Here is a 57671-nt window from a genome sequence, read left to right as displayed (position 1 = left end):
CATTAAATTAGTTATCAATCTACTAGTTCTGCCATTTCCATCTTGAAAAGGGTGTATTGCTCCAGATACTCAAAAATAAAGTTAGCAACAATAATAAGAGGATGCTTAAATTTATTATTTAAAGACCAATGATACCAATTAATAAGTTCTTGTATTTCCTTTTTGACAAGATAAGAGGTGTGGGGTCAAAAATTGTACCAACCACATTTCCATTCTGATCTTTTGCCTCAACTCTATTAGGGCTTATTTTATATTCCCCCATATGGTATAAATCTTTATCGCTGTAGAGCAGCATCTGGTTATTAATGTGCAATATTGATGATTCACTAATAGGAATATCTGCATAATTATGGAATATCAATTTAAGTATTTCTGAGTAGCCAGCAATTTCTTGCTCATCTCTATTTTCAAATTTTTTGATACGTAGGTTTTTATATAGATTCTTAACTTCTTTAATGGTTAGACGATTCCCTTCAATACGATTAGAAGTACCAGAAGATGTAACAATAACTGAGTGGATTAATCTTTCAATAGTGTATGGTAGTAGTTTTTTGTTATTTGCCAGCTGTTTTTGATACTATCGATTACAGTAATTAATTCGTACACTTGCTCAACTATAGGTCCTTCTAGGTTGAGGCGTGTACTAAGACGAAAATTCTTCCAGTCAATATATTTATTTCACATACATGTTATGTGAAATAATGTGATAAGAGTCAACAGAGTCCGGAAAAGGAGGGATTCGAACCCCCGACATATTTTCATATGTGCACGCTTTCCAAGCGTGTGCTTTAGACCACTCAGCCACCTTTCCACACTACTTATAATATTGAAAATTGTGCTGTTGAACAAGTTTAACTATAGAAACCAGGTATATAGGGCTCACCACGAAAATTTACAGTATTGTTAAATTTGTTTTTACAAGTTGAAAATGTTTTATCGCAACCTGCAAGAATCGAATATTTATCTCCGGCAAGAGTTTGGTATGGGGGCGAAGTAAATAATGTGACTACTTTATTTTGATATTCTTTCAACTACACCTTCAAATGCTATGTGTGCTGCTAAGCCAAAGAATTTCACTGCTCCGTGCTTATAATATCCATCACTTTTAGTCAAGTTAGTGTCTTCAAGTCTTCTTTTGTCTATCACTTTAGTGATCGGTACTTATTCTACTAAACTTTTTGGCATCGGCTTTACACCTGTCATCGCAAAATTGTGCTCTGCATGCAGCAGAATATAATTCTGCTGTGCTTCCTCAAGCTTTGCCGAAAGTGCTCTAATTTCAACAATAAATCTCCCATTATTTAATGTTACTTTGCCAAGAGTTTCTGAATGCAGATTTATCCTTCCCTGGCTCAAATCCTTATAATTCACAAGAAATATTTCAATATTTGCAAAGTCGTACTTTCCTGACAGAACATCTTCTTCTTTAATATCATCACTATTTAATATCCCCTCGATTTCCAGATTATCAGTTTTTAAATCGCTGTTTAATATTATACTACTGGCTGTGAATCTACTTAAAGATTTAGAGTATATTATCAATATTTAAATCTTTGTCATAATCAGTGAATCCCATTACTTTTCCGTCGATAAGTGTTAATTTTCAGCACGTAGCAATGGTAAGTAACTCTCCAGCTAAATGATTTTTTAATGTGGTTTGCATATTTGCTTCCTGTCTAATCAGTTAAATTTGAAAAGCTATATAGCGAGTAACAAGAGTGTCATACGAGCAGCTGGCGCACGACTATACAAAATTTGTTTGAGAAGGTAGTGTGTTAAATGTTATAGACGGCTTTATCTAGAGTATAAGGGTGTCATTCCAGCACATGACACTGACCCCAGTTTTTATTATACGGTTGCCTAGTGTACTCATTTTCAGTTAAGTTTTCTGGATCCTAGTGTCCAGACACTAGGACGACAGGAAAGAGGTGTTGAAATGACACTCAGTGTTACTTGATTGACAAATAAACACTGTATATCATAAACAAGATACACACCACAGCTGTGGTGTGTATTATAGTCAATTAGAAAGAAAACTTTACCCCAGTAAGGAAGAGAACTCCCTGGTTAGAAGGTGCTGCTTCTTGACTATTTTTGTTTGTAATCTTATACTCTTTACCCTGTACCTCGTCAGTTTTAAAGTAATGAAGGGTTGCGTAAGGGACAAATTTGCTCCTACTGTAAGTAGGAGAGAGATCATATTGAGCACCAAGTGCAACATCGTGAAGTTTGTCCCCATCACTCATTTTACTGCCAAAATATGTCAAGCTTGTGTAGAGGTTCTCATATTGATAACCAGCACCCGCAGTCCAATACATGGTGTTCCTATCATCTCCTTCAAATTGGGCTTTCAGCCCTTTCAATCTTTCATCAGCCTTAGGAAGTTCATCATAACCAGTCTCTTTTAATTCTTTAATATCCTTCGGTTGACCGGATTTGCCCAAGTATGCAAAAGACGCAGCAAGCTTTATGCCTTGATCCTCATTAACCCTATAGTCAGCGCTTACACCAAAATTAACGCCCATCAGGTCATTGTATTCCACAAATTCCTTATAAGCATACTTAGTGCTGTCCGGCGTTTTCGCTTTACCATATTCGCCGACTGCAGCAGCTTTAACTTTTACATTATATTTATCAAAGTAATATTCATATGTTGCACCAGCACTTATTATGTGTTCATAGTCTGGACCTACATGCCTGATAGCTGAGTCCGCTGTACCATCATACAACATTTTATTTATAACTTTATCAAGGAATGCTCCTTCAACTGCAGTTTTAACACCAGCAACAGCAGCTCCTTCATCCATGAATTCATTTACAGCTTTTTTCAGGTCTTGAATAAGCTTTTCCTTATTACCACCTGCTCTGTCAAGATCTGACACCTTACCTATAAGTTGAGTTTTCATTTCATTTTGATTTTCAGGCTTTGCTACAGCAGTGATACCGTCAGGAACATCAGCTACCCCATACTTATTATATTTAACAGGAACAGTTATAGTAGCTACTTTAATTGCATCTAAGATTTTAACTGCCTCATTAAGAGCTGCTGCTTTTTGAGCTTGAGTAACATTAGTATCAAACGTCAAGGCAGTATTTTTGGTAACTAAACCATCAATTGCTGCATCTGTTGATTTATATTTTTTGTTACTAATTTCAACATCTTTATCAAATATACGCTTACTAGAATTAACAAATGCATTAGTGATATTATCAATTTCTGCTTTGAAAGGGCTAGCACTTGTACTATCGCTCACACTAAACAAATTACTCTCATAGCGAGGTGAATAGCTGATGCCAAATCTTGCACCCATATAATTTGGTAAGTAGTAAGCAACCTTAAACGGCAGTGTAGTCATAACGCCTTTGTTGTATTTTCCTGCCATGCGGAAAGAGAGTTTTTCACTTTCGCTTGAGAAACTTTCGGTGTAAAGACGTGGTGTTACATAAAATGGAAAGCTTGCAGCGCTTCCTTCTAAGTTCACTTTTCTGAACCAGTCGCTATCTGCAGCTCCGTCAGCGGTTGCAATTCTTGTTGCATCAAGTCTCATCAAAGCCTCAGGACCAAACTGATAACCAAGTTTCAAGTCACCATATTTTGAGTTTAAAAACACATGTGCACCCCTGCCTCTTGCAGCATTCGTACCTTGTGAAACTCCTTTGCCTTCCGTAACCGGAACATGGAGCTGCACATCAGCACCATAAAGAAGACCCAAATCTTCATTTTTATTTTCTGCTCTTAAGTGCAATATCGCATCTGCAATCATGCCCATGTTTTCGCTATAATCCCCGATATTTCCTGTTCCTTGAGGGAAGATTGGATTTGCTCCTTTCACTCGTTCCTTAAAAGCCGTATAATAATCTACCGATTTACCTGCCATAGTGTTATAGCGTTTATACTTTTCGTCGCTTGGCCCTACTTTACCATAACCTTGAGCATCAACAACACCACTAAAAGTTATCCTCAAGCCACTTTTCTCTTGATTGGTGTCGATAATGTCAACGCCACCAACTGAAACAACAGGACTTGCCTTACTTTTTTCCTCTATATTTTTGTTAACAGCCTTTACATTCTCTTTTGTATCATTAGCTTTAACTTTAGCACTCTTAGTTTTTGAACTTTCTACATTAGAGTTCTTGACGTTGAGGGTTTTTGCTTTTGAATCTTTTGTAAGTTTTGCTTTTTTCCCACTTGCTAGCTTTGCCTCTTCTTTCTTTTTCTTGACTGCTAGCTTTAGCTCCTCTTTTTTCTTAAGCTCTTCAGCTTTTTTTCTTGGATCAGCATTGCATATCCTGTCTATTTTCTCCTTCAGTCTTTTGTTTGATGTTTTCATAACTTCCATTTTTCCAGAAGTTTTTGTGCTCTCTTGCTTTTTTATACTTTCATCAGAAAAATCAACAGCAAAACTGCCGAAAGAACATAAAGTTAATAAAGAAGCTAGAGCAGTTCTAGTATAGGTAGATTTTTTCATGAAGTGCCCCCAAAAAATTTCGAAATCATTATCTTAAATGTCAATAGTATAAAAACGTTGACAATTCAACTTAAAGCAACCTTATAGCTAAAACAAAAGTAAAATGCAATACCTCAAAAGAAACTTTTTCGATATACTCTATATGCACATTAACTAAAATTTAGCACAGAGATTCGTGTTTTCTATTTGTCTATGTATATAACCCCATTATCCATTTAATGGAAGTAAAATTTTTCTATGGTCAAGTGATAAAATACTTTCAATACTTACTAATAGCATACAATAATTATTAGCAACAATATAGATTTATAGTATAGTTAGGTAAAATTGTTCGGCTTGTAATAGGTTGAAGTATTTAAGGTTTTTAGTTTCTTACGCAATTGGTTTGGTATCGCAAGCGCCAGTGTGAGTGATGTGAGTTCAAAGCTAGATGACGTTAAACAATCAAGTTCTTCCTTGGTAGATAATAGTGAATGTGGGGGGATAGAAGAAGACGATGAATTGAAATCCTTGAGAATTATGAGTTTATAAATCCTCGTCATCCAGGTGAGATACATTCTTTGCCTTCTTCTTGCCAGATAGATGAAAGTATTGTAAAAATTGCAGGGTTTAATAAAGAAAAATTATTGAAAATGAGTAATTTTTGTAAGATAAGCTATGGCGATGATGATAAATTAGATGAAAAAAGGTATAATGTATTAACTTGTAAAAATGAAGTACTAAATGAGAAGGGTTTTATAGTTATTGAGGCCGGTGGGAGAATGCACAAAGAAATTAATCCTTCTGCTGAGGATATTAGTTTTGAATTAGAAAAAATGTATAAAACTGGAGCTGAATTTGACAGCAAAGGTTATAAAATTATTCCATTCAGTAGTAGCTTTGAAGGTAATGCTGGTCATGTCTTCATAAAAAGTAAACGAATAACAATAGCTTACCACGGCACTCGTTAGAAATATTGCCTGTTTAGTTTAAATGAAGTAATCACTGATCTAAATGCGTCTTTTACTATCTCAGAACTTTTACCTGAAGGTGGAAGAGTTCATCGTGGTTTTTATAATTCATTTACAAGTTTATGGTCTAATCTTTATGGCATTTTAGAATCTCATGCTGAAGAACAAGGATTAGAAATTAAAGATTTTAAAATTAATCTTACAGGTCATAGTATAGTGGAGAGCTATTGTTAAAATAGCTACCTTATGCCTCAATAGAACAGAGGGTGCTAAAGATGTTCATGTTGTAACTTTTGGCGACCCAAGAGTTTTTGACCTTACTGCCAGTAAAATTTATAATGACGCTCTTCAGGAAACAACTATAAGGGTACTCAACACATACAAGATCCAATGCCAGCAGTGTTACCTAGTTCATTTGGTTATGCTCATGTGGGTGCACAACTAAGAATATCAGTACCGAAAGGATATGCTATTTATAAAATAGATGATTATTACGAGGATATCTATAGGACAGATGAAAATGATTTCCGGTCAAATAATGATGTATCTCTCTTTACTATCCTGTTAGGATATTAAATCGAATTAACTCTGCAATTTTAGGTAACGCTCAATATTATGCTGCCAGTTTAAGAAGTTATATTTTCGGTGAGTCAAATTTTTTTGAAGAGGTGAAAAGTAAATATTAAAATTCCTTTCAGGCTAAACAAGTGGAAGATAGTTACGAAAATACTTCTCAGATTGAGCAAATAAAAGTTGAATCATGTAAAAATGTCTTATCTGTTATAATGAGCGCACTGGGCGGTTAACAATATGGGGCGTTGACATTTAAATAGTGGTAAAATAATTCTTGAGGAATGGTTTGAAAAGTTACATTGTCGTGTCCTGTGAGGTAGAACTCACTGTTTGCATCTGTTGTCGTATATTCTTTATTAATTTTAGAGGGGTTATAAGTGCGATACCCCTTTCCTTCGTAGTAATCGCAACGCTTGAACTGGCTGTTTCTATCGAAACAGCCAAAATTCATCAATTAATGTAGCCGCTTTCCTACCTTTTTTGCTATTTGTTAGTTCGAATATGGTAGCTTGATAATGATCTGTGGAGCCTGGTTCAGCAGATCCTTCTGTAATAAAAAACGATGGCCGATAACTAAATAACTTGCCGAGGTTAGGGTACTGATGAATTTGTATTCATCCGAAACATTTAAATACTGAGGATCATATTTTTTATGTCCAAATAATTCATTACCAGGTACGTTACAAAAAGTCAGCTTATAGTCATCACTACCAAATTTAACAACCTTTAAAAAATTGAAATTCCTGGGAATAACTACCTCCTCCTTCGTAACATGGTTACGCATGACCAATTGATCATTGAGCATGTAGTAACCTATTTTTGGTAGAGTAGCTATGACCTTGTCATTCAAGGCAATATTTCCTTCATAGATGTTATCCGATAACTTTTCTCCTTTCTATAAAGTAAAGTTCTGCTTTGCATTTTCAGACTGAATTAAATCTATTGTTTCTAACTCTGCCACATTTGGTTTGTATTGATACTGATAGTCATTATATGCTGAAGACGATTTCCATTTTGGTCTAATATATAGACAGTCCTAGAACAATCTGTATCATCGTCTTCTGTTGTAAAATAAAGTCCACCTATTTTCTTTTTGATCTTTTGTAATACTGGATCATTTTCATCATAAAAATTAATGAAGTTTAGTGCTCCGTTTAACTCACTTTCATCATCCTTATAAAGTAATAAATTGATATAAAAAGATCTGTACTACCTTCTATACCTCCACATGAAATTAATGCTCCACTTAATTTAGATATAATATCATCTTTGCCTTTACCCATAATGGCTTCTTGTTCTATAAGAAGATCCTTTTTATCTTCACTATCTTTTTCATATAAAACTATGTTATTATTTTTCCGCTTTAATCTTCGATCATTAGTATTTTCTATTTCCACCGTACCATTATTGTGTGAATGGATAGTTTACTTGTTGTTACGATGCTCTAATCTGTAATATGCAGTAGGATGTTTGACCAGCTTCTTATAGAACGGGTCTTTATTATCTATTTTTAATGTATATTTGTCCCATACTATTTATACCCAAATTTACTTTAACAGTTTTTGTTATCTTGAATAGCCAATAACCTTCTGATTAGTGGCATTTAGGCTCCTTGGAGGAATTACATCACTCATAAAACTCCTTGGCCGTTCGTTATTTATTGCTGTTTTCTCAATATTAACAAAACATCTTTGCTATTTATTGCTTTCTAATGTTCTTTCCATACTATATTTAAAACAGCCAGAAATTTATCAGTTTGTTTATAGTTTGGACAAGCTTCTTTTGCAGATGAGTACAAAATCCTTGGTATTTTTGAATACCGACCCTTTGCTTATGTGTTGGACTATAGCTGATCGTACTAATGCAAAGTTAAAACTTAAGTTTTTGAACAGCATGCTAGATTTAGCCTCTGCGTATTTTCATACTTCCTCAAACTCTTTTGTAATGCGTAACGCATAACCTGGCGCTTCTAATGAAGATGCAGGCTGGTCTACTGGGAGATATACTTTGACCTGTGATTTTTCTTATAAATACATCTAACAGCGAAAGTGTGCCACTTATATCAATACCTTGAGTTGTTATAGCTTTGGAAGGTTGAGAGTTGTTGGAACCTATTGCAGTTTTGAAAGAAAATACAGGCTGGAAAACCCCTGTAATAGCACCTACAATAGTATTAGCAAAAACATTTATCCATGAAGTTGGCCTATTTGCTCCACTTGTCACTGGTCGATTTTTTAATTTCTTTCTTCTATCTAGATGCAAGACAGACCGGATTTGCGTTGTTTGTTTCACACAATATATTTTTCTCTCTATTATAAAGTTCTTTCGTATCTTTACGAAAAGTGTCAGCATTGTTAGCTGATTGTAATACTCGCCCTGCAAATCTTCTGGTAGAATTGCTTGAAGTTTTAGCTTTTTTTGTTAAATTCACCACTTCAGCGTGTAATCCTATAACTTCTTCTTTAACGCTTTAGCTTCTTTGTTGAAATTTTCAGAAGTATTTTTAGCTACCTCTTCTGCTTTTTGATCACCCTGGATTTCAATTTCTGTTTTATTTATCTCACGCAAAAATTGATTAGCCACTGTAGCGTCTATTCCATCCTCTCCCTTTAGCCCTGGTTCAACTTTAAGACCTGTGTCTCCTTGGTTGCCTTTTTGTCCAGGGGTTTTTGGTGCTCCAGTTTCACCTTTGTCACCTTTAGGACTAATATTTCTTTTGTCGTCTTGAGGACCTATTGGGCCTTAATCGCCTTTATCTACTTTGCAAACCTTGTTCATTTTTGAGGCACGTATCTCCTGAGCACCTTTTGGCCCAGGAAGTCCTGGCATACCTTCAAATCCCGGTTCTCCGGTATCTCCCTTTAGCCTAGGCAAACCGTCTGAATCTATAAGACCTGGGTAACCTCTTGGTCTAGGAAGTCCAGGCACTTCTACCACTGGTGGGCTACTTTTTAACATTTCAATTCTTTGTTCTAAAGATCTAACTTCTCTTTCTAATTCTATAAATCCTCTAAGGTCCGCCACATCAACCTCTAAAAAGCTATCAAAATTTTCTAAGTTATAGTAGTAAGGATATAAACCTGAATTATGATCATATTTATACCCAAAAGAATCAGGCTTTAACCCATAAAAGTTTCTGTACTTGCTATTTTCATCTGATATGCAGCCGATGTAATTATTACCTAACTTTTCGTTGTGAAATAGCTATCTTTCGCTTTCAAGCTCTCTGTTTCATAAATCTGTTTCATAAAAAGGGAATAGTTTGAAATTAACATCTCTCCTGTCAAATACCTGGACAACATTGTTCAGTATACCAACCTTACTAACAGTATAATCATGTAGTTCAACGCTCTTATAAGCTTTGTGTACAAATCGCGATTCTTTAAAAAAGTTCTCTCCAGCTCGTATCTTAAGCCTATTATCAGGTGAAGTTTTAAGATTTTCTAGAATAAGACTTATATTTTGACTGCTGGTTATATCTTTTGGATCTATTAAAACTTTACTACTTTCAGGTGGCTTAAATTCTATAGAACATGTATCATAATCATATACACGAACGTCTTGACCACATGTGAAATTCTGAGGTATACAACCGATAGTTTCTATATTGTTATCAATTGTACGATTAGAGCTTTTACCATAGTAATAATAGTAAGGTTCATCTGAGCTAGTAATTAAAATTAACTTGTAATCATTTCCCACTCTTTCAAGTTTTAATCGTAGCCTTTGAGAAAAATCATTTAGTACCTTCTCTACTCCATAACTATGGTCAGTCACAATAAGATGCTCACCTCTAAGATCATTAATGACAACTTAAGATATAGCAGGTAAACTAAGTGTTATTTCGCTATTTACTCTTAACTTTAGCAATTGTTACATAACGATTTGTGTTTTTACGGGTACCACCTGCAGGGACATCCTCCTTTTCTAGTTCAAAGCGCATTTTACCTCCCTTTGCAGTCTATATTTTTAGATGTAGTTAATTTACAAACATTAATTATTTGTTGATAATGATGTATAAGTAATTCCAAGATTATGGATAGTACTGTAACACTTAAAATGAGCCACATTGTTAATGCATATAGTAGACTTTTAACTTCTATAGTCAGAGGGGAAGGGGTATATCTTTTTGGTAAAGATGGTAAAAAATATTTAGATTTTGCTGCGGGTATTTCTACAGCTTCCTTAGGACACTGTCATCCGTACGTTACAGGTAAACTGAAAGAGCAATTGGGTTCATTGTGGCACTGCTCTAATATTTTTACTATTCCTGAGCAAGAAAGGCTTGCTGAGCGTTTAACAGCACTTACTTTTGCAGATAAAGTTTTTTTCTGCTCAAGCGGGCTTGAAGCAACAGAAGCTGCGATTAAATTTATTCGCCGTTATTTTTATTCGCAAGGCCAAGGAAGGCGTAATCGCATCATTACAATTGAAGGAGGGTTTCATGGCCGCAGTATTGCTGCAATTTCCGCTGGAGGAAACGAGAAATCGCGCGAAGGTTTTGCTCCACTCCTTCCTGGCTTTGATAAAGTGCCAAGAAATGATATCAAAGCACTAGAGGAAAAAATCAGTGATGAAACAGCCGCTGTGTTTTTAGAGCCCATACAAAGTGAGGGAGGAGTTTATACACTAGATGTAAAATACCTTCAAAAAGTAAGAGAAATAACAAAAGCTCAAGGAATGATCTTATGCTTTGATGAAGTGCAATGTGGATATGGACGTATTGGTTCTTTATTTCATTATCAAAATATAGGAATCGAACCTGACATGTTAACTTGCGCGAAGGCTATCGGCAACGGATTTCCCCTAGCTGCATGTTTAGTAAGAGATTATATAGCAGAAGCGATTACTCCAGGAACTCATGGATCAACTTATGGTGGTAATCCACTTGCTATGACTGTTGGTAATGCAGTACTTGATGTAATGCTCGAAGAAGGCTTTTTTGGTCATGTTAGAAGGGTTAGTAAATGTCTAAAAGAAAAACTGCTGCCTTTAGCTGAAGAATTTCCGGAGATAATCTCAGAAATTCGTGGAGAGGGTTTATTAATAGGAATAGAGCTTAAGGTACCTTTTGCTGATAAAATTGTTGGCCAATCTCTTGACAAAGGGTTAATAATGACTAGAGTTTTAAATAATGTAGTTATAAGAATAACCCCTCCACTTATTGTTGAGGATAAACATGTGAGTATAGCGTGTGATATACTCTATAAATTATTTCTTAAGATTTAAGATGTATAAATATTTTAGACGTATAAAACCTGGCCATATGAAACTTCAAAAATGCTTCTTGTGACATATAAAATTAGCTCTGTTTTTTATTACAATAACATCATACTTTAATGGATTGGTTATTGATTTCAATATTGTCAATAATTTTTGTTTTATTGGTTTTATCGTTTTTATTTTCAGGGGCAGAAATAGGTTTAACCTCAATTAGCCGCTCTCAAGTTAATAAGCTAAAGCTAGACGGTAACAAAAGAGCCAAGGTAATAGATCACTTATTAAATAAAAAAGAATTAACAATAGGGACAATGTTGCTTAGCAACACGATTATTAACATTACTTGCTCCGCTTTATTTACAGCAATATTTATAAATTTCTTTGGAAGTGAAGGTATCTTTCTCTCAACAATTATAATGACATTTTGTATTTTGCTGTTTTGCGAGGTGTTACCAAAAACTTATGCCATGCAAAACCCTGAAAAATTTACATCATTTTCTGCTTATTTTGTACTGTTTTTTGTCAAGATTTTTTCTCCATTGACGTTAGGCATTCAGTTTATTGTTAATCTTATTCTAAAGTTATGTGGACTTCATAAGAATAGGGAAGTAATATCTGCAGCAGATGCGATGCGTAATATGATTACTCTTCATCGCAGTGAAGGAACCATGTTACAACAGGATTTGGATATGCTAAGCAGCATACTTGATTTAGCTGAGACAGAAATATCAGAAATTATGACCCATAGGAGAAACCTATTTTCTCTTGATATAGATCGAAATAAAGAAGAATTGATAAGAGGAATTTTAACCAGCAGTCACAGTAGAGTACCTTTATGGCAGAAAGAACCAGATAACATTATTGGAGTAATTCACGTAAAAAATCTAATAAATGCCCTGCGTGAAAAGGATAATAGAATAGAAGAAGTTGACATTGCCCAAGTTATGTCAAAGCCTTGGTTTATACCAGAAAGTACGCCGCTCAGCGTGCAACTACATAACTTCCGTCGAAACAGGAAACACCTTGCGTTTGTTGTTGATGAATATGGAACATTACAGGGGATTGTAACACTTGAGGATATACTGGAGGAAATAGTTGGAGAAATTTCCGATGAGCATGATTTGATCACGGAGAATTTTATAAAAAAAATATCTGATAATGTGTATCGCATAGAAGGCAAATCCACTATTAGGGACATTAACAGACAGTTACACTGGGATCTTCCTGATGAAGAGGCTACAACTCTGGCAGGTATGGTGGTAAATGAGATAGAGCGCATTCCTGACGAAGGCGAAGAATTTTCCATGTATGGTTTTCACTTCAAGATTTTAAAAAAAGATAAAAATGTTATTACTGTTATTGAAGTACAAGTAAAAATTGATAATACTATGGCAGCAATTAATTAGTTGGGTTTTATGGAAGATACAGTAAAAATAACGGCTGAGGAGTTAAAGAGCTACATAGAGAGGATTGAAGAACTTGAACAAGAAAAGAAGGATGTGCAGGATCATATTCGTGATGTGTATGCAAAAGCTGCAGATGAAGGTTGGGATACAAAAGTGATGAAACAAATTATCAGGCTAAGGAAGATGGATGATGATGACAGAGAAGAACAAGAAATGTTGCTTGATAACTATAAACGTGTGTTGGGAATGAGTGACGAAGAAGACTAAGTGAATAGCAGAATTGTAGTTGGAATAAGTGGAGCGTCTGGTTCTATTTACGGTGTGCGTATTTTAGAAGTGTTAAAAGGTGCTGATTACGAAACTCATTTAGTGATAAGCCGTGCTGGAAAAATAACCCTAGCTCATGAAGTTACAGAAAGACTTGAAGGTATTATATCACTTGCAGATTTTTACTATTCTGAGGAAAAAATAGGAGAAAGGATAGCAAGTGGCTCATTTAAAACTTTAGGGATGATTATCGCTCCATGTTCTATGAAGACAATGTCTGAAATCTCATCAGGTGTTACTTCCAATCTGTTAGCAAGAGCTGCAGATGTAACGCTAAAAGAAAGAAGAAAATTAGTTCTTATGGTGCGAGAGTCACCATTGCATCTTGGGCATCTACAAAATATGTTAAAACTAACAGAGATGGGAACAATTATTGCTCCACCGTTGCCTGCTTTCTATATTAAACCAAAATCGTTGGATGATATTATAAATCATTCTATTGGCAAAGTATTGGATTTGTTTGATATCAAATTACCTGATTTCAAAGAATGGCAAGGAGCATAGCAAGTGGCAATTATCATTGACGGTAAAAAAATAGCAAATGACCTGTGCAAGAAGTTATCACAGAAGATTAATATTTTAAAGGTAGAGCACAACATTTTTCCTTGCCTTAAAGTAATTCTTGTGGGCAGCAATCCAGCAAGTCAAGTCTATGTTCGCAATAAACAAAAAAAAGCAGAATCGGTAGGCATAAATTCCGAGACTGTTGTTTTTTCTGATAATCTTTCAGAAGACGAATTAATTGAAAAAATTAGTGAATTAAATAAAGAACGATTTGTGCATGGCATTTTAGTGCAATTGCCTTTACCAAATCACATCAGTGCAAGTAGGGTAATTAACACAGTAAGTGTTGAAAAAGACGTAGATGGCTTTCATGATGAAAACGTTGGCAGATTAGTTAAAGGTGAAAGGAATTGCCTTATACCTTGTACTCCTAAAGGTTCTTTGGATTTGATTAAGTTGGTTGAAAGTAATCTTTCAGGTAAAAATGCAGTTGTAATCGGCAGGTCAAACATCGTCGGTAAGCCAATGTTTCACCTATTGTTGCAAGAAAACTGCACTGTTACCATCTTGCATTCGCAAAGTAAAGATTTAGCTGAATATTGCTCTAAAGCGGATATAGTAGTTGCAGCAGTTGGAAAGCCAAATTTTGTTCAAAAAAACTGGATAAAGGAAGGTGCAATAGTGATTGACGTTGGCATAAATAGTGTAAATATAGGAGGGAAACCAAAGCTTGTGGGTGATGTTGACTTTGATGGAGTAAAAGAAAAAGTCAAAGCTATTACGCCAGTACCGGGAGGCGTTGGCCCAATGACTATTGCATTTTTGATGATAAATACTGTTATTGCTGCTTGCTTACAGGGGAAAGTTGATGCTTATGATTTCGTGAGCTCAGGCCTATAGTTGCAGTAATGTGGTTAGGTAGGATGAAAGTTATTAAAATGACAGGGTTGAAAGGATGGTTGATGACAATTTTTCTTTTTCTGTACTCAAGCACAATTTTCTGTAGTGATTGTAATTTTAATTTACCATACTGCGGGCTCAGTTGTAACCTAGATCTGTCATATAAAAATTTAAGTAATATAAAAAAATTGTTGAATAATGGTGATAAATTTGTTGCACTTACATTTGATGATGGGCCATCTGACAATAGAGCAGGCGACATTATTAGTGTTCTGGAAAACTATAAAGCAAAAGCAACATTTTTTCTTCTTGGTGAACGTATAAATAAAAAAACGTCTGAGATAGTGAAGAAAATCTATAATGCGGGTCATGAATTAGGCAATCACTCTTGTTCGCATAGAAAATTGACGTTACTTGCAAGTGAAGAACAATTGCAAGAGCTGGAAAAGACAAATATGGCAATTAAAAATGCAGCAGAACAGGATGTAAAATGGTTTCGTCCACCGTATGGATGTTATGATGATAATTTGATCGAAAATACTAATCGATTGAATATGTATTCAATATTATGGACAGTTGATTCTCTAGATTGGCAGGGTGATAAACCAGAGATCTTGATTGAAAGAGTTGTAAGTAACATCCATAATGGAGCAATTATATTGTTCCATGATCACAACAATAAGTCAGGTACAGTTGAGGCTTTGCCTCAGATTATTAAAATACTAAGAAAATTAGGTTACGAGTTTGTTACCTTAAGTGAGTGGGAAGGAAGGGTTTGTAATATAGTAAAAGCCAAAGGTATACCGATAGAAGAGGAGGGAGAAGTACATTTTAAAGGAATTCTATGTGGACAAAGAACAAAGTCTTTAACCGCAGAGCATTTATATTAGGTGGTATTCAGCTCACTATTTCCGCTATTTTTAGTTATAGGTTATATAATTTACAAATACGAGACAGACAAAAGTACGAAGCGCTATCTAATAGTAATAGGATACGAGTCGCCATTATTATACCTAAGCGGGGCAGAATTTTAGATAGGAATGGCGTTGAGCTTGCGGTAAACAAAATTTCGTATGTTGTTTTATTTGATGGGCAGAAAACTCCTGGTAAGGAAGTTAATTTGCGAACATTGTCAGAAATTGAATCTAAGATAGCAAAATCGTTAAAAACAAAAATAACCGCTCTTTATAGACGTTACTACCCATTTGGTTCAATGTGTTCTCATATACTCGGATATACAAAGAAACAGCAAGGTATAAGCGAGGCAGGAGTAAGTGGCATTGAGTATACATACGATCATATATTAAAAGGTGAGCCAGGAAAATCTGAGCAGGAAGTAAATTCTAAGAAGCATGTTATGAGAGAATTGTTGAACATACCGCAGCAAGACGGGCAAGATATGCGGTTGACAATTGATATTAATCTGCAAGAGAAAGTTGCAGAGGTATTTAAAAACCACACAGGCTCCGTAACGATAGTTGATGTAAATAATGGAGAAATTTTAGCGTTATATAATTCACCTTCTTACGATAATAATCTTTTTACTAGCAGTTTATCAAATGAGACTTGGGAGAGTTTAAATGCTCCTTCATTACCGCTTGTGAATCGCGCATTATCGTATCAAATTCCACCTGGTTCGATATTTAAAGTAATAGTTGCGCTTGCAGGTTTAAAGGACGGAATAATCGAGCCAGAAGAAAAGTTCTTGTGTAGGGGCTATATGAAAATAGGTGAGCGTAAATTTCGTTGCTTGAAAAGCAAAGTCCATGGATATGTATCTTTAAATGAAGCAATGGCCTTCTCATGTAACACTTACTTTTATAATGTAGGAAAAAAAATAGATGTAGACTCTCTAGTAGAAATGGCCAAAAAATTTGGTATTGGAAGTGGGCCGCTAATTGGAACTTTTAAGGAAGAAGCCCCAGGTTTGTTGCCTGATAGAGATTGGCGCACACAAAAGCTATATTCAGAATGGTATTTAGGTGACACTGTCAACTTGGTTATAGGGCAAGGGTATGTGCTTACAACACCACTGCAGCTTGCGGTTCTTGCAGCAAGGATTGCAACAGGAAAAGAAGTGATTCCCCACATTGAAATGAGTAAAACAATACAAGATTTTTCTGATATTGTTGTAGATTATGAGCATCTTAGTATAGTTCGAAAAGCTATGTTTGACGTGGTAAATTCCAGAATTAATATTGAATCAACCTATAGAAAAGGGCTCAGTTTTCCAAGCGGCATACAAATTGCTGGCAAGACCGGTACACCGGAAATAAATTCTAAGGGTGAAAGTCATAAATTATTTATCGCTTATGGTCCTTACCATAACCCGCGTTACGCAATCTCTGTGTTCATAGAGCGCGGCAAAGCTCGACGCCAAGATGTTGCCGTGGCTAGTGAGATACTGCGGTATATGCTTGAAAAGTGACTCTATGTAGCTTTAGCAAGGAGAAGCCCGCCTAGGTCTGCTGATTTACAAACGAGTTCTAAAGCTCCTTTTGTAAAAAAAGAAAGTAGACTTTTTGCATAAGCCACAACTTTCATTTAATGAAACGAAAAACTACTTGACAAACCTTGCCAGTCGCCTCTCAATGGTATTGAAGCTCTATTATTTAACTTCCCAATCTGAATAGATTAAAACGACAAGAAAACTTGTATTTGGCGTACTATTGTTTAATTTTTTGCACTGTGTGCACCGTATGTCTTTATAAAATCTGGGTTTTTATCTATACAGGCTGAAACGTGCTTATAAAGCGTTCAAGACATCACCCAACGTCAAATTTTAAAATAAAGAGTAGAATAACTAGCTAAAACGTGTTTTTTTTGTCTTTTTTTTCTGCTTGGTAAATTTCATAAGCATTGAAGCTGAGGTTAGTTGCAGTTTAAAAGTAACTAGATTGCAGTGCTTAAGACTTAAAAAACGCCAATACTAAAAATAGATATTAACCTTGACTTACTTTGCCTTTTTTTTATTTGGTAAATTTCTTAAATTTCATAGTTAACCAGTGCCACGCTACTTGGATGACACCCTCTTGGTGAAGATTGTTTTCAAATCACAATGTTCGTACAGTTGTGTGTCACACACTGAAATGACAAAAAAGATGGTGTGAGTAGGCAGCACTGTAGGTTGTCATATAAGTAGCTTGACTACTTGAATCCAGAAGTTTTTTTGCATTAAATTAAATTTAACTATACTATAGAACAACCACTAATCATCATCTCCAGATATAGAGCCAATTTTTTTGCCTCCAGGAGAAAATTTATTAGTCCAACTGCTTTGTACTTTGTTTACATCTTTAAAAACAGTTTTATTGCTATATTCCTTTATTTCCTTATCTATTCTATCCATTATTTTTGGCTCCAGGCGGCTCTTTTTCCATTGGTCAGTAGCAAGAAATACTTTGTTTAATCTTGAGTGCGAATTAAGTATTCTTTGTCTTTAGGGTAAACCTCTTGTGCCCAAGCAAATAGCTCAAAGTAGCGTGCAAATAATTCGGATGCACGTGATTTTGCAGTTTGGTAAGCTTGTATCTCCTTAAATATAACTTGACTGATAATTTTCTGTACAAGAATATTTGCTTGCTTCAGGTTCCACTCAATGTCCTGATAAACTTTATGGGAAAACTACTGCTCTAGGCTCAAGCCAAGTTCATTTTCAACCATATGTGAAAGTTCATGTGCTATAATGTACGGATTTGACCTTTTTTAGCACGATAACATACCTATTTACACGGAAAATTGAATTGTCTTACATACTCCTGCTTCTGTATCCGCTAACCCCTCTTGATATACTTCAAACAAGAGCCTATTTTGTTTTATTAGTGATAAAGTAAGGTTTAACGTGCTCCTAAACTTTTCAAATTGATAAAGATATCCGATATATCGCGTTACATTTTCACTATTTCCTACCTGAGTCGCCTGTTTTATTAAAATTCTTGGTGAGCATACCCTACTACTTAAAAGAGTTTTTTTATACTCAAAAATTGACCTGCTATAAAGTATTTTTAGAAAATCTCATGTAAATATAGCTAATTAAGGCTTCTAGCTATATATCATCAAGAATAGCGTGATTAACTTCGACCTTATACTTTGACTCTAGATAGCTAATTAATTGCTCTTTTAGCGATATCATCACGCGTTTTCCAGTATCAAATGTATTTAATTTGCCACTTGATGGATACATTTCTTTTAAAATGCCTATTATAATTTCATTATTATCTTGAATAAGATCTGTCACTGCATCAGTCGTTTTCATATTAAAAATCTCTTCTATAAAAGAAAAAGGGTAATTTTGTTGGGCAGCTTCATCGCGGCGTATCTGCTGACCTTTAATTAGTTCCACACCTTGAGTTTTCTCAAAATCTACTTTTTCTTTTAGTTGAGCTGCAACTTCTTTTCCAATTTTAAGCATTTGCTCTTTTTTAAACCCATTACGCCAAAAATCTACCACTGATGCTTTGCTTTCCTCAAAACTTTGTAGCTTAGGTGGAATAATATCAACAATCTTTACACTAACAACGGCATTCCCAATGCCCTTAAAATAACCTTTCTGATCTTTTTCTCGCGAAAAGATGAAGGAAATCAAATCATTAGAGTTTTCCACACTATTACCGCTTTGATCTTTCCCATTAGCATCTACTGGACCAACAGTTTGTATAGGCAAATTGTATTCACTGGATATTCCTTCGATTGTTGCACCATTGTATATCTTATAATTGACTTGATTTATGAAATCGTTGACTTTCTCAAAGGACTTTTGGTTGGTTAAAACTGATTTTATATCCTTTTTTAAATTAGCTAGGTTTTCATCAGAGATTTGATGTAAATTTTCCACTTTTATTATATGCCAACCAAAACTGCTTACTAAAACTTCGCTTACTTCACCTGCTTCGAGAGCAAATACCTTTTCTCTCATGTTCTCTGGTAGAAAATCCTTGGTTATATTATTTATTCTGATTTCCTCAAGTTTTGTTTTACCAAATTTTTCTATCATCTGTTCAAAGCTTATTTTGCCCTCTTCAAACGCTTTTCTTGCTGTTTCAGCCTCTTCTTTAGTATGAAATATTAGATTAAATATATCTCTTTGTTCTTTGAGTTCCTGTTGTTCTATTATATTGTCAACCTCTTCACTTGAGACCTGAATTTGATCTTCAAAATATTTTTGGCTTAAGGAAATATACTGTGCAGTTCGATATTCAGGATAATAAAAATGAGATTGATTTTTTTCATACAAGTCAAATAAGGTTTGATCATCTGGTTCAGGGATATTTGTAACTGCATCTTGGGTTATTTTCACAATATCAACTACTCTGGTTTGGTGACGATTTTTATATATTTGCTCATCAATTTTCTCGCCAAAAGTCACTGGATAATTATCCTTGAATAATGAAGTTATAAACATCATTGCAGGCAGGATTTTCTCTAGCTTTGCTATATATTCTTCTTCTGTCATATACAGACTATTTAACGTCTCATAAAATTTCTCTTTGTCAAATTCTCCTTTATCGTTTTGAAAGTACTTAGTATTTTTAATGTGGTCTTTTATAGACTCTTCCCCAACTACCAATCCCAGATCACTAATTAGGTTAAACAATAGTTTTTGCTCTATAAGTGAATTAAGTAAATCATACTTCAATCCTTTCACCTGTCCTTCACTAACATCAGATCCAGAAACCTGCTTTCCATAATTTTGGTATAACGATCTATATTCATCGAGTGTTATAACTTCCTTTCCAACTCTGGCTACTTCTTCTGTTTTGTTATTATCTGATAGAAGGTTACCAACTCCCATAAAGATTAATAAACAAGCTAAAATGACAACGGTCACTTTAGTGAAAAAATTTTTAGCACCCATAAACAAAAAAGTTAATTAGCTGTTAATTACAGAATAATGATAATTTAGCTCTTGTAAACCTGTTGATTAATTAGCTGCCATATAAAATATCTTAATATATAAGTTTATAATTTAACTCCTTCTTAAGTAGGAATATACACTTAATGAAGTTATTATGCTTGAAAAGGGAAAATATTTTTTTAGTCACTCGAAACTAAGTCTGGATGCTCAACTAGCTTGGAAGGTTAAAAACAGAAGAGTTGTTTGGTGACAAAATTAATGCTTTTTTAATTTTAATAGCTTATATTTTAGTTCTACGTAACGACGAAAATATTTTAAATGGCAGCTAATTAATCAACAGAACTTTCTATGGGCAATAGTGATAAAAATAAGAAGTTTCTAATGCAAATTGCTGCTTGGCTAGTAGATAATACTGCTTTAACTTTTTATCAAATAGCACAATGTTGTAAGCTAGCTATTGAAGAAGTGCAAGCTATAGCTGATGGGGAAGTAGATGTTGAGAAATTTAATCCTATTACTTCTGAAATAATAACTGAAAAAGAAATTGATAATTGTAAAAAAAATCCAAGTCGTATACCAAGTTTGATTGCAAAAAATGTGAAAAAAAGGAGTAAATCAGTCGTTAACATTTTTGGCTTTGCCTCTGTATCAAGACGTAGAGATAAACCTGATGCGATTTATTATTTGATAAAAAGATTCCCTATTTTGGACAACAATGTTATAGCTAAATTGATCAGTACAACAAATTATACGGTGGAACGGGTGAGAAATGGGTCTCACTATAACATGCAAAATATAAGACCTCAAGATCCTGTACTATTGGGCTTATGTAGTCAAGAAGCTTTAGAAGCAGAAATAGAAAAAGCGAAAGTAAAAGAAGAAAAACAAGAAAGATTAAGAAATATAAAGGAAAATTACTAGAGTTTTTCAAATTATTTATTTCCACACCTTGTTAATATTAAATTAACTTGACTCGCTAGTATTTATTGGTATAATGTTAGCTAAAGTAAGTTGCTTAATAGCAATTGAGTTTGATACTTCCTGAAAATTAGCTCAGCCTAATTTATTATCTTGTAGTCGCATTTTAGGTTAGTAAACATCAATTAAGATTTTTGGAGGGCTATGACAACAGTCAATGAAGATATTTTAGCAAAAGAAAAGGTTACAACTGAACCAGAATCAGTAAAAAAAAGTGGGCAAATTCGCGATAACGGCCTGGTAAAACAAATAACAAATGAAGGTGTGAAGGAAAACAGTAAAACACTAGATCTGGGCGAACTGAGAGAAAAAACAGCAGAAGAATTGTTGGATCTAGCTGAAGAGAGAAAAATTTCGACTAATGGTAAAAGCAATGGCAGAATGCTGAAGCAGGAAATGATATTCAGCTTAATGAAGAAAATGAGCGAAGAAGGAGGCGTTACTACAGGAAGCGGGGTAGTGGAAATATTACCTGATGGGTTCGGTTTTTTACGCTCAGCAAGTGCAAATTACGCTCCAAGTACTGATGATGTTTATATTTCCAATGGGCAGATAAAAAAGTTTAATTTGCGTACAGGAGATATGGTACACGGAGAAATAAGACCCCCTGGTGATAAAGAAAGGTATTTTACTTTAACTAAGGTCCAAAGTATAAACTCTACTGAAGTAAGTGAGTTAAGAAAGTACGTCCATTTTGATAATTTGCTACCTCTTTATCCTGAGGAGAGTTTAATTCTTGAAAACAACAGCAGCGGAGATAGTAAAAAAGATATAAATATGCGTGCTGTGGATATAGTTGCACCCCTTGGAAAAGGACAAAGGGCATTAATAGTTGCTCCACCTCGCGCAGGAAAAACGATATTACTTCAGCAAATGGCTCATTCTATAGCTACAAATCATCCCGAAATAGAATTAATAGTATTACTTATAGATGAAAGGCCTGAGGAAGTGACAGATATGATGCGCTCTGTGAAGGGTGAGGTAGTAAGCTCAACATTTGATGAACCTGCTTACCGTCATGTACAGCTTGCTGAAATAGTAATAGAAAAAGCTAAAAGAATGGTTGAGCATAAGAAAGATGTGGTAATTTTGCTCGACTCTATAACCCGTCTTGCGCGTGCTTATAATGCAGTTATTCCTTCATCTGGAAAAGTTCTAACTGGTGGTATAGATTCAAACGCGCTGCAAAGACCAAAACGTTTTTTTGGAGCGGCCCGTAATATTGAAAATGGCGGTTCTTTAACAATAATTGCTACTGCTCTTATAGAAACTGGTTCAAAAATGGACGAAGTTATTTTTGAAGAGTTTAAAGGTACGGGTAATGCTGAAATTATACTTGATAGAAAACTTGCCGATAAGCGAATATTTCCAGCTATTGACATTACAAAATCTGGAACTAGAAAGGAAGAGCTGTTAATTGATAAGGCTATATTAAATAAAATATGGGTATTACGTAGGATATTGAATCCTATGGGGTCTGTTGAAGCAATGGATTTTTTACGCGACAAATTACTTCTAACAAAAAGTAATGCTGACTTTTTTAACTCCATGAATAATTAAAAGTAAGTTGGTAGAGAAATACGCAACTTTCATCATGCTCTGCAAGGAAGGGTACTAATTCTATACAAAATAATAGAGAATTGAGCGAATGTTGGGCTGCTTGAGAAGCAAATAATCAAGAATGGGAATTAATTGATTAGCAACGTCACACATTGAAATACAAGTAACCAGTGTACAAAAGCAAGTAAGCACTCTTGTTCAATTCAATGGTAGATAATACTGGAATTTAGAAAGCTAAATTCCAGTACCCAAGCTTTAATTACTCGCCTCGTAGTATTTCTTAACCAACTTGTTGAGTAACCTTATACCAAAACCTACTGCCCCTCTTGGAGAAATATCAGTGCCTTTTTCGTGCCAGGCCGTGCCTGCAATGTCTAAATGTGCCCAGCAAGTGTCGTTCACAAAACGCTGCAAAAACTGTGCAGCCATTATACTATCACCGCCTGAGCCTGCAGGAGCGATGTTTTGGACATCGGCAATCGGTGAATCGATAATCTTATCGTAAGTTTCACTCATAGGAAAACGCCACAACTTCTCATTTACTTCTTTTCCTGCGTCAATAAGACGATTTGCTAACTCATCGTTATTGGAGAAAAGACCTGCATATTCGTTGTTTCCAAGCGCAACCACTATAGCACCGGTTAAAGTTGCAAGGTCAATCATAAATTTCGGTGAAAATCTATCTTGTGTGTACCACAAAGCATCTGCAAGTATGAGCCTTCCTTCCGCATCAGTGTTTAACACTTCTATTGTCTGTCCAGACATTGAAGTGACTACATCGCTTGGTCTTTGAGCGTTACCACCCACTGCATTTTCTGCAAGTGCAACCACGCCAACCGCATTTACTTTTGCTTTTCGTCCAGCTAGAGCACGCATTACCCCCGTCACAGTAGCAGAACCTGCCATGTCATATTTCATTGACTCCATACCACGTGAAGGTTTGAGTGATACTCCGCCGGTATCAAACGTTATGCCTTTCCCCACAAAAGCTACCGGTTTTTGCTCCTTGGAGGTCCCATTCCATTTTATCACTACTAATTTTGGCTCTTTACTACTTCCTTGTGCTACCCCAAGCAGAGCCCCCATTTTTTTCTCTTCCATCTGCTTTTTATCAAGCACTTCAATTTCAAGGCCGAGCCTAGTAAGTTCGTCTTTTATACGATCAGCATAAGATGCTGGATATAAAACATTGGGTGGCTCAGTGGTAAAAACACGTGCAAGAAATATGCCCTCACCTTCTTGTTTTAACAGCTCGAATGATTTTTCAGCACTACTTAATTGTTCATCTTTTGCTAGCACTGTAATTTCCTCTACTTCTGTAATTTTTTCATCCTTTTTAGTTTTATACTTATCAAACTTAAAACTACGCAGAAATGCACCATATGCGACATTTGCTGCTTTGCCTTCGATTAAAATCGCTGCTTGCTTGATCTTTAACCTGCTTAGTTCGAAGTATATCTTACCGCCAATATTTAGCTCTTTATTTTCATCCCATTCATCTTTCTTGCCAAGCCCAGCAACTATGACATTTTTTCCCTCTGATGAAGTAACAGAGAAAAATTCACCAAAGCTCCCGTTAAAGTCACTAAATTTTTTTATGTTATCTATAATTTGCTTGTCTTGCAGAACCTTGCCATTATTTATAAACTCATCATTTTCAAACCAACCTATTACTAGTACTTCAAAATCAGGTAAAACTTTAGAAATTGTTATCTTCATTGTTGACATCTCCGTTGTAAATAACGTAAACTATACATAAAGCATAGTAAAAACATTAATAAAATGTTTTTCATATACGTCTTTAAATACAATAACACCTGAGATTACTATGAACTTGCCTTTATATGCAAGGGTTTTTATCTTTTATTGGAGAACTTGTTATACCCACCTAAGGTGATATTAAACATGTAGGTTTTTGTTGCCTGATCATTATAAGTAAACGGTGCTATTAGAAGGCTTGCAAGCCCGCTGTTGATAAAATTTCCGAGAACAGAATCAGCACAGTTGTCACAGTTATAGTCAGTAAAAAACATTTGTGTTGTGAATTCTGGAAAATCTGGATGTTGAACCAAAAAGTTGATGTGTGGCGCTCTATCACCAATTTTGCCAGGTGCTATTGTAATAAAATTATAATAGCCAAGGTTATTTACTATAAACCTTCCTGATCCAGCAAAATTTGGATCAAGTTTATCACCTTCTAAATTCTCATCATAATGGTTCGCGCCACGTGAATTCGCGTGCCATATGGAAACTACAGCATTTTGTATTGGTAAACAGTTGATATCAGTGATTCTACCTACTATATTTATTAATTCTCCTGTTGCTCTATTTGGAGAACCAGGTTTTCTTCTTAAATTGTTTGAAGAGTTAAAATTTTTTGGTCTTGCGTCAAGATCATAAATCTCTGGAGTTTCAATACAATTTAGCAAAATGGGATCAGCCGCAAATGACGACAAACCAAACATAGCCTGTACTAAAAGCGCTAATAAGATATTTTTCACTTTCATCGTGTTTACAACGCTTTCCCTTGAATTATAGCACCTTTTTTCTTTCATTGAAGGTAAGACTTTTTTGCTACTTCATATCGAGGACAACCATGAGTTCATTAGGGTCCACATAACCTAAGGCTCCTTTTGCTTGTTCATCAAGTAGGTCTAAATCTAAGCTTTTTTCATATAAGCCAGACACTTTATTACTCAACTTTTCCTTTTCAAAAGAGATATTCTTTAACAAAAGTTTATTGTACTCTATTTCTTTTTTTAGATCCATTAATGCTAGCAAGCCACGTTTACCCGTGATTGTACTGATGCTGAAATATAGTGTAAGAAAAGAAATGAGTAAAGCTGTACTTAAACACAGCAACCTTTTTCTTTTTTTAGGTACAAACATCAACTTTCACATGTAAGAAATTGAAAAACGTATAACATGAAAGGGTAAATAAGAAACTAAATACCCCAGTTGCAGCTTAGAGCCTTTTTACGACAAACCAAGCGTTCATATTCGAAATGTGCACTAACATCACATACGTGAACATTGTAAATCTCTATTTACCTCAAGATAACCAATACTTAAGAACCCTGGCGGACTTTGCACTTTGGCTTTACTTTATTTATAACGTAAATCTTACCACCCCTTTTCACAACTTTACAATTTTTATCTCTACTGCGATGGGATTTTAGTGAACCTTTAACTTTCATATCTATAGTGAGAACCAAATTACCTTACATTATGGTCTCTTATAGAGGGTTAGTCAATTGATAAATTCCTTACATTTTATTAAAATACTGTATAATCGTTGCTGACACTTCTTCGATTGACTTTTGTGTTACATCGATAATTGGCCAATTATTTTGCTTAAAGAGTTCCTCTGCTTTTTTAATTTCCTTTTCTACTTCCTTAGGGTCAGCATATATATTATTATCTTCATTATTAATTGCAGTGAGCCTATTTTTGCGTATTTCCACTAGCCTATTTACGTCTATTGTTAGCCCTATCGTCAGTTTGTTCTTTAATTTTGTTAAGTCAACATAAAAGGGTACCTCACTAACAAAAGGAGTATTTGCAACTCTATAACCACGATAAGCTAAATACATACTGGTAGGAGATTTTGATGTACGTGAAACTCCAATCAAGACTATGTCTGCTTTATCAATATCTTGAACATTTTGCCCGTCATCATGATTAATAGTGTAATTTATTGCCTCAATGCGTTGAAAATATTCATTATTTATTTCAGCATATAAATCAAGCTTTTCATCTTTTTCAATTTCAAGATAGGACGAAATTTCCCTAATAATATGTGATAATATTGCCCTATAGGGAATTTTCAATTTTATACAGTTATCCTTTAGATATTTTCTTAGTTCATCATCAGTAATAGTGCATATAACAAAGTTATGCTCATTACTTTTCTTATTGATTTCCTCCAAAATTTTATCAATTTGCTCTTCTTCTTTTACGAAAGACCAAACATATTCGATAGTTTCTATGGAGCGAAAATGTTTGAGAGCTGATTTTGCAACTGAAATAACAGTTTCACCACTTGAATCTGATACTAAGTGTAAATTAAGCCTTTTAAAGGTCATATTTTAATAGTATTATACTAGCAGCAATCGTCTATTGAAATAGTGATAATTTTTTGACCTATGTAAATGCAGACTATTGATAAAGCTCAAATTAATTGATAAATTTTTAATAAAATTATTATTGAGACAAATGTTTTTATTAAAACCTACAAGCTTCTCTTGCCTTGCTAAGAAAACTGTACCTTGGCTTGGAGTTATTTGTTTTACATGTTTTTTAGTTGGAATGTTTTTAGCTCTATTCTTCTCCCCAGGGGATTGTAAACAAGGAGAAATTGTACGAATTATGTATCTTCACGTACCTTCTGCATGGCTTTCTCTTGGGATATATGGATTAATTGCATTACTCAGTTTCATTTCCTTAGTGTGGAACAATAGCATTGCTAGTGTTTTGGCACATGCTGCTGCTCCCGCGGGAACAGTCTTTTCTGTAATATGTTTAATCACAGGTAGCATCTGGGGAAAAGGGACCTGGGGCACTTGGTGGGTATGGGATGCAAGGCTCACTTCAATGTTGATTTTATTTTTCCTATACGTTGGATACCTGTCGCTGTGGAGTGCTTTTGATAATGAAACAAGAGCTAAGAAATCAGCAGCAGTATTTGCCATCTTTAGTGCTATAAATATTCCTATAGTAAAATTTTCTGTAAATTTATGGGCTACTCTCCATCAGCCAGCAAGCATTCTTAGAAAAGGTGGAATAGCAATAGAAGGTTCTTTATTACTGCCATTAATTACAATGTTTATATTTTGTGCCACATTTTTTTTGGTTGTGTGGACACTGTATTCACTCTACTTGATTAATTTGTGTAAGATAAAAAGAGAAATTAGTTTGCGGTATTAAAAATACTTGCAATTCTATAGGAAAATATGCTAGAGAAAATTAAGCGAAATACCTTTAATCACTTTAAATATCTGCCTGAAGCTGTAGGTTTTAGTGTAAAAACAGATCAGGCCCTTACAGTCATTAACTGTAGGTTAGGATCTTCGATGTTTAACATTGTTTGTGGTAATTACTATACAAAAAAAGTTCAAAGAGTTGTAAATGGATTTAAAGGTCAGCCTTTTGCATGGTGGATTAGCCCATCAATCAAGTCAAAAGCGTTAAGTCAAAAACTGCTGGAGCACGGCTTTATCACCGAAACTGAAGAACGCGTTATGTTGTGTGACCTAACTAATTTTGAAAGCAGCAACAACCAACTCATCAGAAAATAGAGTAAGATTGAACGAAGATCTACTTGAACATTTTACCAAAGTTCTTGAAACATATGACGCAACGCACGTAACTTTTATGAAAAACTCATAGAACCATTGCTCAATCGGCGTGAAAACACGTTCAATGCTTTTAATTCCTCTTCAGGGTAGTAAATATTTGATCTTCATCAAAACTCATCCTAGTACGCCAAATAGGCCCATCTAAATGCATATCAATATAAACTGGGCTATTACGACCTGGTGGAATGAAGAAGAACCTGGATACAGAAACTAAAGCGAAGTTGGATAAGGTTAAATTAGATGAGATAGAACCTGATGCTTGATCAATTCCAAATTGTAAACTAGTTGAACATATGCCATTTCTAATGCTTGCTTTTCCACTAACATTTTCAAAAAATGTACTGCCATTATATATACTAACGTTAGCAAAAGTGGAAATTTCAGATTTATTTTTGCTGCTTAATAAATTAGTGATAAACGAATTGAAATCCATATTAGTGAATTCTATTTCTTGTGCTTGCAGCTTGATTTCCCCTGATAAATTATTAGCACAATCATAAAAGCTTTTTCCCTGAGTTCTAATTTCACCACTTAAGCTTACCTGACCATTTACATTGTCAATTCCTATAACCTCACCAATTTTCTTAGTGTCCAAATTTGCAATAAAAAATTTTATATATGTTGAATCCGATCTGAAATAACCCTGAAGAGACACTTGTCCATGTTCTAGTGCATAACCTACTTTTTTAACAGTAATAGTGTCATTTATCATCACCGCATCCAAATTAAAGTCCTTCAAAACATCTTGCTCAGTCCTAAGTTCTGCAATATTGAACTGTACATTTGCATCAAAGTCTTTTTTATTATCCAAAAAATCAAACTGCTTTTTTGACCATTGAATTTGATTTATCTTACTTCTTGAATCTCTTTTCACTTCTATTAAATTCGGTAATTTAAAAATACTGCTATTAAATTTATTACCCGTAAGGTTCACATCCAACAAAGGCTTAATGTATTCTTGATCCACTAATATTTTTATATTACCAGCAACATCGAAACCTTCTCCAAACAGCTTTATCTCATCTGCAACTAGCTTACTCTTTTCTATATTCAGCAAGAAACCCAAATCTTCAATTTTCGTCTCATTTAACGTAAAATCATTAACAGTGGTCTTTATCTTTACATTGTACTTCAGATTTCTCAGCCATTGCACTTTGGATAAACTACTGAACAACGAATAATCGTATTTATCTGCATTAAGATTATGTACACTAAATCTACCATTAATCACATTGTGTTTTTTTGAATGATTTACCCTAATTGATCCTTGCAAAAGTTCTTTACCATTTAGCAATCTAATATTTGAAATAGATAATATCCTAGGTGCAAAGTGTAATTTGGAACTTATTGTGAATTGATTTTTCTCGTTTTCTTTCATCTTTATAGAAGGGAAAAAATATGAAATGAACGACTCAAAATCATTTCCCTTTACCAACAAATCACCATTAAATTCAGATATAGTCTCATTGTTTGAGACTTTTCCTGATAAGTAAGATATATTATTGGCCCCAAGAAATTGAAGAAATGTATCAACTTTTATTTCTCCATCAGCAAGTTTCAACATAGCGTGAAATTTATCCAATATCCTGTTTTGATATTGAATGTTTGAAACTTCCATATTAAAATCTAGACTCAAGTTCTGTGGAATGACCTCTCTCAAACATTCTAGAAGATCCTTCATATCCGTTGTTTTTCGTGAATTGTTTTGTATGGAATCTAAGTCAACTTCACTGAAGTTAATATTGACGTTAGTGTGATTATTTTTTCTATCATTTCGTATTATGCCACTGGCCTGCATGCTTTTGGAATCGATTTTCAAATCGGTTGCCGCAAACTCATTCTCATCAAGGTTGATATTGGATGATATCTCGATATTTTCACTAGGGATGGCATGAGCAAGAAAGCTAAGATTAGTAACTTTTGCTAAATCATTTATAAAATCAGAGCCATTATTAATTGTTAGTGTTAATTTACCCTGGAGCCTCTCTTGACTTTTATTGCCTGCAAATAGTAAATTTATAAAATCTGACTTGACATTAACGAGTACATTTTTTTTTGTGATGTCAATCTTTCCTAAAAAACCATAATTGTTATCATCTACTTTTACCTTGCCAGAGAATTGTCTGTTTTTTTTAACATCAACCTCTTTTATCCTAACAATATTGCCATAATTGGCGAAGTCATCGTTTAAATTTATTTGGCTATCTTTTATTACTATATCAACTCTACTAGCTTTTGCATTTATAATACTAATAAAATTCTCTTTACTGCTTTTCATACCAAATAATGTAATTGACTTTGGTTGTAACGAAAATAAAAACAACGATAGAAGAGACGGCCTCACTTCAATTTTATTTATACTAATCAAATCTGATAACTCTTGCTCTTTATTATTGTTGCATTGTATGTACACGTTATAAATAGTGAGCTTTGGAGTAATTAGCGAAACCTCAACTTTACCTCCAATATGTACTTTAGCGTTGTACGTGCTTTCTAATTTTTGCACAATATGTTCCTTGTAGCTGTTCCAGTCCTTAAAAGTTGCAGCAATGTAAAGAAGGATTAACACCAAAAAGACTGATAACACTGTGTATATAGAAAATCTCATGGTCTTATATACTTAGAATCATCCATAAACATTAGGTTAAGAATACCAAAATAAACAATGACACTTAAAACTATTAAAGCTGCTAAATAAATGGCACGAGCAAATACTTTATCAAAAAATAATTCTGCTGATAAGAGACTAGAAACATAAAGAGCCATTGACATAACTGCTGTTGCGGCAAGTATTTTTACAATATTTAATAATAATACTTGGCTAACCTTATAAATTTTATTTATTGTTAAATAACTAACTAATAAAATAGTATTTATCCAAGAGGAGATAGAAGTAGCGATAGCAATTCCTGTATGTTCGTACTTGTTCATTAACAGAAGGTTTAGCACTATATTAACTCCAAGACTCACTAGTGAGAATATAGTTGGTATTTTTAAATTGCCTTTAACAAAAAACGTGGGTAGCAATACTTTATTTATAGTAAATGCAGGTAAAGAAAAAGAAAGTGCTATCAACGTAGGGGCGGTTTGCTGCACTGCATAGTGATCAAATTTACCGTAAGAAAAAAGCGTAAGTAAAATTATGTCGGGAATAATAATAAAGGCAGCAGTTGTTGGCATAATTAACATCAATCCTACGTTAAGAGCCTTGTTCTGTATTTTGACTATATTTTCAGTATCATCTGCTTGTCTTGAGATTAAAGGAAGAAGTACCGTGCCAATTGCGGTACCAATTACTCCTTGTGGTAGTTGATTTAGTCTATCGGCATAATATATATATGACACTGCATTTGGTATAAAACTTGCCATGATTGTATCAACCCATAGGCTTACCTGAGTTACACAGTTGTTGATAATTGCTGGTATCACACGCTTAAAAAACAACTTCACTTCATTACTCAATTTTACGCTAAAAAAAAAGGCAGCCTTCAACTTGTATGCACCAAACAGCATCAACAATAGTTGCAAAAGCCCTCCGACCAAAACGGCCACAGCAAGATTGTGGGCCGGTGTTTTTATGTAAGGCACAAATAAACTAATAATTAGACAGAGATTCGAAATAATCGGTGCAATAGCTGTTGAAGCAAAATGCTGCTTTACTTGCAACATTCCCCCAATAAGTGATGCAATTGAAATAAAAATTATGTAAGGAATCATAATTCTTGATAAAGTTATAGTAAGGGTAAGCTTGCTTTGGCCAAACCCAGGAGTAAATACTTGAATCATATAAGGAAAGAGAGTCTGCGTGATAAAGCAAAAAATTAATAAGATAACAAATGTAATAGATATTACATTGCTTGCAAAATAAAATGCCTTTTTATTATCACGCGATTCTGTTGAATATAGCGGTATAAAAGAGGTAGTAAATGCCCCCTCTGCAAAAAGAGCTCGAAATAGATTAGCAAAGCGCAACGAAGAAAAAAATACATCTGCAAGAGAAGTTGCACCAACAACCGTGGCAATCAATACATCTCTTATTAACCCTAAGGTTCTTGAAATAGCTGTAAAAAAACTAAGTGTGAAAATATTTTTAAGCATTGCTATTTACCACTACTCCAGATCATACTTAGTGTCAACATAATTGACTATAATAATAAAAACATAAATAAAGGTATTTCAGTAAATTATGCTTGAAAGAGATTTATTTTCTGGGTCTGTGAATTCTTCTGAAAGATGGTTCGTTGTGCTGTCTCGGATAAGATGAGCGGTAATAGATTAAACGTAAGAATAGTGTATAGATAACAGGTTTGATAGACGGTTTTATACCATTGTTGAAAATCCATATCCATATGCTAAATGCAAAACTTGAAAGTCCAGTTAGTACAGGTACTGTATTTGACTCTTTAATCAGCACCCAAAACAGCCAAGTAACAGATAAAGATACAGTGAGAAATAAGACATGCTTCAATGCTTCCGTCCACTGATAAGGTTTTGGTAAAAATTCGAGCGTGTTAGGAAAAAATGATATAATTAAGTATGGGAATGAAATACCAAGGCCAAGAAATAAAAAAGTGCCAACAGAAATAAATATTGATGATTGAGTAAGAGCAAAACCTATAACAGGTGCCATAAAGGCCGTAACACAGGGAGTTATACACAGCGTTGAGAGCATTCCACCAAAAAAACTGCTATTAGCTTTATTTGAATGAGAAAGTATAAGAGTGATGTCGAACAAGCTACAAAAACATAAGCCTATTGCAAACATTACATATAATAATACTGGCACAAAAACAGAAGGTTGCATGTGAAACCCCCAGTTTACTGTACAACATACATCACGTAACGTTAATAGCGTTGAGGACAATATTAATGTGCTAGTCAATACTCCAAGTGTGTAAGTTATTCCATTTAATTTTAGCTTAAAAGAGTTACTAAGACCATTAATTATTGTTATTGCTTTTAGAGAAAAAACAGGAAAAACACAAGGCATAAAGTTAAGTGCCACACCACCAATAAACGCGAATGCTGAATTTATTAGAAAACTCACGATTTTACATGTAACGAAAACTTCAATATAGTTTGAAGTAAAAGGATTTGCTTAAATAGTCAATTGACTTTTTGTGCTGAGATGTTAGAAGTTTTATACTTTGGCGGGCGTAGCTCAGTTGGTAGAGCGTCAGTTTGTGGTACTGAATGTCGCCAGTTCGATCCTGGTCGCTCGCCCCACTAAGGTTTTTGCTTGGCAGAAATATAAGCAGCAGGTATATTTCTATATACCTGCTTAGCGACCTTAACCTAGTCTTCGGGCAACTTTATAACGTTATGCAATTGAGCTGATAAAAGCTGTTTTATCTCCTTGCTGCAATAAGTGTATGTTTTTTGCTATCTTTTCTACTAATGGGATGATATTGTCAAAGCTTGAGAATTTGGACAATACATAATCTGCTAGATTTCTTTGATCATCTGGTCTACCTATTCCAAATCTCAGGCGCCAATAATCGTTGCCAATGAGGCTATCTATAGATTTAAGTCCGTTATGTCCAGCAGAGCCGCCACCTTTCTTTATTTTTATCCTTCCGAGTTCCAGGTCGGCATCATCGTGTATAACAACGATATTGTCTAGAGAAAATTTGTAAAAGTTTCGTATTTTTGCAACAGGAATACCTGAATTATTCATAAATGAGTAGGGCTTTAGCAGCATAGTTTTGTTTTCATTGATTATGCCAGAGGTTATCAAATAATCGACTCTTTTAGAGAATGACTGAAAATTCCAACATTTACAAATTGCATCAACAATGATAAAACCAATACTGTGATAAGTTAGTTCGTATTGGCTGCCTGGATTACCAAGCCCAACTATCAGATACACTATTACTCTGTTTCTGCTTGAGATTCTTCAACGTCACTATCGGCAGCAGAAATTGTAACAACGGTAAAGTTTTCTTCCTCATGCGCTCCAAGCTTAATACCTTCTGGCAATTTTACATCATTTATATGTATAGATTGGCCAATCATTTTACCGGATAAATCGACTTCTATAGCTTGAGGTATTTTGTCAGGAGAGCATTTAACAGTGATAGAACGACATAAAACATTTAGCACTCCACCTAGCTTGATTCCTGGAGATTTGCTTTCATTTATAAATGATAAAGGTATATCTATTTTGATTTCACTACCTTTATCAACAAACTGAAAATCAACATGTTGTATAGTGTCCTTTACTACATGCCATTGAATATTGCGAACAAGGGCATATTCTTTTTTGCCTGAAATGTTCAGTTCTATTACATGTGCAGAAAGAGAGCCTGATTTATATTGCTTCGTAAATTCCTTTGCAGACAATGTTAAATTTACATTATCATGTCCTTTACCATATATAACTGCAGGGATATTTCCTTCCTTTCTTAGAGAATGCATCGCCTTTGTTTTTCTTACATCACGTAATTCCGTATTAATTGTTACCATTTCTTGTTGCGCCATCGATTGCTCCTATTTAGCTAATCCTTTTAGTATAATTTAGTAATAATATAACATAAAAATGTTTATTTCAAACTCCATTCTTTTGTATTAAGCAAGAAAGTAAACTAGAATTCTTTTTAAAACTTGCTCTGGGCTGAAAGCACATGGACGCAGTTTATTGCGTCCAAAAGGATTTATATCTCATTGTTTTTCCTGAAAGTCCAATGATTATTAATAATCTTACTATACTATAAAGTATGTTAAACATTATTAGAAGATTTATGAATGTAGATAAAAAAGTAAAAATTTTACCCATAAAGCACCGATTATTGTAACATGGGTTCCAAAAGACATTGAAAAAATGTTTCCAGATGGTAAAAATAGCGAACACAACTACGTGGATGTATTAATTAGACATAAACAAGGGGTTAACAAAGAAAAAGATATCTTTTTAGTTGTAAATAGACCGGGGCTTAAGTCAGGCCAAATCGGGCAATTAGGAGATAATTCAAAGGGGTGGATGGAGTAAATGTTATAGATCTACATGACTCTAAATATGACTCTTGTTGGAAGAAATTTGGTCAAGGGTGGGAAATAAGTGGAAAGGATATGAGCATTCAAGATTGTTTTTATGACATGTATAACAAGAAGCCTGAGGAAAGAACGCACTTTTCAATTTAAATTGATACCTTCCTGTATAATTGGAGCTTATTGTATGCTATGTGAGCAAAAAGGGTCTCAAATGGAAGAAGGAGTAGTTTATATGGATTTTGATGTTCTTGATAGCATCAGTAATGATGAGTATAGAGAACAGAGAAAAAACTTTATGGAAGAAATGAGGAACAAAGAGGTATAGGAGGTGATATAACGATACCTGAATTTTAGCTGATAAAAATGGTAATGACATAATAGCTGTTACAGATTCACTTATATTGAAAAAGATTTGTGATAAGTATAAGCGGAATATACTTAACCAGGATGAAATGAAGGCAAGGTTAGAGGAGAAGTTAGGTAAAGAGAAAATTGAATAACTAATCCAAGCTAGGCCTGATAAAGACACAGTATGTGCAGTACTCTACTCTAAGCCCGATAAAATTTGTATTTCTTTGAGCAAAACATTGCTCAGCTTACCTTTAACCGTGAATTGAAACACATGTTTCAATCGTGTGATGTTGACTTTATTAAAAATGGAGGTGAGTATCTTGCCCAGGGACAGACAATTGATAATCAGAGGATTGGTCATAACGACGTTTCTTAGTGTAAAGATCTTTATATTTTATAAACAGTCGGTTTAATAATAATTTAACCATTGAAAATATAAAATTATTATATATTAATTAGCTATGGGGTAAAAAATGTCAACAAATTGGCTTCATGATTTGTTATTCGGTTCTGATGAATTGAAAATAAAAGCTCTAGAACAAGCTCAACAGGTCGATGCTGAGCAGTTTCAAAAGGCGTTTAGTGCATTAAAAGGGTTGCAAAAAAGTCAACAGATTGATGCTGGGCAGTTTAAAAATATACACGAGTACTTAAACGGTTTGCAGGAAAACTTTACAGGTTTGGAAGAAAAAGTGGAGACACTCACGGAGGCAGTAGGAGAACAAGAAAAAATAATGTTGACTTGTTGTATAGTAGCCAGCGTTGTTGCTGTAGCGGCGATTAGTTTTATTGGCTTCTGCATCTATCAGGGAGTTAAAAGTGAAAGGAATAAGCAAAATAACTTGTCAGATACATCAGGTGCGAGACTTAATAATTTAGGTGAATCAAATAACCCGAATGCAAAACTTGGTATAGATGGTAAGCTGAATAACTTACAAGTGGATGACTTGCAAAATAATAATTTATTAGCAGCAAATGTATAATACTCCTCTTATACAAGGTGTTACAAGTTACTTAACACATCATACTTTAATGCTCAACTTGTACTCACTACGTAAGATATTAGAGCTAAAATACCTTACAGGAAAGGTGTCATCCAAGCGCTCCTTTCTTGTTATCCCAGTGCGTGGCATACAACTGTACGAACATTGTAATTTTAGAGCAGTCTCCACCAGTAGGGTGCTATCCAAGTAGCTGACACTGGAATGACACCATCAGAAAGTGAACCAGTGTCACGCGTGACACTATCTTGGACTCTTAAGCTGCAACTAATCTAAATATTAAGAAACTTACTAAATGGAGAAAAAAAGCAAAGAAACCACGAGTAGCGAGTCTTGACCTTTGGCACTGTAATAATGTGCTGACGCTTAGCTTAAGCGCGATTTGGCTGAATGTAGAAAAAATTTAAAAGACACATAGCCCTAATAATTTGGTGTAATCCGCCAAAAAACACCCAAGCTTTTTATTGAATTTTGTCATTGAACTTGGAGGTCAAAAACAAGTTTTGATTTGAAAATACCCTTAATGCTAAGGTTAAGGGGGCAGTGAGGTTTGTCAAGCAAATTTTTGTAGCTTTCATGGCCTAGCATTACGCGCTGGAATGATAATTTTGATTATTTCAACTTTGGTGAATCTAGATTATACTAGCTATATCTTTTACACTTGATAAAGTTGCACCATCTTGGTAACTTTAGTTAAAAGAAATTATTTTATTCGACATGAAAAAAGCTTTAATATTCACACTCCTAATAGCAGTTGTATTAGTAGTCATCGCTTATTTATACAAAAATAGCGGAACTGACGATTCACAAGTGGTAAATGTTTATTCATCACGTAAAGAGGAGTTAGTACGTACTTTATTTGATGAGTTTACAAAAAATATGGGTGTTAAGGTACGTTATATTATCGATGACTATTCCCAATTGCTTTCACGCATGGAAAATGGCGGTGAAGCTGACTTATTTTTAACTGCAGATGCAGTGAACTTAATTTTAGCAAAAAAAAGAGGGCTTTTATCCCAAGTAAATTCAGAGGTTTTAAAAAACGCTATACCTGCAAAATTTAGAGATAGTGAAGGTTATTGGTTTGGCCTCACAAAAAGAACTAGAATATTGGTCTATAATAAAGAATCAGTAGACCCTAAAGATTTAAGTACTTATGAAGATTTAGCAAATGAAAAGTGGAAAGGAAAAATATTGGTACGTTCTTCCACGAGCCCGTATAACCGGTCATTGATTGCTTTTATGATTGCAAACAATGGTTTTGAGAAGACAAAGGAGTGGGTCAGTGGAATTGTGAGCAATATGGCAAGAAAACCAAGTGGTGGTGATACTGATCAGATTTACGCTGTAGCTGCTGGTGAAGGAGACATTGCAATAGTAAATAGCTATTACTTTGCAAGAATCCTTTCATCAAAGTATGGAAATAAAAAGAATATTGCAAACAAGCTAGGGGCTTTTTTTCCTAATCAAGATGATACCGGCGTAATGGTAAACATTAGTGGAGCAGCAATAACAAAAAATGCGAAGAATAGAGAAAATGCTATAGCACTACTGGAGTTTTTAGTCAGCAAACGGGCTCAAGAGTTGTATGCTAAAAAAAACCAAGAGTATCCTGTTATTGAAGGTGTTGAAGCTTCTGATATATTAAAATCCTGGGGGGATTATTTACAAAGTGATTTACCTCTAAGTAAACTTGAGAAGCATCTTTTGGAGGCTGTTATTATAGCGGACGAATGTAAATGGAGATAATGTCCAGCTACCGTAAGAAAAATGCTGACGAACTTTTGGTCTGGTATTAACCTTGCTATTGACTCTGTTTTTTGGTACTTGGGGAAACCTTATTTGGGTCAGCTATAGCGATATCTTCATTATTAAAAAACCCTTGGCAGGATGTTCACGTTTAATTATCATAGAAATTATACAAATGAGTAAATGATCTATGTCAAGCAACCAAGAAGAAAAAAATAATGATAAGCTGAAAGCATTAGATAATGCAATAAGCCAGATTGAAAAAGCATTCGGTAAAGGTGCAATAATGAAGCTGAAGCAAAACCCTGTAGAGAAAATAGATACGATATCAACAGGGTCGATTGCGCTTGATTCAGCTCTGGGTGTTGGGGGATTGCCAAGAGGGCGTATAGTTGAAATATTTGGCCATGAGAGTTCTGGCAAAACTACTCTTGCTTTGCATGTGATTGCTGAAGCACAAAAAAAAGGAGGTTTATGTGCATTTGTCGATGCAGAACATGCATTGGATGTTATGTATGCTCATAAGCTCGGAGTAAACACTGATGATTTAGTGATCTCACAACCAGACACTGGAGAGCAGGCACTACATATTGTTGAGTATTTAGTGTGTTCTGGCGCAATTGATGTTATAATTGTCGACTCTGTTGCAGCGTTAACTCCAAGAGCTGAAATTGAGGGAGATATGGGCGATCAACACATGGGATTGCAAGCGAGACTTCTAAGTCATGGGCTACGGAAGCTTACCTCCGCAGTTTCAAAAACGAATTGCATATTAATATTTATTAACCAAATTCGTATGAAAATAGGGGTGGTATATGGAAATCCTGAAACTACCACGGGTGGAAATGCATTGAAGTTCTATACTTCTGTAAGGCTTGATATAAGAAAAGTTGGTGCAATAAAAGATAAAGACAATATCACAGGCAATGAAACGAGAGTTAAAGTTGTAAAAAATAAAGTTGCTCCTCCATTTAGAGAAGCTAAATTTGATATAATGTACAATGAAGGCATATCAAAACTTGGAGAGATAATAGATATAGGAGCAAAACTTGGTGTACTTGAAAAAGCGGGCGCTTATTATTCATATAATAACATGCGCCTTGGGCAAGGAAGGGAGAATGTAAAAAATTATTTCAAAGCAAACAAAGAAATTGCAAGTGAAGTAGAGATGAAAATCAAAGATTTATTCAAAAATCATGATAGTTCTATCCCAATAGAAGAGGAGAGCGAACAGCTTGTAGAAGAATCAGCTTTCTAGTTTTAGTTAAAGTTTGTATTGGGTAGGTATTACAGTATATACTCGTCATGTCTCTTACAACTATGTGAACGTTACAGTTTTAAGCAAAAACGTTTCATCTAGGCAGCTAGCACTGGCATCTAGTTTTTATTGTGCAGCCACTTGGCGTGCTCATTTAGAGTTAAGTTTTCTAGATCCTGGTACTTGGATGACATCTTTCTTGGTGCAAATTACTCTTATATCGAAATGTTCGTACAGTTGTACGTCGGCTTGAATGACGCCTTAAGGTAAATTTTCAACATCCTAAAGGTTACAGTACATAGGCCGCTTAGTTAAGAAAAAACCCATGCTACAGTGATTCAAAAACAGTTGTTATACACTAGGCCTAAAGGTGTAAGCCTCTATACTAAGCCTTCCTGCCTATTACCACAACATTTTCACTTGGGAAAAAATAATCAGGTATAGCCATATTTTTTGGTGCAGGCCCCCCAATTACTCGACCTGATGTGTCGTAATATGAACCGTGGCAAGGGCAGAACCAGCCATTACCATCTTTTGTAGTGTGATCAACTGGTACACACCCAAGATGGGTACATATGCCAATCATAATTAACCATTCCTCTTTTCCTTTGCATACTCTTTGCTCATCTGATTCAGGATCCCTTAAACTTTCTACATTCACAGCTCTTGCAGCCTTGATTTCTTGCTTTGTACGTCTGCGAATAAATACTGGCTTACCTTGCCATTTTACTTTTTTCTCTTGTCCTTCGTGAATATCAGATAAGTTAACCTCAACTGTAGACATTGCTAGAACTTCAGCGGAAGGGTTCATAGACTTAACCAGTGGCCAAAGCCCACTTACAATCCCTATGCCTGCCATAGCGCATGTGGTTAATGTTATAAAATCTCTCCTGCTCTTACTCTTAGTAAGACCCTTAACAGGAAGCGCTTTTTCATCTTTCTTGTTTGTCAGTGATTTTTTATTTCTAGTTAATTTCTTGTTCATCACTCTCCATTAAGCCATGAGTATACATTCTAACTTAAATACTGTATATTAATCAACAAAAACTTTACTTTTATACAAAGAGTGATATATTGAATGGTAGGTATATGAATGGAAGGTAAATCAGTATGTTAAAGATTGGTGATAAAAGAGGATAATACAACTTGTATAGATAAATTAATTGAAAAAATCAAAAACTACCTTCTGCCTTTTTAAATCTTGATAAGGATAGAAGAATTGAAGATATGGGATTTTAAACACCCTCAAGACTTACCCACAACTGTAAGGACAGTTATGATTTTGAAAGCAAAAGGAGAACGGACTAAAGACTACTTGACAAATCTTGCCAGCCCCTTACGATGGCATCGAGGGTGTTTCTGACTCAGAATTTGTTTTTGATCCGCGCGAGTGCAATGACAAAATTCAGTAAAAAACTTAAAGTGTTTTTTGGCGAGTTACATCAAATTATTGGGGCTGTATGTCTTTGAAGATTTTTCTACATTCAGCCAAATTGTGCTTAAACTAAGCGTCAGTAAATTATTACAGCGCCAACTTAAAGTATTGGAGGATTAAGCTCGCAACGCGGGCTTTTTTGTCTTTTTTTTCATTTAGTAAATTTCTTAATGTTTAGATTGGTTGTGGTTTAAGAGTGCAAGAGGGATGTCACACGTGGCACTGGTTCACCTTATAATGATGTAATTCCAGTGTCAGCTACTTGGATGACATCTTTTAAAAAAGGCAGAAGCTATAGATTTTGATGGATACATAATTAAAAACTTGAACAGGCTACGTTAGCCTTTACAAGGCTAAGTGAAAGGAAAAAGGAAGAGATAGAACATTTCTACCTCTCCTTAACATTAACTTTACTTTCCCAGCGCTTCAAATATAGCTGCATTTACTGCAACCTCTTGTAAGTTAGCTGATACGCCATCTTTTAAAGCTTTAAGGGTTTTATTACTTACTGCAATTGATGGTAGATTAGCCTTTCCACCCACACCTAACACTCCTTTTACTTCAGCAAGATTCTTTACTTCTTTCTCATTAATTGATATTACAATGACATTATTATCTTCAACCTTATATTTGAGACCTTTGGATAGGTATTTGCCATCTTTGTCTTTGAAGGTCACGAATATAGGTTGATCGTTTTTCTCACCTAGCAATACTGCACGATCGTCATCTGAAGAAAACTTCAGGAGTAATGCTCCATTTTCTTCAACAATATTAATGCCCCTTACAACATCAACAAGTTCAGAGAAGCTTACATTCCTATCGTTCTTACTATCTTTACCCTGAGCCCCTTCTACTGCATGCATTTGCTGACATGATGAATAAGCCAGCGCAGTAAAATATACAGCAGCAACAAATAGAGCTGCAATTCCAACAGGGTTAGCAACAGACATTAAGAACACAGGTACAGCAATCACATTAGTAGCAACTAATATCGTTGTTGTTGCTGCTGCTAAAGATGCAATCGCAGCTGTACTTTCAATACCTATCTTTGTTATAGGTACTGTATTTTTCCACTTCCATATACTTAGTTCTTTAGTCATAATAACTTTCTCCTAAATTAAAGTTAACAATAACTTAATTCTATACTGACAATATATGTTAGTCAAGTCTTTTTTATAATAATTTAATAGTAATTATATTTCGAACTGCTTCTTAAATTGTTATTAATTATATACAATTGTTATATGATACACGGCTGGCTGAATTTCGATAAACCAATAGGAATTAGCTCTGCACAAGCTGTAACCCAAGTTAAAAAGATTTTTGGAATTAAAAAAGCCGGTCATTTGGGGACGCTTGACCCCTTAGCTTCAGGTGTGTTGCCAATTGCTCTTGGTGAAGCAACAAAAACTATACCATATTTATCTTGCGGTTCAAAGGCATACGATTTCACAATAAAATGGGGAGAGCAAAAAACCACTGACGATTTAGATGGTGACACCATTAAAATTAGTAATATAAAGCCTGAATATAATCAAATAAATCGTGCAATCAAGAACTTTGTTGGTGAGATAATACAGACTCCTTCTCAATTTTCAGCAATAAAAATCAATGGGATAAGGGCATATAGATTAGCAAGAAGTGGACAAAAAGTAAATATAAAGCCCCGCTTGGTGCGAATATATGAACTGAAATTGATCTCTGTTGATACTATAAATAATAGTGCTGGTTTTTCTATGACGTGCGGTAGCGGTGTATATGTGAGATCAATTGCTCGAGATCTTGGAATTGCATTAAATTGTTTTGGATATGTTAAGAAATTAAGGAGGACTATGGTAGGTAATTTTAGAGAAACTGAATCAGTGACAATTGAGCAGTTTATAAAAAAAGATAAAATTATTCCTATCGTACCAGTCTTAGAGACAATGGTTAAAGTTAAAATTTCCCCAAAAGAAGCGGAGAAAATCAGAAAAGGTCAGGAAATCGTGTTAAATAACTTGCATAATTTAAAGAATTATGATATTTTGTGCACAATAGTGGGTAATGTACCTATTGCAATTTGCAGTTTTGCTTATGGTTGTGTAAAGCCTATTCGAGTTTTTAATATTTGAAATGAGGTTTAGATGTCAATAACATCCGAAAAGAAAAAGAATTTAATAAATACATATGCAATTAAAGAAAATGACACAGGTTCTTCTTTTGTACAATGTGCAATTTTAACCGAGAGGATCAGTAATTTAACTGAGCACTTTAAAGTGCACAAGCATGACCATCACTCTAAGCGTGGTTTACTTATATTGATAGGTAGAAGACGCAAACACTTAAATTATATAAAGCGCAAATTTGGTAATGAAGCCTACCAGGGATTAATAGAGAAGTTAGGCATTAGAAAATAATCGAGGAATTCAATATGTTTAAAATTGTAAAAAAATCTATAGATTGGGGTGGTCGTGCCTTATCTTTAGAAACTGGAAAAATAGCACGCCAAGCTAATGGCTCAGTAATTGTAAATTATGGTGATACTTCTATTTTAGTAACTGTTGTACGTAAAGAGAAGGAAGAAAATGTTGATTTCCTACCTCTAAATGTGCAATTTATTGCAAAAAGCTATGCTATGGGTAAGATCCCTGGCGGCTTTTTCAAAAGAGAAGGTAAACCATCTGACAGGGAAACTTTAATTTCAAGAGTAATAGATAGAAGTATAAGGCCGCTATTTCCAGAAGGTTTCCACGATGAAGTTAGTGTGGTGTGCAATTTATTAACTTATGATACGGTCAACCCTCCTGAAGCACCAACATTGATTGGTACTGTTGCAGCTCTTGCAATCTCTGGTGTTCCCTTTCACTTTATTATAGCTGGGGTTTCAGTTGGTTGTGATGAAAATAATAACTACATACTCAATCCCTCTGCTCAAGAGATGAAAGCAAGCAATCTAGATCTGTTTTTATCTGGTGACGAGCATTCAATTTTGATGGTTGAATCAGAGGTGAAGGAGCTTTCTGAAGAAAATGTTTTAAACGCAATAAAATTTGCTCATGAACACCTTCAACCTGTTATTAAGCTTATAAAGGAGTTTGCTGATGCAGTTGGCAATAAACCCGAGAGCTTTGCTCCTATTGATGTATCAGATATAATGCAAGATCTTGAAAGGCACAGTAAAGATTTTGAAAAAACATACTCACAAACAGTAAAACAAGAGCGCGTGCAAGCTTTGGAAGCTCTTAGAGGTAATATACTGAACCTTCTTAAGGAAGCTGGGAAAGATGAGAAATTAATTACATATGCAATAAAGAGCTTTGAAAGATCCTTAGTACGTGAAATAATTAGAAAGAAAGGTAGAAGGATAGACGGCCGTAAGCACGATGAAATACGCCAGATAGAGATTGAAGTTGATATTTTATCTAAAACTCATGGTTCTGCTCTCTTTACAAGAGGTAACACTCAGGCATTGGTTGTTACTGCTCTTGGTACTACACAAGATGAACAAATTGTAGATGACATCGAAGGCGACAGACGTGAGCATTTCATGTTGCATTATAATTTTCCTTCATTTGCTGTTGGAGAGGCTTCTGCTATACGTGCACCAGGAAGAAGGGAAATCGGTCATGGCAAGCTTGCATGGAAAGCAATTCACCCTGTTTTACCTGATAAATCTGAGTTTCCTTACACAATAAGAGTAGTATCCGAAATTATGGAATCAGACGGTTCTTCTTCTATGGCAACGGTTTGTGGAACCTCCCTTGCCTTGATGGATACAGGTGTACCAATCAAGGCTCCTGTTGCTGGAATTGCTATGGGCCTCATTAAAGATAGAGAGGAATATATAATACTTTCCGATATACTAGGTGATGAAGATTATCTTGGTGACATGGACTTTAAAGTAGCAGGAACTAGTGAAGGAATAACGGCACTGCAAATGGATATGAAAACTTCTGGTATAAGTTTCGAAGTTGTTGAAAAATCTTTAGAACAAGCAAAAGCTGGGAGATTACATATCTTAGAAAAAATGAATGCAGTGATTTCAGAACATAGCAATGACGTGAAAAGTCATGCACCAAGAATGATATCGTTCTATATAGATAAAGATAAAATTTCTACAGCTATTGGTGCTAAAGGAAAAAATATACGTAATGTGTGTGAAAGAAGTAATGCAAAAATTGAAATAGGAGATGATGGCAAAGTTTCTGTGTTTGCCATGAGTAGCGCTGAAGCTGAAGTTGCAAAAAGTATGTTGATCGATTCAATAACAGAACTAGAGCAAGGTGCAATAGTTGATGTCAAAGTTGTGAAGATAGATAAATCTATTGTAGAGCTTGAATTTCTTAATGGAAGAAAAGGAAAAATGCATATAAGTGAAGTAGCCAATCAACATATAGAATCTATTGAAAGCATACTTAAACATGGTGATATTTTCAAAGCACTGGTAATTGATTTTGAAAAAGGTGGATGCCCAAAATTGTCAAGGCGTCGCGTTGATCAGGAAACAGGCGAATTTTTTGAGTGTGAGCTCTACAATGAAGAAAAGAAAGATGGTCCAAATGACAGGGGTAATTATTACAATAATGCGTTCAGTAGAAAATCTGATTACAGGAGACCTTCTCGTCCTCGTTCTGGTTTCAGTAACAGGAATAACAGGCCACAATTCGGTAATGATGGCTCATCATCAGGTTTTTATTAGGAGTAAGCTCCTGCATTACCTCCTGTCATTCTAGTGCCCAGTGACTAGAGTGACATCAGCGGTTGGTTTATCACTCAACTAGATGTTCATACAACTGTGGGTTTGATTATAGGGCTACAACGGCAGGTTTTTAAGGTCGTTTACAGCCTTTTTTATATTTTCAGCTCTAAATATTGCTGATCCAGCAACTAAAATATCTGCACCTGCTTTTATTATATCAGCTGCGTTTAAGATGCTCACTCCACCATCTACTGAAATTTGTGTTTTAAGACCACGCTCTTGTATCATTTTTTTAACAGCTAATATCTTGCTCAATTGGGAATGAATAAACTCCTGTCCCCCAAATCCAGGGTTGACTGTCATAATTAACACAGTATCTAAATCATGTATCACATACTCAAGCACATTTGGAGGAGTTGAAGGCACAATTGAAACTCCAACTAGAACTGTTTTTTTTGTGTCGTTTACGTTTTTGTATGACTTTATCTTTCTTATCAGTCTCTCAATGTGTATCTCTGCTTCTGCATGTATAGTGATAATATCAGCACCAGCATTTATAAAACTTTCAATATGGTCACTGGGAGATTTAACCATTAAGTGTACATCAAAAGGAAGGTTGCTATATTTACGTATTGCAGAGATAACACCCGGACCGATTGTAATATTTGGAACGAAATTGCCATCCATAACGTCTATGTGTATAAAATCTACACCTAAGTCGCTAATTTTTCTTACCTCTTCTCCTAATTTTGCAAAGTCTGCTGAAAGTATAGAAGTTGCAACTTTGATACCCATGAACTGTTTTTCCACTCAAAAATAAAAAATAGCTTATTTTTAAAACTTTGTCATCTCAGTCAGAAAGGGGTCAGTATCATGTCTGCAATGTTGCGATACAAACATCTTATTTACATGAAATACCTTGACTTTATATGTGTTAAGAAGCATTGTATATATGCTGTGCGCCCGTAGCTCAGTTGGATAGAGCAACAGCCTTCTAAGCTGTGGGTCGTAGGTTCGAATCCTACCGGGCGCACTCTTTCCTCAATATTTTTTATAAACCTTCAAGTATCCTGGTACTATATTTTCAATTGATAATGGACGAATTTTTATTGTTTCAAGGTCAGTTGACTTTTCGATTGAGCTACTCATCATAACTCTTACCTGATCTCGGGTAAGTATAGGGCTTGTACTACAGGTTATGGGTTTTAGCAACATAGAAACGACTCTACTCTCTAAGAAGAAAGCTATTAACTTTGCCATTGGAAAAGATACATTGACTAACAAGCATTTTCTGTTAGTAACATTTAAAATAAACCTTAATAAGCTTCTGAAAGAGTAAACTTTTGGTCCACCTATATTGTAAATTTTCTTATCTTGCTTATTAAGGCTGATAATACGATATACCACTTCAGCTAGATCGGTTACGCATATCGGCTGAAATTTAGTTGTTCCACTGCCAATTAGCGGCAAAAAAGGAAGAATTGTTGCTAACCTTGCAAACTTATTAAAGAAATTATCTTCTTTGCCAAATACAAGACTGGGCCTAATTATTATTGCTCCTGGGAATGCAGAAGTTACAGCTTTTTCACCTTCTAATTTACTTTTAGCATATTTTGATAGCTTACTGTTTTCTACCCCCATAGCAGAGAAATGTATCATCGTGGGTATACTTTTCATTTTTGCAGCTCTTGCTATTCTCTCAGCTATTCCAACATGAACAGTATAGAAATCGTGCTTTTTTGTCTCATATAATATTCCTACTAAGTTTATAACTACATCACACCCTGCCATACTTTCTAGAATCGACCTTTCATCAAAGAAATCGACTTTAAGTATTGATATTTGCCCTAAATTTCCACACAACTTCAGACAGGCAGCTTTTTCCCGACTACGAGTAAATATTCTTATTAAATATCCCGCTAATGCCAAGCGTCTCACGATGTGTTTTCCTATAAACCCTGTTCCACCAAAAACAACTACACGTTTTGTCACGATTAAAACTTCTAATAACTTAACCTTAAACTAATACAATAGTTTTGTTTAATATTCTATTATGAGTTCCTGTACTACAAGATCCATTCTTATTCCACGTGAGCCTTTAACCAAAACTACATCATTATTCCGAACAATATTAGCTAAATTACTTTTCAATTGATTAGAATCATTAAAATGCGTGCCCTTTATATTGCCTGGCAAAAGCTTGTGCAATTCTAGCATAAATTTACCAACCGTATAAACTTTATCCACATTGTATTCTATTATAGAATCAAGCAACTTTTTATGAAATATTATGCTTTGATTACCAAGTTCTAGCATATCGCCAAGTAGTGCCACTTTCCTCTGATTGGAATATGTACTTAGAGTTCTTATTGCAGCTTTCACTGAAGCAGGACTAGCGTTATAGGAATCATCAATTAAATGTATGCTATTTCCGTTGTATTTAGATTTATGGACACTACCTCTCCCTTTTGCTATACTAAAGTTCTTAAGTGCAAACGGTAACTTTGATAAATCGAGCCCAAGACATTGTGCAACTGCTGCAACAGCTAATACAGAGTATGCAAAATGTTCACCTTGCACAGGTAAATTACAGTTTATAATCCGATCATTACCCAGCTTAATTTTTAAATTTAATCCATTAGCAGCGCGGTTTGATGTTATTCCAGTGCTCGATACTAGACTCCAGTTTCTATTATACAATCGTCTGATATACTCACGCGTAATTAAATTTTCCCGATCCCAGCATTTGGATGCTGGAATAACAGAAGACTCATCGCTTCTTATTAAATCTAGTAAACGAATTTCAGCATTTTTATCTTTACCAAAACTTATTACATCTCTATAGGCATGTGATGAGAGATATTCATAATATCTATTATCTCTGTTTAAAACCAAAGTACCGTTATTTTTCATACCATATAGAACTTCCAATTTTGCTTGTGCAATATCAAATAGTGATGAAAAATTCTCAACATGTGCAGGTTCTACATTAGTAATAACTGCAATATCTGGATTGCTAATCTTCGATAACTCTTTGATTTCACCAGCTTTATTCATCCCCATTTCAAGAATCAAGTACTGGCAGTTTTCTGGAGCTTTTAGAATTGTTAAAGGCAACCCTATATTATTATTTAAGTTGCCTTCATTTACATGAGATACTCCATATTGCGATAAAACAGTATGCAGCATGTCCTTCATAGTGGTTTTTCCGACGCTACCTGTAACTGCAATAATTTTAGTATTAACAAGAACATTCTTAATGTAATATAATGCCATATCGTGCAAGGCTTTCAGAGTGTCCTGGACAACAATCAGAGGAAGGTTTCTATATTTATTCTCACTTACTATCGCAGCTACTGCCCCTTTTAAAAAGGCCTCATGTAGAAAATTATGTCCATCAAAATTCCTTCCCTTGAGAGCAATAAATACATCCCCTTTTTTTGTGTTTCTTGTGTCTGTTGAAATATTTGAGCTGTTCACCCAATTGAAACTACTTTCTTCTCTCCCGCCAGTGACATCGATTATATTATTTGCGTTCCATTTGAACATAATTTAGAGAGTATTCTGTATAGTAAATTGAACAATAAAAGTAACGAAAGTACTACTTGTTTTAAACAATGTGTAAATAATGGTTGCAATTTCTGCAATTCCATCTTATAATGGACACGGAAGTTTATATATTTTACTCTCTAATTTTAGAGTATACTATAATGTGTGGAAAATACTTAGGAGGTATGTATGGCAGGCTCAATCTGGGCTAAGTTAGGTGAAGCAGTTAAAAAAGGTGCGGGAGCTACACGCAAGGTGTTTCTTCTTTTGCCCAAAGCACTTATTTACCCTATAAGGAAGCCATTTGCTTCAATAGATGAAATGAAACATGATTTCACAGTTTCGTTAAAGGAAGCTATTAGTATAGATGTACCTAAAGAAGAAAAGGGATATGATCCACCTATAGAAACCACAGAAGCTAGTAAGTATCTTGGTGTACAAATAACAGAACAAAAGAAAGGGAAGGTGACTTTTTTAGCGTCAAGGACCTTGACGGGAGATGTACCTTATTTGACATCAGAACAATTAGGTAAAATAAAAGATTTGTCAAAAGATCGTCCATCAAATTTAACTCTCTTTAGAGAAGAAAACAAAATTGTAATTGAAGTTGATGTTGAAGCTATAATCAAAAAAGCAAAAAAAGATAACCCAGGCATGGGTGAAAAAACAATAAAACAGCTTGTCATTGACAAAATTTATGATGAAGTTGATCATAATCTTAAAGGCCTGGCAAAGATTACTGGTGGTGAATTTAAAATTCACACAGATCGAAAATTGCTACATGGTGTTGCGGAAAAGTTGTATAAGGAATATGATAACCAAAAGCAGTCGTCAGAAATTATGAAGTCTACAGGGCCTGTAAACAACGAAAAGTTACAATGGCGATCTCCAGGGGCTGTTACAAGTACAGATGAATTTATAAAATCTTTCAACATGACTAATCCTAGCGAATTTCCTTTTGTTAAGGAAAAAAAAGAGGTTATTACTAATGTGCAGTTGCAAAGTACCGGATTGAGGGGCTTGAATCTTGAGAATGTTTCTGGTGAAGCAATAAGGCCAATATCTACCCCTAATGTAAAAAGTGAAGAAAGAGGGAAGGGTAGTCGCTCTTAAAATATGAGCAATAAAGGTTATGATAGTAATAACATCTTTGCTCAAGTATTAAGGGGTGAGTTATCTTGCGAGAAAGTATATGAGGATGAGGGTGTGTTGGCGTTTTATGATAAGTACCCTGATGCACCAGTTCATATTTTAGTTATACCAAAAGGTCAATACGTTTCATACGATGATTTTATTCTAAAAGCTTCCGCAGAAGAGATAGTAAGTTTTTTTAAAGCTGTAAGAGAGATAACATATAAATATAATTTAGAAAAAACAGGATATAGATTAGTTACTAACTATGGCGAAAATGGAGAACAAGTTGTACCGCATTTTCATGTGCATATTTTAGGTGGTAAAAAGTTAGGAAAGCATGTAAATTTATAGTGTTGCTTTCTATATAAAATGAGTGAATATTTAACTATAGTAATTTTTATCTGCGTATCAATTATAGTGTCCCTTGCTCTTGGTATGTTACCTATGTTTCTTGCAGTAAATAAACCTGATAGCGAAAAACTTTCTACATATGAGTGTGGTTTTAATCCTTTATCAAGAGCAAGAAAAAATTTTGACATAAAATTTTACTTAGTTTCAATATTGTTTATAATATTTGACTTAGAAATTGCCTTTCTTTTTCCTTGGGCTGTTTCATTATCTAAAATAAGCTATTGTGGATTTTGGTCTATGATGATATTCCTTGCGGTACTTACCATAGGCTTCATCTATGAGTGGTGTAAAGGCGCATTAGAATGGGAGTAGTTTATGACGGGTCAAGTTCTATCTAACGATGATTGGAGTCGTTATAAGAAAGAAGGGTTTCTTGTCACTAAATTTAATAATTTAGTAGATTATGTAATGAACTGGGCAAGATCTGGTTCATTGTGGCCGATGACATTTGGTCTTGCATGTTGTGCAGTGGAGATGATGCACACTGCAGCCAGTCGTTATGATCTTGATAGATATGGTATAATGTTTCGTGCAAGCCCAAGGCAAGCAGATGTGATGATTGTTGCTGGTACACTAACTAATAAAATGGCAGCAGCGTTGCGTAAAGTCTATGATCAAATGGCAGATCCGAAGTACGTCATTTCTATGGGAAGTTGTGCAAATGGGGGTGGTTACTACCATTACTCTTATTCAGTAGTCCGTGGCTGTGACAGAATTGTACCAGTTGATGTGTATGTTCCTGGATGCCCTCCAACTGCTGAGGCATTGTTATATGGGATGCTATGCCTGCAAAATAAAATAAAACGAGCTCAGAATATATAGTATGAATAAAACTGCAAAGTACATACAAAAAAAGACCAAGTGTGAATGCGTTCAGAAAGATGATCGCACTATTGTGATGCATTCAGCTTTAGATAATATTGAAAATCACTTACTCTTCCTACGTGATGATGAAAAATGCAGGTTTGAATTGTTAGTTGATATTTTTGGAGTTGACTATCCAAACAGAGAGAAGCGTTTCGAGCTAATATATAACTTGCTCAGCATTGTGCATAACATTAGGGTACATATAAAGCTCCAGTTATATGAAAGTGACATGCCTCCAAGTGTAGCGAAGACATTTAGCACAGCTTCGTGGTTCGAGCGCGAAGTGTTTGATATGTATGGAATAGAATTCTCTGATCACCCTGATTTACGTAGGATTCTAACGGATTATGGATTCGAAGGTTATCCAATGTTAAAGGATTTTCCTCTTACTGGTTACGAGGAAGTGAGATATGATATAGAGGCAAAAAAGGTTGTATATAATCCTATAGATTTATCGCAAGATTTCCGTATGTTTGACAGCTTGTCTCCTTGGGAAGGTAAAGCCACAAAAGTAAATACAAAGGAGTAGAAAATGACAGTACAAAGAAAAAAAATATCTTTGATCGGTGCAGGAAACATTGGTGGAGCTCTTGCCCATATGATTGCGCTAAGGAAACTTAGCGATGTTGTTTTACTTGATATTAGTAATGGGATACCACAAGGTAAAGCACTTGACATAGCAGAATCATCCCCTATTGATGGATTTAATGTCAATATTACTGGCACAAATAGGTATGAAGATATAAAAAACTCCGATGCAATTGTAATAACCGCCGGCATTACTAGAAAATCGGGAATGAGCAGAGATGACCTCCTGCAAACTAATGCTAAAGTAGTGAAAGAAGTTGGTGAAAATATTAAAAAATATTCTCCAAATGCGTTTGTAATAGTAGTTACTAACCCTTTGGATGCCATGGTTTCAGTAGTGCACAAATTTTCAAACCTTCCAACTAACATGATTGTTGGAATGGCAGGAGTGCTTGATTCTGCTCGTTTTCGTTATTTTCTTGCAAGAGAACTAAATATTTCCGTTGAGGATGTATCTGCTTTTGTACTTGGAGGACATGGCGACACTATGGTACCGCTCATTCGCTGTGCTTCGATTGCTGGTATTCCACTGACCCAAGTGATTGATATGGGTCTCATTACACAAGAAAAAGTTGATGAAATAGTCAAGCGCACTCGTAATGGTGGAAAGGAAATAGTTGATTTACTTCAATCTGGGTCTGCATACTATGCTCCTGCATCTTCAGTTATATGTATGTTAGAGTCATACTTACGTGATGAAAGACGTATATTAACATGCGCTGCTCATCTTAATGGTGAATACGGTGTAGAAGATTTGTTTATTGGCGTTCCTGTAGTTATTGGAAAAAATGGAATTGAAAAGGTCCTGGAAGTAAAAATGGATAATAGTGAACAAGAAATGTTTGATAAATCTGTGAATGCAGTGAAAGAGCTAAAGATATCTTTAAGCTTATAAGCAAATTAATGATTTTATAAAGCTTTCTTATAGCTTAAGTTTTGTAAACAGCCTAAAAAAGTTGCTTGTAGTTATCTCTTCTACTTTGTCGGGTGGTTTATTCCATAATTTCGCTAGACAATCTACAACATGTTTTACCATTGCTGGCTCGTTTTTTTTTCCTCTGTAAGGCTCAGGTGATAGATACGGAGCATCAGTTTCGACTAAAACACGCTCTTGTGGTACATTTTGTGCGATTTCTCTGAGTAAGCTCGCATTTTTAAAAGTGATGATGCCAGAAAATGAAATATATAGCCCCAAATCTATAGCTTGATAAGCAAGTTCTTTAGAGGAAGCAAAGCAGTGCATTACTCCATAAAAAGGGCTGTTTTTCATTTCTGACTTTAACATATCAATCATTTCATCATCAGCATTTCTAGTGTGAATGACTAAGGGCAACCTGGTTATTCTTGCTGCTTCTATGTGTGATGCACAACTTTTTTTCTGGTTGCTTTTGTTATCAGATTTATAAAAATCTAACCCGGTTTCGCCGATACTAATTACCTTTTGGCTCTTGGTAAATTCAACTAATTCATCAACATGTATAAATTCGCCGTTTTCTACAGTGGCATCAAGTGGATGTACACCAATAGAAGAGTAGACCTGATCATAGGATGAGGAAATTTTTGACAATTTAGGAGCATCACAAATGCTTAAGCATATGTTATGCAAAATTTTCACACCATTTTGCTCCGCCCTTGAAATTACTTTTGGTATTTCATCGTCGGAAAAATAAATCAAATGGCAATGAGAATCTACTATCACGAACTTATCGTAAATTTTACTTAATAATAGATGCTTTTATTTGAGAGGAAAGCTGTTCTACCACTGTTTTATAAACCTCTTTTTTAAATGGTATAACATTTGCTACCAAACCATCCACACTTTGCCAACACCACTCTTTGAACTCTGGATAATCAGTATAATTAATATCAATATCCTTATCCTCTCCATAAAATTTCATTAAGAACCACCTTTGCTTTTGGCCAGAATATTTCCCATTCCAGCATGTTGGTATAACTTTTTCAGGTAAGTTATAGTATACCCAATCCTTACTTTTAGCTACAATTTCTGCTTTATCAGTACCAACTTCCTCTAATAGCTCACGCAATGCTGCCTGCTCCAGCTCTTCGCCATCGTTAATTCCCCCCTGTGGCATCTGCCAGTAAAAGTCGCTATCAAAGCGTTTTCCGACAAAGACATGTCCTTGTTTGTTAAGCAGCATTATGCCAACACAAGGACGATACTTATCTTTCTGTTCAACCACGAGTACGTTTTGTTAAGTTATTTACGGAAGTTTCAACTAATTTTTTCCAACCTTTCATACTTTCAACAATTTTTTTTGCAACTTCTTCTGCACTCAAGTTCGAGTTATCACTTTCAAGTGAGCCTTCAGGCACAAATAGCCTTCTCCCTTTAGTTTTCTTCATAGCAAAATCTGAATCAGTAATTTTGTTTTCCTGGTACCTCTCTTCTGATTGAACACGCTTTACTAGTTCTTCACTATTGCAATGTAGTACCACAGGAAGAATTCCCACATCCATTTTCTTACTTAAATTCACCACTGAGTTGTATAATCTTTGGTCATAGAGATCATCATCTACCAGCTCATTTATAAATATGTAATGCTTCGATTTTATGTACCGTTTCTCTAGTATTGCTAACGTATTTTCTCTGACTGCAAAGATTTTTCCCATAGGTCACCTGTAACTTCAGCGTTTTTTAACCTAACGATTTTAAATATAATGTTATTAAACAGATTATTGCTTACTATCACCGCATCAATAACCTTAAATAATTCTTTTACAGTAGTAAATTTACCACTACCTGGAAAGCCGATTAAGTAAATGAGAGTCTTGTTCATAGTAAACACACTATTAGAAAACCATCTTTAAGTTATACATAAAAGGACATGTATTGTACACAATATTACACCAAAAACATAAACTATCTAGTTTTAGTAAACATTTACGTCGAAAATAGTTCATATTTAGAAATTTTGAGTGTATAATTATAAATAAGTTATACAATTTTAAGCTGATGACAGGTGTATTCGGTGACACAGAATCAATAAAAAGCACAATCGTAGGTATAATAGATCAAAATAAAGGTCACGATATAGTCACTTTTGATGTGCAGAATAAAACTGTCATTGCAAAATATATGATTATTGCATCTGGCAATTCGAGCCGCCATGTGAAAGCATTAGCCGAGCATGTAATAAAAAGCCTCAAGCAACACGATAAAATAGATGTAGAAGGCATAGATGAAGGTAATTGGGTGATTGTGAATTTTCAAAATGTAATGGTTCACATATTCAGGCCAGAAGTAAGGAAGTATTATAAAATAGAAGAGCTGTGGAATTAACTTTCTTTTACTTATAAGATTTATAGATTAAAATCACTCCAATTGGTAAAAGCAAATCATGAAATACAAGTCTGAGTTTTTAAATTTTATCCAAGAAAGAGGGTATCTATACCAATGTACAAATATTGAAGGATTAGAGCAGTTATTATTGCAGAATAATTACATAGTTGCATACATTGGGTTTGATTGCACAGCACCAAGTCTTCATGCTGGTCACCTAATTCAGATTATGATGCTGCGTCACCTACAAAAATTTGGGTATAAGCCAATGGTCTTACTTGGAGGTGGCACAACGAAAATTGGTGACCCATCCTATAAAGATAAAGCAAGAAGTATCTTGTCCATAGAAAACATCAAGCAAAATACCTCTTGTATAAAGAGGATATTGGAGAAAATGATATCTTTTGATGATAGAAAGACTGGTGCAGTGATAGTAAATAACGCAGATTGGTTAGATAATATAAAATACATAGATTTTTTGCGTGATATAGGGGCGTATTTTTCTGTAAATCGCATGCTAAGTTTCGACAGTGTAAAAATCAGGCTTGATAGAGAACAAAACTTAAGTTTTCTGGAGTTCAACTACATGCTATTGCAGGCTTATGACTTTGTTGAACTGAATAAAAAGTATGACTGTCGTTTACAGATTGGGGGGTCGGACCAGTGGGGAAATATAGTAAACGGGATTGAACTTGGTAGAAAGTTGAATCTACCTGAGTTGTTTGGCCTTACCGCTCCTCTTTTATTGAATGCTCAAGGGGTGAAAATGGGCAAAACCGAAAGTGGAGCAGTATGGCTTGATGGTAATATGTTAAAGCCTTACGACTACTGGCAATATTTTCGCAATGTTGACGATCAAGATGTAGGGCGTTTTTTGAGATTGCTTACTGATCTGCCAATTGATGAGGTTAAAAAACTAGAATCCTTAAAGGACCAAGAAATAAACGAAGCAAAAAAAGTTTTAGCGACAGAGGTAACAAAAATATGTCATGGTGATAAAGAAACAGAACTTGCACAATCTGCTGCAGTCTTTGCTTTTGAAAATGAAGATAACTCATTACTCCCTGATTATACCATAACAAGAGAACAAGTTGCAAATGGCATATCCTTAGTAAACCTGCTTCGCAATACCGGTTTTGAACCTTCGAAAGGTGCTGCAAGGCGTTTAATACAGGGCAATGGGTGCAAAGTTAATGATAATGTTATAAACGATGTTAACCATATAATAAATTCTGAGAGCTTTAAAGGTCAGACATTTATAAAATTATCTGCAGGAAAGAAACGCCATATTAAAGTTGTGGTAGGTTAGATTTTGAAGTAAGAAAGCAAATTTCATACAAACAGAAAACTATTGTATACAACTCCAAATGCGGATTGACTCAGGTATTTGGCTCACGCAGAAAAAAATGGCAGAGTTATTCGGTGCCAGCTATTAGTACACATATAACATATTTGAACTTGTCGAATTGCAGGAGAAATCGGTTGTTTCCGAAATGGAATGCGATCTGATGTTGCGGTTTCTGTGATGGTTAAATTACATCTTCTCTAGACATTAGGGATAATGTATGTCTCACATTTCAGAGAGTGGCAACCTCTAGGATGCAATCATGAAACAAAAGCAGGTAATGTTAACCCTTATGGCAAATTCCCGTAAATGGAGTTAGATATGGTTACGAGAGAAATCTATGTCAGAATTATCATCAAGAAAGATATGTGAAAGGAGGTTGAATACGCATAAACCAAAAGGTATGAAGCGAATGAGGGATAAAGACTTCCGTTTCTTAATTATAGATGTTCTCAGCTTCCGGCAAATAGTAGGAATCTAGGTCTAACATGAAACAAAGTCCGTGGAACAGAGTAACCACATGAATGCTCTTATATTTACCCGAATATAAGTGGGTAGCTAGCCGTATGCATTTATGTTGGAGGGGTTGTCTAAGAAGCTAATGCCTAAAGGTAATTCTTAGGATATGCAGACGTGGATACTATAGTTTGGAAAGTAAAGTTATGAGTAATAGTGAATATGTTATAAGCCAACAAAAAGTTAGGTATAAAAGGAATGAAATTCCTTAGCACAAGCTGGAGAAATCTTCGTTTAGGTTACAAAAAAGAATTTACTAAGCTTCTATAATGTAATGATATTAAGAAGATGCATAAACTTCAGAGATTATTACTAAAATCGATAAGTGCAAGAACGCTCGCAGTTAGGAGAGTTGCACAGGATAATGGAGCGAAAAAGACTGCAGGTATTGATGGGAAAG

64 protein-coding genes, 3 tRNA genes and 1 pseudogene (2 of these 68 running past the window's edge) are annotated in these 57671 nt (G+C 34.9%); 34 read left to right on the top strand and 34 right to left on the bottom strand.

The window, feature by feature from the left end; genetic code table 11:
• The 7 genes from QUS22_RS02690 to QUS22_RS02660 form a co-directional block, all read right to left on the bottom strand.
• A protein-coding gene (locus tag QUS22_RS02690) for a Fic family protein (protein ID WP_289513524.1) crosses the window boundary here: on the bottom strand, positions 1-57 show its 5' portion. The gene continues 9 nt to the left of window position 1, outside the view; 57 of the gene's 66 nt are visible here — the first part of the coding sequence; it begins with the start codon at positions 55-57; its stop codon lies beyond the left edge, outside the window.
• A gap of 61 nt (positions 58-118) precedes the next feature.
• A complete protein-coding gene (locus QUS22_RS02685) occupies positions 119-361 on the bottom strand; it encodes a hypothetical protein (protein WP_289513451.1) in 243 nt (80 codons plus the stop codon).
• A 363-nt stretch (positions 362-724) separates the two neighbouring features.
• Positions 725-811: transfer RNA gene (locus tag QUS22_RS02680), tRNA-Ser, on the bottom strand.
• Positions 812-851: 40 nt separating this feature from the next.
• Positions 852-1031: a phage BR0599 family protein gene (locus QUS22_RS05620; protein ID WP_289513450.1), complete on the bottom strand. Its 180-nt coding sequence runs from the start codon at positions 1029-1031 to the stop codon at positions 852-854.
• Complete coding sequence (locus QUS22_RS05615) at positions 1012-1146, bottom strand: hypothetical protein (RefSeq protein WP_289513449.1); 135 nt, start codon at positions 1144-1146, stop codon at positions 1012-1014. The genes QUS22_RS05620 and QUS22_RS05615 overlap by 20 nt, the downstream gene beginning before the upstream one ends.
• Before the next feature lie 15 nt (positions 1147-1161).
• Positions 1162-1542, bottom strand: a complete 381-nt coding sequence (locus tag QUS22_RS05610) for a baseplate hub domain-containing protein (protein WP_289513448.1) — start codon at positions 1540-1542, stop codon at positions 1162-1164.
• Positions 1543-2024: 482 nt separating this feature from the next.
• Positions 2025-4469: a WD0745 family porin gene (locus QUS22_RS02660; RefSeq protein WP_289513447.1), complete on the bottom strand. Its 2445-nt coding sequence runs from the start codon at positions 4467-4469 to the stop codon at positions 2025-2027.
• A 405-nt stretch (positions 4470-4874) separates the two neighbouring features.
• Between QUS22_RS02660 and QUS22_RS02655 the strand changes: the two genes are divergently transcribed.
• Genes QUS22_RS02655 through QUS22_RS02640 form a run of 4 tightly spaced genes read left to right on the top strand, consistent with a single transcriptional unit; the run spans position 4875 to position 5864 of the window.
• Positions 4875-5000, top strand: a complete 126-nt coding sequence (locus QUS22_RS02655; RefSeq protein ID WP_289513446.1) for a hypothetical protein — start codon at positions 4875-4877, stop codon at positions 4998-5000.
• Between the two features lie 29 nt (positions 5001-5029).
• Positions 5030-5419 carry a hypothetical protein gene (locus QUS22_RS02650; RefSeq protein WP_289513445.1) on the top strand — a complete coding sequence of 130 codons (390 nt, stop codon included), beginning with the start codon at positions 5030-5032 and terminating at the stop codon, positions 5417-5419.
• 9 nt (positions 5420-5428) lie between these two features.
• Positions 5429-5653 carry a lipase family protein gene (locus QUS22_RS02645; protein WP_353477727.1) on the top strand — a complete coding sequence of 75 codons (225 nt, stop codon included), beginning with the start codon at positions 5429-5431 and terminating at the stop codon, positions 5651-5653.
• Complete coding sequence (locus tag QUS22_RS02640) at positions 5646-5864, top strand: alpha/beta hydrolase family protein (RefSeq protein WP_353477726.1); 219 nt, start codon at positions 5646-5648, stop codon at positions 5862-5864. The genes QUS22_RS02645 and QUS22_RS02640 overlap by 8 nt, the downstream gene beginning before the upstream one ends.
• A gap of 618 nt (positions 5865-6482) precedes the next feature.
• On the opposite strand, the gene QUS22_RS02635 is transcribed toward QUS22_RS02640, so the two are convergent.
• The 6 genes from QUS22_RS02635 to QUS22_RS02610 all read right to left on the bottom strand — a co-directional run bounded on the left by QUS22_RS02635 (position 6483) and on the right by QUS22_RS02610 (position 9769).
• On the bottom strand, positions 6483-6797 hold the full coding sequence (locus QUS22_RS02635; RefSeq protein ID WP_289513444.1) for a hypothetical protein: 315 nt from the start codon (positions 6795-6797) through the stop codon (positions 6483-6485).
• 349 nt (positions 6798-7146) lie between these two features.
• Positions 7147-7389, bottom strand: a complete 243-nt coding sequence (locus QUS22_RS02630) for a hypothetical protein (RefSeq protein ID WP_289513443.1) — start codon at positions 7387-7389, stop codon at positions 7147-7149.
• 532 nt (positions 7390-7921) lie between these two features.
• Entirely contained in the window at positions 7922-8344 is a 423-nt protein-coding gene (locus QUS22_RS02625; protein ID WP_289513442.1) for a hypothetical protein, read from the bottom strand.
• A 96-nt stretch (positions 8345-8440) separates the two neighbouring features.
• Complete coding sequence (locus QUS22_RS02620; RefSeq protein ID WP_289513441.1) at positions 8441-8575, bottom strand: hypothetical protein; 135 nt, start codon at positions 8573-8575, stop codon at positions 8441-8443.
• 159 nt (positions 8576-8734) lie between these two features.
• Positions 8735-9016, bottom strand: a complete 282-nt coding sequence (locus QUS22_RS02615) for a collagen-like triple helix repeat-containing protein (RefSeq protein ID WP_289513440.1) — start codon at positions 9014-9016, stop codon at positions 8735-8737.
• Between the two features lie 207 nt (positions 9017-9223).
• Positions 9224-9769, bottom strand: coding sequence for a hypothetical protein (locus QUS22_RS02610; RefSeq protein WP_289513439.1), 546 nt, complete (start codon positions 9767-9769; stop codon positions 9224-9226).
• A gap of 282 nt (positions 9770-10051) precedes the next feature.
• On the opposite strand from QUS22_RS02610, the gene QUS22_RS02605 reads away from it, so the two are divergent.
• From QUS22_RS02605 to QUS22_RS02575, 7 genes are all read left to right on the top strand, one after another.
• Complete coding sequence (locus tag QUS22_RS02605) at positions 10052-11221, top strand: aspartate aminotransferase family protein (protein WP_353477725.1); 1170 nt, start codon at positions 10052-10054, stop codon at positions 11219-11221.
• A 110-nt stretch (positions 11222-11331) separates the two neighbouring features.
• Positions 11332-12618: an HlyC/CorC family transporter gene (locus QUS22_RS02600; protein ID WP_289513437.1), complete on the top strand. Its 1287-nt coding sequence runs from the start codon at positions 11332-11334 to the stop codon at positions 12616-12618.
• 9 nt (positions 12619-12627) lie between these two features.
• Complete coding sequence (locus QUS22_RS02595; RefSeq protein ID WP_289513436.1) at positions 12628-12885, top strand: DUF2312 domain-containing protein; 258 nt, start codon at positions 12628-12630, stop codon at positions 12883-12885.
• A complete protein-coding gene (locus QUS22_RS02590) occupies positions 12886-13449 on the top strand; it encodes a UbiX family flavin prenyltransferase (RefSeq protein WP_289513435.1) in 564 nt (187 codons plus the stop codon).
• Positions 13450-13452: 3 nt separating this feature from the next.
• Positions 13453-14349 carry a bifunctional methylenetetrahydrofolate dehydrogenase/methenyltetrahydrofolate cyclohydrolase FolD gene (folD, locus tag QUS22_RS02585; RefSeq protein WP_289513434.1) on the top strand — a complete coding sequence of 299 codons (897 nt, stop codon included), beginning with the start codon at positions 13453-13455 and terminating at the stop codon, positions 14347-14349.
• Between the two features lie 38 nt (positions 14350-14387).
• Positions 14388-15239: a polysaccharide deacetylase family protein gene (locus QUS22_RS02580; RefSeq protein WP_289513433.1), complete on the top strand. Its 852-nt coding sequence runs from the start codon at positions 14388-14390 to the stop codon at positions 15237-15239.
• Positions 15194-16777 carry a penicillin-binding transpeptidase domain-containing protein gene (locus tag QUS22_RS02575; RefSeq protein ID WP_289513432.1) on the top strand — a complete coding sequence of 528 codons (1584 nt, stop codon included), beginning with the start codon at positions 15194-15196 and terminating at the stop codon, positions 16775-16777. Before QUS22_RS02580 ends, QUS22_RS02575 begins: the two co-directional genes overlap by 46 nt.
• 780 nt (positions 16778-17557) lie before the next feature.
• Here the strand turns inward: QUS22_RS02575 and QUS22_RS05650 are convergent.
• Both QUS22_RS05650 and QUS22_RS02565 read right to left on the bottom strand, forming a co-directional pair.
• Positions 17558-18333 (bottom strand): annotated as a pseudogene (locus QUS22_RS05650) (WD_0702 family putative metalloprotease).
• Between the two features lie 61 nt (positions 18334-18394).
• Entirely contained in the window at positions 18395-20203 is a 1809-nt protein-coding gene (locus QUS22_RS02565; protein ID WP_289513430.1) for a peptidylprolyl isomerase, read from the bottom strand.
• 348 nt (positions 20204-20551) lie between these two features.
• On the opposite strand from QUS22_RS02565, the gene QUS22_RS02560 reads away from it, so the two are divergent.
• On the top strand, positions 20552-21124 hold the full coding sequence (locus tag QUS22_RS02560) for a cell cycle transcriptional regulator TrcR (protein WP_289513429.1): 573 nt from the start codon (positions 20552-20554) through the stop codon (positions 21122-21124).
• 201 nt (positions 21125-21325) lie between these two features.
• Positions 21326-22741: a transcription termination factor Rho gene (gene rho / locus QUS22_RS02555; RefSeq protein WP_289513428.1), complete on the top strand. Its 1416-nt coding sequence runs from the start codon at positions 21326-21328 to the stop codon at positions 22739-22741.
• Positions 22742-22996: 255 nt separating this feature from the next.
• Here the strand turns inward: rho and QUS22_RS02550 are convergent, their stop codons facing one another.
• From QUS22_RS02550 to QUS22_RS02530, 5 genes are all read right to left on the bottom strand, one after another.
• Entirely contained in the window at positions 22997-24460 is a 1464-nt protein-coding gene (locus QUS22_RS02550; RefSeq protein ID WP_289513427.1) for a leucyl aminopeptidase, read from the bottom strand.
• A gap of 137 nt (positions 24461-24597) precedes the next feature.
• Entirely contained in the window at positions 24598-25248 is a 651-nt protein-coding gene (locus QUS22_RS02545) for a protocatechuate 3,4-dioxygenase (protein WP_289513521.1), read from the bottom strand.
• A 67-nt stretch (positions 25249-25315) separates the two neighbouring features.
• Positions 25316-25630, bottom strand: coding sequence for an FtsB family cell division protein (locus tag QUS22_RS02540; RefSeq protein WP_289513426.1), 315 nt, complete (start codon positions 25628-25630; stop codon positions 25316-25318).
• A gap of 179 nt (positions 25631-25809) precedes the next feature.
• Entirely contained in the window at positions 25810-25938 is a 129-nt protein-coding gene (gene rpmJ / locus QUS22_RS02535) for a 50S ribosomal protein L36 (protein ID WP_289513425.1), read from the bottom strand.
• A gap of 69 nt (positions 25939-26007) precedes the next feature.
• Complete coding sequence (locus tag QUS22_RS02530; protein ID WP_289513424.1) at positions 26008-26826, bottom strand: pyruvate, water dikinase regulatory protein; 819 nt, start codon at positions 26824-26826, stop codon at positions 26008-26010.
• A gap of 130 nt (positions 26827-26956) precedes the next feature.
• Between QUS22_RS02530 and ccmC the strand changes: the two genes are divergently transcribed.
• Positions 26957-27667, top strand: coding sequence for a heme ABC transporter permease CcmC (gene ccmC / locus QUS22_RS02525; RefSeq protein WP_289513423.1), 711 nt, complete (start codon positions 26957-26959; stop codon positions 27665-27667).
• Between the two features lie 26 nt (positions 27668-27693).
• Positions 27694-28038 carry a hypothetical protein gene (locus QUS22_RS02520; RefSeq protein ID WP_289513422.1) on the top strand — a complete coding sequence of 115 codons (345 nt, stop codon included), beginning with the start codon at positions 27694-27696 and terminating at the stop codon, positions 28036-28038.
• A 130-nt stretch (positions 28039-28168) separates the two neighbouring features.
• Here QUS22_RS02520 and QUS22_RS02515 read toward each other — a convergent pair whose 3' ends face one another.
• The 3 genes from QUS22_RS02515 to QUS22_RS02505 all read right to left on the bottom strand — a co-directional run bounded on the left by QUS22_RS02515 (position 28169) and on the right by QUS22_RS02505 (position 33145).
• A complete protein-coding gene (locus tag QUS22_RS02515) occupies positions 28169-30706 on the bottom strand; it encodes an AsmA family protein (RefSeq protein ID WP_289513421.1) in 2538 nt (845 codons plus the stop codon).
• The gene (murJ, locus tag QUS22_RS02510; protein ID WP_289513420.1) at positions 30703-32196 is read right to left on the bottom strand and encodes a murein biosynthesis integral membrane protein MurJ; all 1494 of its coding nucleotides are present in this window, start codon (positions 32194-32196) and stop codon (positions 30703-30705) included. The genes QUS22_RS02515 and murJ overlap by 4 nt, the downstream gene beginning before the upstream one ends.
• 103 nt (positions 32197-32299) lie before the next feature.
• Complete coding sequence (locus tag QUS22_RS02505; RefSeq protein WP_289513419.1) at positions 32300-33145, bottom strand: cytochrome c biogenesis protein CcdA; 846 nt, start codon at positions 33143-33145, stop codon at positions 32300-32302.
• A 103-nt stretch (positions 33146-33248) separates the two neighbouring features.
• Here QUS22_RS02505 and QUS22_RS02500 point away from each other — a divergent pair.
• Positions 33249-33324 (top strand) — tRNA-His (locus tag QUS22_RS02500).
• A gap of 94 nt (positions 33325-33418) precedes the next feature.
• On the opposite strand, the gene pth is transcribed toward QUS22_RS02500, so the two are convergent.
• Positions 33419-33967 (bottom strand): aminoacyl-tRNA hydrolase, encoded by a 549-nt coding sequence (pth, locus tag QUS22_RS02495; RefSeq protein ID WP_289513418.1) that lies wholly within the window; start codon positions 33965-33967, stop codon positions 33419-33421.
• Positions 33968-33969: 2 nt separating this feature from the next.
• Entirely contained in the window at positions 33970-34578 is a 609-nt protein-coding gene (locus QUS22_RS02490) for a 50S ribosomal protein L25/general stress protein Ctc (RefSeq protein ID WP_289513417.1), read from the bottom strand.
• A 495-nt stretch (positions 34579-35073) separates the two neighbouring features.
• Between QUS22_RS02490 and QUS22_RS02485 the strand changes: the two genes are divergently transcribed.
• The 5 genes from QUS22_RS02485 (at position 35074) to recA (ending at position 39447) form a co-directional block, all read left to right on the top strand.
• Positions 35074-35238 carry a hypothetical protein gene (locus QUS22_RS02485; RefSeq protein ID WP_289513416.1) on the top strand — a complete coding sequence of 55 codons (165 nt, stop codon included), beginning with the start codon at positions 35074-35076 and terminating at the stop codon, positions 35236-35238.
• Between the two features lie 34 nt (positions 35239-35272).
• Positions 35273-35413 (top strand): hypothetical protein, encoded by a 141-nt coding sequence (locus tag QUS22_RS02480; protein WP_289513415.1) that lies wholly within the window; start codon positions 35273-35275, stop codon positions 35411-35413.
• A 499-nt stretch (positions 35414-35912) separates the two neighbouring features.
• Entirely contained in the window at positions 35913-36422 is a 510-nt protein-coding gene (locus QUS22_RS02475) for a hypothetical protein (RefSeq protein ID WP_289513414.1), read from the top strand.
• Positions 36423-37157: 735 nt separating this feature from the next.
• Positions 37158-38189, top strand: coding sequence for an extracellular solute-binding protein (locus QUS22_RS02470; RefSeq protein ID WP_289513413.1), 1032 nt, complete (start codon positions 37158-37160; stop codon positions 38187-38189).
• A gap of 190 nt (positions 38190-38379) precedes the next feature.
• The gene (gene recA, locus QUS22_RS02465; RefSeq protein ID WP_289513412.1) at positions 38380-39447 is read left to right on the top strand and encodes a recombinase RecA; all 1068 of its coding nucleotides are present in this window, start codon (positions 38380-38382) and stop codon (positions 39445-39447) included.
• A 385-nt stretch (positions 39448-39832) separates the two neighbouring features.
• Here the strand turns inward: recA and petA are convergent, their stop codons facing one another.
• Both petA and QUS22_RS02455 read right to left on the bottom strand, forming a co-directional pair.
• A complete protein-coding gene (petA, locus tag QUS22_RS02460) occupies positions 39833-40432 on the bottom strand; it encodes a ubiquinol-cytochrome c reductase iron-sulfur subunit (RefSeq protein WP_289513411.1) in 600 nt (199 codons plus the stop codon).
• An 860-nt stretch (positions 40433-41292) separates the two neighbouring features.
• Positions 41293-41982: a hypothetical protein gene (locus QUS22_RS02455; RefSeq protein ID WP_289513409.1), complete on the bottom strand. Its 690-nt coding sequence runs from the start codon at positions 41980-41982 to the stop codon at positions 41293-41295.
• Between the two features lie 147 nt (positions 41983-42129).
• Here QUS22_RS02455 and truB point away from each other — a divergent pair, with 147 nt between their 5' ends.
• Genes truB through pnp form a run of 3 tightly spaced genes read left to right on the top strand, consistent with a single transcriptional unit; the run spans position 42130 to position 45560 of the window.
• A complete protein-coding gene (gene truB, locus QUS22_RS02450; RefSeq protein WP_289513520.1) occupies positions 42130-42993 on the top strand; it encodes a tRNA pseudouridine(55) synthase TruB in 864 nt (287 codons plus the stop codon).
• Positions 42994-43005: 12 nt separating this feature from the next.
• Entirely contained in the window at positions 43006-43278 is a 273-nt protein-coding gene (gene rpsO, locus QUS22_RS02445; RefSeq protein WP_289513408.1) for a 30S ribosomal protein S15, read from the top strand.
• A gap of 14 nt (positions 43279-43292) precedes the next feature.
• Complete coding sequence (pnp, locus tag QUS22_RS02440; protein WP_289513407.1) at positions 43293-45560, top strand: polyribonucleotide nucleotidyltransferase; 2268 nt, start codon at positions 43293-43295, stop codon at positions 45558-45560.
• A 114-nt stretch (positions 45561-45674) separates the two neighbouring features.
• On the opposite strand, the gene rpe is transcribed toward pnp, so the two are convergent.
• Entirely contained in the window at positions 45675-46355 is a 681-nt protein-coding gene (gene rpe / locus QUS22_RS02435) for a ribulose-phosphate 3-epimerase (RefSeq protein WP_289513406.1), read from the bottom strand.
• A 164-nt stretch (positions 46356-46519) separates the two neighbouring features.
• Here rpe and QUS22_RS02430 point away from each other — a divergent pair.
• A tRNA-Arg gene (locus QUS22_RS02430) sits at positions 46520-46593 on the top strand.
• 8 nt (positions 46594-46601) lie between these two features.
• On the opposite strand, the gene QUS22_RS02425 is transcribed toward QUS22_RS02430, so the two are convergent.
• Entirely contained in the window at positions 46602-47552 is a 951-nt protein-coding gene (locus tag QUS22_RS02425) for a complex I NDUFA9 subunit family protein (RefSeq protein WP_289513405.1), read from the bottom strand.
• A gap of 48 nt (positions 47553-47600) precedes the next feature.
• Positions 47601-49109 (bottom strand): Mur ligase family protein, encoded by a 1509-nt coding sequence (locus QUS22_RS02420; RefSeq protein ID WP_289513404.1) that lies wholly within the window; start codon positions 49107-49109, stop codon positions 47601-47603.
• A gap of 189 nt (positions 49110-49298) precedes the next feature.
• Between QUS22_RS02420 and QUS22_RS02415 the strand changes: the two genes are divergently transcribed.
• From QUS22_RS02415 to mdh, 6 genes are read left to right on the top strand one after another with little or no spacing between them, the layout of a single operon-like run.
• Positions 49299-50222, top strand: a complete 924-nt coding sequence (locus QUS22_RS02415; protein ID WP_289513403.1) for a hypothetical protein — start codon at positions 49299-49301, stop codon at positions 50220-50222.
• Positions 50223-50225: 3 nt separating this feature from the next.
• Positions 50226-50594 carry an HIT domain-containing protein gene (locus QUS22_RS02410; protein WP_289513402.1) on the top strand — a complete coding sequence of 123 codons (369 nt, stop codon included), beginning with the start codon at positions 50226-50228 and terminating at the stop codon, positions 50592-50594.
• An 18-nt stretch (positions 50595-50612) separates the two neighbouring features.
• The gene (locus tag QUS22_RS02405; RefSeq protein WP_289513401.1) at positions 50613-50966 is read left to right on the top strand and encodes an NADH-quinone oxidoreductase subunit A; all 354 of its coding nucleotides are present in this window, start codon (positions 50613-50615) and stop codon (positions 50964-50966) included.
• Positions 50967-50969: 3 nt separating this feature from the next.
• Positions 50970-51476 (top strand): NuoB/complex I 20 kDa subunit family protein, encoded by a 507-nt coding sequence (locus QUS22_RS02400; RefSeq protein ID WP_289513400.1) that lies wholly within the window; start codon positions 50970-50972, stop codon positions 51474-51476.
• 1 nt (position 51477) lies between these two features.
• On the top strand, positions 51478-52050 hold the full coding sequence (locus QUS22_RS02395) for an NADH-quinone oxidoreductase subunit C (protein ID WP_289513399.1): 573 nt from the start codon (positions 51478-51480) through the stop codon (positions 52048-52050).
• Between the two features lie 3 nt (positions 52051-52053).
• Positions 52054-53004 carry a malate dehydrogenase gene (gene mdh / locus QUS22_RS02390; RefSeq protein ID WP_289513398.1) on the top strand — a complete coding sequence of 317 codons (951 nt, stop codon included), beginning with the start codon at positions 52054-52056 and terminating at the stop codon, positions 53002-53004.
• A 27-nt stretch (positions 53005-53031) separates the two neighbouring features.
• Here mdh and QUS22_RS02385 read toward each other — a convergent pair whose 3' ends face one another.
• Genes QUS22_RS02385 through QUS22_RS02370 form a run of 4 tightly spaced genes read right to left on the bottom strand, consistent with a single transcriptional unit; the run spans position 53032 to position 54907 of the window.
• The gene (locus tag QUS22_RS02385; protein ID WP_289513397.1) at positions 53032-53808 is read right to left on the bottom strand and encodes a TatD family hydrolase; all 777 of its coding nucleotides are present in this window, start codon (positions 53806-53808) and stop codon (positions 53032-53034) included.
• 16 nt (positions 53809-53824) lie between these two features.
• A complete protein-coding gene (locus QUS22_RS02380; RefSeq protein ID WP_289513396.1) occupies positions 53825-54310 on the bottom strand; it encodes an RNA pyrophosphohydrolase in 486 nt (161 codons plus the stop codon).
• Entirely contained in the window at positions 54303-54740 is a 438-nt protein-coding gene (locus QUS22_RS02375) for a hypothetical protein (RefSeq protein ID WP_289513395.1), read from the bottom strand. Before QUS22_RS02375 ends, QUS22_RS02380 begins: the two co-directional genes overlap by 8 nt.
• The gene (locus QUS22_RS02370; protein ID WP_289513394.1) at positions 54704-54907 is read right to left on the bottom strand and encodes an ATP-binding protein; all 204 of its coding nucleotides are present in this window, start codon (positions 54905-54907) and stop codon (positions 54704-54706) included. The genes QUS22_RS02375 and QUS22_RS02370 overlap by 37 nt, the downstream gene beginning before the upstream one ends.
• 176 nt (positions 54908-55083) lie before the next feature.
• On the opposite strand from QUS22_RS02370, the gene rsfS reads away from it, so the two are divergent.
• The 3 genes from rsfS to QUS22_RS02355 form a co-directional block, all read left to right on the top strand.
• Positions 55084-55410: a ribosome silencing factor gene (gene rsfS, locus QUS22_RS02365; RefSeq protein WP_289513393.1), complete on the top strand. Its 327-nt coding sequence runs from the start codon at positions 55084-55086 to the stop codon at positions 55408-55410.
• A gap of 58 nt (positions 55411-55468) precedes the next feature.
• Entirely contained in the window at positions 55469-56719 is a 1251-nt protein-coding gene (gene tyrS / locus QUS22_RS02360; protein WP_289513392.1) for a tyrosine--tRNA ligase, read from the top strand.
• Positions 56720-57550: 831 nt separating this feature from the next.
• Positions 57551-57671: the 5' portion of a reverse transcriptase N-terminal domain-containing protein gene (locus tag QUS22_RS02355; RefSeq protein ID WP_289513519.1), read on the top strand. It continues 14 nt past the right edge of the window; the window shows 121 of its 135 coding nt (coding positions 1-121); it begins with the start codon at positions 57551-57553; its stop codon lies beyond the right edge, outside the window.

This window comes from Wolbachia pipientis (assembly GCF_030373985.1).
GTDB lineage: Bacteria > Pseudomonadota > Alphaproteobacteria > Rickettsiales > Anaplasmataceae > Wolbachia > Wolbachia pipientis_D.
This window is presented reverse-complemented; position numbering and strand designations above follow the sequence as displayed.

Coding starts and splice junctions, on each gene's coding strand:
- QUS22_RS02550 (WP_289513427.1), bottom strand. CDS start 24,460: ATGAAGATAACAATTTCTAAAGTTTTACCTGATTTTGAAGTACTAGTA.
- QUS22_RS02420 (WP_289513404.1), bottom strand. CDS start 49,109: ATGTTCAAATGGAACGCAAATAATATAATCGATGTCACTGGCGGGAGA.
- tyrS (WP_289513392.1), top strand. CDS start 55,469: ATGAAATACAAGTCTGAGTTTTTAAATTTTATCCAAGAAAGAGGGTAT.
- QUS22_RS02490 (WP_289513417.1), bottom strand. CDS start 34,578: ATGGCGCAACAAGAAATGGTAACAATTAATACGGAATTACGTGATGTA.
- QUS22_RS02560 (WP_289513429.1), top strand. CDS start 20,552: ATGGGCAATAGTGATAAAAATAAGAAGTTTCTAATGCAAATTGCTGCT.
- QUS22_RS02580 (WP_289513433.1), top strand. CDS start 14,388: ATGACAGGGTTGAAAGGATGGTTGATGACAATTTTTCTTTTTCTGTAC.
- mdh (WP_289513398.1), top strand. CDS start 52,054: ATGACAGTACAAAGAAAAAAAATATCTTTGATCGGTGCAGGAAACATT.
- QUS22_RS02575 (WP_289513432.1), top strand. CDS start 15,194: ATGTGGACAAAGAACAAAGTCTTTAACCGCAGAGCATTTATATTAGGT.
- rpe (WP_289513406.1), bottom strand. CDS start 46,355: ATGGGTATCAAAGTTGCAACTTCTATACTTTCAGCAGACTTTGCAAAA.
- QUS22_RS02455 (WP_289513409.1), bottom strand. CDS start 41,982: ATGACTAAAGAACTAAGTATATGGAAGTGGAAAAATACAGTACCTATA.
- QUS22_RS02480 (WP_289513415.1), top strand. CDS start 35,273: ATGCTATGTGAGCAAAAAGGGTCTCAAATGGAAGAAGGAGTAGTTTAT.
- QUS22_RS02635 (WP_289513444.1), bottom strand. CDS start 6,797: ATGCTCAATGATCAATTGGTCATGCGTAACCATGTTACGAAGGAGGAG.
- rpsO (WP_289513408.1), top strand. CDS start 43,006: ATGTCAATAACATCCGAAAAGAAAAAGAATTTAATAAATACATATGCA.
- QUS22_RS02375 (WP_289513395.1), bottom strand. CDS start 54,740: ATGGGAAAAATCTTTGCAGTCAGAGAAAATACGTTAGCAATACTAGAG.
- rho (WP_289513428.1), top strand. CDS start 21,326: ATGACAACAGTCAATGAAGATATTTTAGCAAAAGAAAAGGTTACAACT.
- QUS22_RS02520 (WP_289513422.1), top strand. CDS start 27,694: ATGCTAGAGAAAATTAAGCGAAATACCTTTAATCACTTTAAATATCTG.
- murJ (WP_289513420.1), bottom strand. CDS start 32,196: ATGCTTAAAAATATTTTCACACTTAGTTTTTTTACAGCTATTTCAAGA.
- QUS22_RS02595 (WP_289513436.1), top strand. CDS start 12,628: ATGGAAGATACAGTAAAAATAACGGCTGAGGAGTTAAAGAGCTACATA.
- rpmJ (WP_289513425.1), bottom strand. CDS start 25,938: ATGAAAGTTAAAGGTTCACTAAAATCCCATCGCAGTAGAGATAAAAAT.
- QUS22_RS02370 (WP_289513394.1), bottom strand. CDS start 54,907: ATGAACAAGACTCTCATTTACTTAATCGGCTTTCCAGGTAGTGGTAAA.
- QUS22_RS02405 (WP_289513401.1), top strand. CDS start 50,613: ATGAGTGAATATTTAACTATAGTAATTTTTATCTGCGTATCAATTATA.
- QUS22_RS02515 (WP_289513421.1), bottom strand. CDS start 30,706: ATGAGATTTTCTATATACACAGTGTTATCAGTCTTTTTGGTGTTAATC.
- QUS22_RS02605 (WP_353477725.1), top strand. CDS start 10,052: ATGAGCCACATTGTTAATGCATATAGTAGACTTTTAACTTCTATAGTC.
- QUS22_RS02600 (WP_289513437.1), top strand. CDS start 11,332: ATGGATTGGTTATTGATTTCAATATTGTCAATAATTTTTGTTTTATTG.
- QUS22_RS02415 (WP_289513403.1), top strand. CDS start 49,299: ATGGCAGGCTCAATCTGGGCTAAGTTAGGTGAAGCAGTTAAAAAAGGT.
- QUS22_RS02545 (WP_289513521.1), bottom strand. CDS start 25,248: ATGAAAGTGAAAAATATCTTATTAGCGCTTTTAGTACAGGCTATGTTT.
- QUS22_RS02530 (WP_289513424.1), bottom strand. CDS start 26,826: ATGACCTTTAAAAGGCTTAATTTACACTTAGTATCAGATTCAAGTGGT.
- QUS22_RS02660 (WP_289513447.1), bottom strand. CDS start 4,469: ATGAAAAAATCTACCTATACTAGAACTGCTCTAGCTTCTTTATTAACT.
- petA (WP_289513411.1), bottom strand. CDS start 40,432: ATGAACAAGAAATTAACTAGAAATAAAAAATCACTGACAAACAAGAAA.
- QUS22_RS02565 (WP_289513430.1), bottom strand. CDS start 20,203: ATGGGTGCTAAAAATTTTTTCACTAAAGTGACCGTTGTCATTTTAGCT.
- QUS22_RS02395 (WP_289513399.1), top strand. CDS start 51,478: ATGAATAAAACTGCAAAGTACATACAAAAAAAGACCAAGTGTGAATGC.
- QUS22_RS02625 (WP_289513442.1), bottom strand. CDS start 8,344: ATGCTGACACTTTTCGTAAAGATACGAAAGAACTTTATAATAGAGAGA.
- recA (WP_289513412.1), top strand. CDS start 38,380: ATGTCAAGCAACCAAGAAGAAAAAAATAATGATAAGCTGAAAGCATTA.
- QUS22_RS02540 (WP_289513426.1), bottom strand. CDS start 25,630: ATGTTTGTACCTAAAAAAAGAAAAAGGTTGCTGTGTTTAAGTACAGCT.
- ccmC (WP_289513423.1), top strand. CDS start 26,957: ATGTTTTTATTAAAACCTACAAGCTTCTCTTGCCTTGCTAAGAAAACT.
- QUS22_RS02410 (WP_289513402.1), top strand. CDS start 50,226: ATGAGCAATAAAGGTTATGATAGTAATAACATCTTTGCTCAAGTATTA.
- QUS22_RS02400 (WP_289513400.1), top strand. CDS start 50,970: ATGACGGGTCAAGTTCTATCTAACGATGATTGGAGTCGTTATAAGAAA.
- QUS22_RS02475 (WP_289513414.1), top strand. CDS start 35,913: ATGTCAACAAATTGGCTTCATGATTTGTTATTCGGTTCTGATGAATTG.
- rsfS (WP_289513393.1), top strand. CDS start 55,084: ATGACAGGTGTATTCGGTGACACAGAATCAATAAAAAGCACAATCGTA.
- pnp (WP_289513407.1), top strand. CDS start 43,293: ATGTTTAAAATTGTAAAAAAATCTATAGATTGGGGTGGTCGTGCCTTA.
- QUS22_RS02470 (WP_289513413.1), top strand. CDS start 37,158: ATGAAAAAAGCTTTAATATTCACACTCCTAATAGCAGTTGTATTAGTA.